A 56,168-nucleotide genomic window follows, 5' to 3' on the forward strand; every position below is an offset into this window, starting at 1 on the left:
CTCTTCTTTGACGTCAATGTGACCGGCACTGAAACCCTTCTGAAGGGGGCGCAGGACGCCGGCGTGAAGCATTTCATTCATGTCAGCACGGACGAAGTCTACGGTCCTGCAATGGAGGAGGTTCGCGAAACCGCTCCGATGCGGCCGACGACACCCTATGCGACCTCCAAGGCCATGGCTGAGGAAGCCGTCATGATGGCTGCGCAAAATGGCCTCAGGTCAACGATCCTGCGACCGACCAATGCTGTTGGCACCGGACAGAACCCGGAAAAGCTGTTTCCGCGTTTCGTCATGCAGGCACTGAAGGGCCAGAAGCTGACGATTGAAGGCACGGGGGCCCAGGAACGCAGTTTTCTGCCCGTCAGCGATCTCGCGGCCGCCATCGGTCTGGTGCTCAACACACAGGACGAACAGGCGCTCGAGATCTTCAACGTTTCCGGGGAAGAGGACTTGTCTGTGCTTGAGGTGGCGCGGCGGGTTTGCGAAATAACCGGCGTTTCCACCGGTCTTCATTTCATTCGGGATCGTGTAACCAACGATGCGGCTTACCGGATCGACGACAGCCGCCTGCGGTCTCTCGGGTACCGACAGAAGAGCTCAGTCGATCAGGAGCTGCGCGCGATCTACCGCGAAATGCGGGCCCGTGTCCGTCGCTTTGCCGACGAAGAAAGGTTCTGATGCTGAGCCTGCCGACAGAAGCTGCGCTTCCGCCGATCCGCTTTCATGCGCCGCATATTCCACCCGCAACTTACGATGCGGTGGCATCGGCGCTCAGCAGCAAACATCTGCGCTCCGGCGGGAGTTATAGCCGGAAGGCGAAGGCACTGGTGAGCCAGCATGTTGGCCATGACCGTGTGTTCCTGACCAATTCCTGCACGTCCGCACTTGAAATTTCGGCCCTTGCGCTGGATCTGGGGCCGGAAGACGAGGTCATCGTTCCTTCGTACACCTTCTGCGCAACAGCGACGGCCTTTGCCCGCAAGGGAGCGCGGATCGTGCTGGCCGACATTGATCCGGGAACGATGATGGTAACGCCGGAAACACTGGAGGCACGGCTGACAAGCCGGACCAGAGCTGTCGTCGTTGTGCATTATGGCGGCGCGGCAGCTCCAATGGCGGCGATCAAGGATCTGTGCGATCGGCACGGGGTCGTCATTCTGGAAGATGCGGCCCAGGCATTCGGCGCGAAGCAGGATGGCCGGGCCGTTGGGACGTGCGGTCTGTTTGCCGCCTATTCCTTCCATGAAACCAAGATCATCAGCGCAGGGCACGGCGGCGCGCTGGTGTTGAACAGCGACAATTCCCACCTGCGCGAGCGTGTTGAAGAGCTGTTGGCGCGAGGCACGAACTTTCCCGCCTTCGCAAGGGGCGAAGTCAACCACTATGAATGGACCTCGGTTTCTTCGAGCTTCGAAATGCCGGACCTGAATGCTGCCTTGCTTTACAGCCAGCTGGTGCATTCAAGAGAGATCCTCCTGAAAAGCCGCGCGATCTGGGCGTACTACGAAAAGTCCCTGCGGGATCTGCCGATCGAGATCCTGCGGCCAGGCAAGGGTACAAAGGCAAATGGCTATTCCTTTGCCTTTCTCGCAAAGGACCGGGAAACGACATACCGGATATTGCAGGGGGCTGCCCGAATGGGGCTTGGTTTGCAGTCCCACTACAAGCCGCTGCATCTTTCCAGCTTTGCCGGGCGTATCCTGGCTGGCAGCTGCGTTGGTGCGGAAAACACGTGGGGCCGGCTGGTGCGTCTACCAGTGCACATGGACCTGAGCACCGGTGATGCTGCCCGGATCTGCGAGTTCCTGAAAGCTGAACTTGGCTGAAGCGATCAGTTACTCCCGATTTTCAGCCGAAACCGCCCGGTGCAGCAGAGTGGCCAGGGTCTTCATTGCAAGTTGCATATGGGACATGAAACCGGCCTGTTCGAAATAGGCAGTATCGCGCGCGAGCCGTTCGGGCAGGATTTCGCGTGCATAGACATCTTCGGCGTCGTTCGCGCCTTCGATCCGGTTCAAATTGGTCAGGGCCCACAGGGTGCCCGGGCTGATCAGGCCAGGCAGGAACAACAGCGATCTTCGCATCTCATCGTCATAGTAACGGGCGACAATGCCAGGGTCTTCCGGCCTCGGCCCAAAGAACGCCATCTCCCCCCGCAGGATGTTGAACAACTGAGGCAGTTCGTCGAGCTTGGTGTTCCGCAGGAAGCTGCCGATGGGGGTGATACGGTTGTCCCGCACTTCGGTGATCGCGCTTGCGTCGCTTGTGCCGGGGCGCATGGTCCGGAATTTCACCATCGCAAAGGTGCCACCGCCCAGGCCGGTTCGCCGGGCGATGAAAAACGGTGCCTTCCGGTCACCAAGCCAGACGAGAACGGCGATGCCGGTCAGAAGCGGCGACAGCAGGATCAACAAAACGGCGGCGAATACCTTGCTCATCAAATCGTCATTGTACGGGGATGTCGCTGAAATACGCCCGGTGCGCCCGGACATTCTGCCGGAAACGCGGCAGGAAAACGGTCTTTGAAAAACGAGGCCCCGGACTTGGATAGCCGGGGCCTGATCTGCTCTTGTTATCTGTGGCCGGATGACAAATGCCGGACAGAGGGCTGCGTCAGTCGCGCAGCTTGACGATCTTGTCGTCGCCGCCGTTCGGAGTGTTGTCGTCCGGACCGTCGTCGTCGGATCCGTCGCCGTCAATGTCGATCGGCTCGAATTCGTTCGAAAGCGGCTCGGTAATGCCAAGCTCGGCAGCCGGATCGTAGCCTTCGGTCAGTCCGAGTTCTTCGGCCGGACCGCGGCCTTCCATTGCCATCTGATAGTTGACTATGACCGACTTCAGCTGGACGATCTGCTCGTTGGCAGTGTCGACCTGGATCTTGTAACGCTGCAGACGCTTGTTCTCTTCGATCAGGTCTTCCAGATTGTCGGCATATTTCTGGTTTTGGTTGCGCTGGTGGTTCAGGTCCGTCAGGGCCGAGTTGTAGCGCAGGTTCAGCTCACGCAGTTTGGCGGTGGTCGCCATCAGCTCGTTGCGGTCTTTTTCGTGGTTCTTCTGCGCACTGTCGAGCAGATGTTCGATTTCCTGCATGCGCTTGAGAAGATCGCGGCTGCGTTCCTTCAGCGTGGAGTTCTCGCGCGCCATCTCCTGCAGAGACTGGGCGCCGATGCGGCGCTGGGACGAGAGGTTTTCGATTTCCGCATTCAGCGCATAGACCTCGTTGTCGTGCTTGCGCTGTTCTTCCTCAAGCCGGCTCTTGGCGTAGGCCAGTTCCTGATTGGCAACATCCAGGTGAGACTTGAGGTCGATGTTGTCGTTGCGGAATTCGCCGACTTCGCGCTTGACCGCTTCCAGCTCGCTGGTGACCTGGTTGTTCTTGCGGATTTCGTCTTCCAGCAGCTTGGCGCTTTCGGACAGGTTCTGCTGCAGTTCCTTTTCGCGGTGACGAACCGCTTCCAGATCGGAACCGAGGCTCTCGGCATGTTTTTCCAGCGTCTCGAACTTGGCCTTGAGGTCGTTGAGCTTGCCGGAAAGATCAGACACCTGGGAATTGGCTTCCACGAGCTTGGCGCTCTGCAGCCGGTATTCCTCGTTGACCTTCTTGTTGTTGTCGCGAATGGAGACGATGTCGTTACGGGCGGTTTCCAGCGCCGTGCGGGTCTCGGTTGCACGCTTGCGCAGGGAATGGACTTCGGCCTGGGCATCTTCCAGCTGGGTGGTGAGCGTCCGGACCTTGTGTTCGGCGTCAAGCAGGTCGGTGGAGATCTTGGCGTTTTCGGATTTCAGCCGGACCTCGGTTTCCACGGTCGTCCGGGAGCCTTCAAGGTATTCGGCCATCAGGCGGATCGACGTCTGGCTTTCCGCAGCAAACGCAGCCATCTGTTCGAAGGTCTGGTTGAGACCGCCGATGCGGGACTTGAGCCCGTCCAGATGGTTCATCTTTTCCTGCATTTTCAGGGCGAACGGGGAAAGATGCTCGATATTGCTCTTTTCAGGAGCCTGTGCGGTTTCCTGAATTTCGCTTGCCTCTTTCACGGTCTCGACCCGCTGCTCCTGGTCACCGCCGGGGCGCGAGGATTTCGAGAAAATGCCCATTCCTGTCTCCTGACTTTCCCGCCGGCGCCGCCCGGCGAAAGATACGCAAAACTTTAACTCTTTATTAACCCATAAGCGCTGGCGGTTTCAACGACTCAGGGCAAGCTGACCGCAGAATACAGTGTGAAGTGTTACCCTCAAAAGACAGATATCCCCGGCATTTTAACGGATTTGCACCTATGGTTAACAAGTGTGGCGGGTTGCAACGGGCCGCACATGCCGCAAAGACTGTTTGCGGGCCGTTCCGAAGTGGGAAGGAGAGAGGGCATGACACCCGCTTATCTGATCTTCATGACCTTCATGACGCTGGCATTTCTCCTGATGATTGCCGGCTATGTGAGCGCTCTTTTGTTCATCAAGCGTCTCAACCTTCTGGAGGAGGCTGCGTTTTCGCCGCTGAAGGGCGTTGGTATGTGGAAACGGATGTTCACGCCTGGCGGGTTTGGTGACGAGGCTGAACCCGGACGCCGCCGCATCGCTCGGCTCTATTTTCTGGCGCTGGCGGCTTTCGCGATTGCCATCGTCCTGTTTTTCGTTCTGCCGGCGGTCCCTCGATAAATCCGGGCCGGATTGGCTTAATCTTCACTGATTGCAGTTGACGTCACTTGCCGTATCCGCCGAAATGCCGGGGATTTCTGAAAGTTTCCGCGGAGACAGATATGCGTATTTTCCAAAAGACATTCCTGTTGGGTCTTGCTCTCTTTTTCTTTTCGTATCTCCCTGCCAGTGCCTATCAGGTGTTTCACACCTACAGGATTGCGGGCAGCGATATTCTGGCCGTTGCTGAAGGAAACCATGTCGATGAAGACCCGCTTGTCCTGTCCCTGAAGCTCGACATCGGCAGTGGGGAAACAACCGATCTGGCGATCGAGACCGACGGCGACATTGAAGAATGCAAGCTCCAGCTTGAAACCATCATGGGATCGCACTCGGCCTATGCGGAAATCGTCGTCGACATGAATGCCCAGACCATGAACGGCGTCCTGATGATCCAGTGTGCAGTCTTTCATGGGCTGTTTCCGGAGAAGCAATAGGTCCGCCCTAAAGCATCAATCGACCGCCATTCCAGATCGGCTCTCGGCTTGCACCTCGCTTGTCCGAAATGATGGTGGTGTTTTGGGGCAAAGGTTCCTTTCAGCCCCTCCCGCGAAGGCTCTAGTCCCCCATCTCGTCGATCGTCCAGCTCAGGGGCCAGCCCTCGGGCGGGCCGGTGATGCCGTCGCAGTCGGTCTTTTCGAGATATTCCATCAGGGTGTAGTTGCCGCTTTCAGCTTCTACCTCGTGGCGCTCGAAGGTGCCGCAGTCGTAGTTGGGCGAGTGGTAGGTGGTGCCCGTCACCTGGCCGCTGCCCGGGTCGTAGAACAGGTTGTTGACCAGGGCATGGTTGGGCTGGTTGAAGCCGGGGGGTGTCTCGAACTCCTTCCACTCGTCCAGCGACGGATCGAACGGAACATGCATCGCCATGTAGTAAGGAACGTTGAGGTCGGCCATCTGACAGGGAACAACCCAGGTCTCCACGTCGCCTTCCGCGTAGTATTGCGCGCCGAAGGCGGGCACCGTTTCCGCAAGCTGACACCCCAGCGTGCGGTAGCCCATCATCTGGATCTCGTCCGGAAGCTCGCTGACCGTATAGACCTGACCAATCCCGCCGCGGTTGACGCCGCTGTTGCTGGTCTCCTGAGAGGGCATGATCGGTGGCGGCAGATCGTCGACGGGTGCCTCGGCAACCGTTTCGGCTGGTGCCGGAGACGGGGCGGGAGCAGGCTGTGCCGGTGACGGGGATGAAGCGGCGGCTGCGGCAATGCCGGTGGCTTTGGCAGAAGGCAAACCTCCCCAGGCCACGATGGCGTCCTGCCGGCCGATGCGACCCTGCACTTCATCCATTTTCAGGAGTGCATGGGTGATGCCGACGAGCGAGACTTCGTAGGTGATCGTGCCTGTGCTACCGCCAAATTCGATCTGGATCGCAGCGTCCTGGCCGAGGCGCAGGTTTTCGATCAGGTCCCGGTCGGCGTCACCACCGAAGGTCATCTCATTGCCGGTGTAGACCTTTGCTGCCTTGCCGAAGAAACCGACATTGTCCTCGTCGCCTTCGATTTCGATCCGGGCGCGCATGCCGGTTTCGAGCGGCGTTTTCGGCCTCAGGGTTACAAAAACCTGCGCGTCTGCCTTGGCGCTGCGTTCCACCTTCAGCCTGAACGCTTCGTCATTGGAACCGGTGCCTTCGGTTTCGGCAATGCAGTAGGTCTTCTCGTTGCAACGTAGCGACCAGTCGCCGAATTCGGTTCTCGCGAGTTCGGCTGCCGCTGGCCCGGCAAGGACCAGCGCGAGCGATGAAAATGCAAGTATTTGTTTTGTCATGTCAGCCCCCTCTGACAATGCCGGCTGGTCGCCGGCCCCCAACCCACCATGACCCTGTGCGACCGCAAGTCAATCGGGCGAAAGACGGATGTACGGAAAGTCGAGGTGACGCGAGGGCACAACCGCATCCGCCAAAATGACGTTGGAACAAAAGCTCCGGTCACTTGTTTTCCTTCGAGTGTTCCAGGCCGTGATCGGTTCGGGAAAGTTCGTTGGGGGGCGAGAGGATGAAAAGAATGACGTCGAGATTGCTTCGAAATTCAACGGCCATGGCGCTTGTCCTGGCGATCGGCTTGCCGCTGCAGCCGGGCCTGCCACGTGCTCAGGAGACGACTGTCGATTGTGCGGCCAATCCGGATCAGGAAGCCTGCAAGAACCAGGAAGCCGCACCTGCGGAAGAAGCGCCAGCCACTGACGCGCCTGCCGAAGAAGCCCCCGCCGCAGAAGCACCTGCTACGGAAGCTCCTGCCGTGGAAGCTCCGGCTGAAGAAGCCCCTGCCGAGCCGGCACCTGAAGAAGGTGCGGTGGAAGAAACTGCCCCCGAAGCTGCTCAGGAAACCCAGGCGGAAGAGCCGGCGCCTGCCGCTACTGAGCCCGTCGCGACGGAAGATGCGCAGCCTGAGGCGAAACCGACAGCCCCCGTGGAAGAGGCAGCTCCCGCCGAGAAACCCGCCGCGCCGGTTGAAGAAACCGCGCCGGTGGAAAAACCCCTGACCGCGGAAGAAACGACCGCGCCGGAGGCAAAGCCGGAAGCGCCTGTCGAAGAAGCTGCGCCCGCGGAAGAGACCGCGGCCGAACCGGCATCCGAACAGCCGGTGGAAGAGCAACCGACTGATGCCGCGGAAAGCGCTGAACCGCAGGTGGAAGAACAGCCGGCGGATGCCGTTTCGACTGAAGCGCCTGCGGCGGAGGAACCCACTGCGCAGGAGAGCACCGAGAAGAGTGCCGAGGAAACCGCCCCAGCAGAGCCGGCTGCGGAAGAAACCGCTACCGATGAAGCTGGTGCCGATCAGAAAACAGCGGAACAGCCGCAGACTTCTGAAGAGATCGCACCTGCTGTCGCCCCGGTCGAAGCCACCGCGGCAGATGAAACCGTGACCGAAGAGCCGGGTGAGCCGATCGCGGCCCAGGCGGCCGCACCGGCGGAAGAACCGGCGGCCGTCGTCTCGGACGACGCTACGGAAGCGCAGCGCGCCGAAATCAAGGCGAAGGAAGAACGCCGCCGTGATGAAGCCCGCGACCGCAGGCTGGAACTGCTTGGTGCCGCGGCTGTTGGTGTCGGCGTCGGCATGCTGATCCCGGCCCTTGGCGGCAAGGTGGTCGAGGATCAGGGTGACCGTATCATCGTCGAGCGGGATGGCGAATATTTCGTGCGCAAGGACGAAAGCAGCCTGCTGCGCTATGGCGATGATGAATTCCATGCCGAACGCCTGCGTGGCGGCCGCACGCGCGAAACCGTCACTCGCACCAACGGCGTGAAGATCATCACCATCCGTGACGAGGGCGGCTATGTGCTTTACCGCTCGCGCCTTCTGCCGGATGGCCGCGAATACGTGCTGATCGACAATCGCGAATTCAACCACCGCCGCCGTAACTACGACCGCGAACTGCCGCCGCTGGAAGTCGGCATCCCGCGCGATCGTTACATCGTGCCGGCGGGCCGAGCGAACTATGACGAGATCTACCAGACCTTCACCGCGCCGCCGGTGGAACAGGTGGAACAGGCCTATTCCCTGCGCGACATTCGTGAAAACGAACGCCTGCGCGACAAGGTGCGCCGGGTGGATCTCGACACGATCACCTTCGACACCGGCAGTGCCGTGGTGCGCCAGAGCCAGGTTCCGCAACTTGAGGACATCGCCCGCGCATCCCAAGCCCTGATCGATCAGGACCCGACAACGGTGCTGTTGATCGAAGGTCACACGGACGCTGTCGGCTCGGATGTTTCCAACCTCGCGCTTTCCGACCGCCGTGCTGAAACCGTCGCCCGTATTCTGGCGGACATTTATGGCGTGTCGCCGGAGAACATGGTCGTTCAGGGCTATGGCGAGGACTATCTGAAGGTCGATACGCAAGGCGCTGAAGAGCGCAATCGCCGCGTGACGATCCGCAACATCACGCCGCTTTTGAGCGCGCGCAGGTAACAGGATAGCGGCGCGGCGCCAAGTTTATTGGCGCCGCGTTTCCTGCCACGAACCGGGCTCGGGACAGGAAAGCCTCGTCAGATGTGGGAAGGCATCATCCCTGCCATAACTGACATTGACAATTCCTGATGGCCCGGCTCATGTGGCCGCACAGATCGGTCCGCGCCGGAATTCTCCGGGTGGTCCGGGATTGATACGATCCGCCCGGCCGACCCTCCGTAGGCGAGCGGCACATACGACAGAACCATTTTCGAAGGTCTTCATGCGACTGACACCCCCTTCCATTATCGTTTTCCTGATTTCTCTGGCCCTTTTCGTTGTCGCGGTGCTCCCCATGCTGGGCGTCGCCGTCCCGAGCATCGGCGTGTCCACCGTCCACCTGCTGATCGGTTCCTGGGCCGTGCTGGCCGCCGGCGTGCTGTTCAAGGGCATCTGAGCGGCTCAGATCTCGTAAGAAGATGAGCGAGCTACGCTCGCGCTGACGCGCTGGATTCCGGATCAGCGTGCAGCCTTGCTGCACTTGTCCGGAATGACGGTGGGTGTGGCCTGGGAATGGTAACCCTGACGATAAAGCCGTTGGTAAAGCCCGCCCGCCGACCGCCTCAGCCTTAGGGCTCCAGAGGCCTAAGGAAACAGGGGGTGCCTCTCATCCCCACTCGTCATTCCGGACAAGCGTAGCGCAGCTGCGCGCAGATCCGGAACCCAGACATATTTCATGCCGCAGGCATGTCCTTAATTCTTGAAAGGCTTGGCGATGCACGGAATAGTCGCACCATGCCCGCTGCCGTCTACATTCTCGCCTCGAACCGCAACGGCACGCTCTATATCGGTGTGACTTCCAACCTTTCGCGCCGCCTCTACGAGCACCAGAACGGCCTGATCGACGGCTTCTCCAAGACCTACGGGGTTACCAGGCTCGTTCATGCAGAACGGTTTGAACGGATGGATGAGGCAATCCTTCGGGAAAAACAGCTGAAGAAATGGCGGCGCAGCTGGAAGATTGACCTCATCGAACGCAGCAATCCGGAATGGCTGGACCTATCGTCGTCGGCGCTCTTGTAAAGCGCCACCCAGACCCCTCGGTTTTCCTGGATACCCGCAGCCTCAACCCACTCACCCGTCCTCCCGGACAAGTGCGGCAACGCCGAACGCTGATCCGGGATCCAGACATCGTCTGCGCCAGAGGCGCGCTCATTTCCCATGGAGAAGGTGACTAAGGAGCGAGCTGCGCTCGCGCTCATGCGCTGGGTTCCGGATCGTCGCGCAGCTTCGCTGCGCTTGTCCGGAATGACTGTGGGGAGGAGAGATCTGCTGGTTTCGCAAGGTCTGACGAGCTGGACCTATCGTCGTCGGCGCTTTTGTAAAGCGCAACGCAGACCCCTCGGTTTTCCTGGATACCCGGAGCCTCAGCCCCACCCACCCGTCCTCCCGGACAAGTGCGGCAACGCCGAACGCAGATCCGGGATCCAGACATTATCTGCGCCGGAGGCGCTCAACTTCTAGGTAGGGAGGACTAAGGAGCGAGCTACGCTCGCACTGACGTGCTGGGTTCCGGATCGGCGCGCAGCTTCGCTGCACTTGTCCGGAATGACGTTGGGGATGAGAGGTTTGCCAGTTCGCCAAGGCATCACGAACAGGAGGCGTTAGCGTCGTAGGGCTGGTCTCGCCGCCGAGCTTATTGTCAAAGACACCTGTCCCTAGCTCCACCCACCCGTCCTCCCGGACAAGTGAGGCAACGCCGAACGCAGATCCGGGATCCAGACATAATCTGCGCCACAGGCGCGCTCATTTCCCATGGAGAGGGGACTAAGGAGCGAGCTACGCTCGCACTGATGTTTAGGGTTCCGGAACGTCGCGCAGCTTTGCTGCGCTTGTCCGGAATGACTGTGAGGAGGAGAGGCTGCGGTCGCCTCGCAGCTTCAGGCTTCCACCGTCATTGCAGGGCTCGACCCTGCAATCCATGCCGTGTCTATTCGACAATCGAAGCTTCTGTGTTGGGCTCCGTCAGGGAATGGATCCCATGGTCAAGCCATGGGATGACGACAAAGCAGGGCGATGCGATCAATCCAAGCCTCGTCATCCCGGTCCGTGGAGCCTTTGAATACCCTCCAGCGGGGGGATTTCTTTACCGTCCCGGACGCCCGCTTTTCTTCGGTCGTCCGCGGTTGCGCTTCTCCTCTGCCGGGTCTTCGTAGGACCCCGCACCGATCTTTGCCCGCACCAGCGGTTTGACCGGGTCTGACGAGCCGAGGGGGACTTCCGTGCGGCCGACGGTCATTTCGTCGAGGGTGTTCTTGCGCACTTTGGCGCTGGGGGTGGGCAGGGCGTTCCGGTCCTTGGTGGCCTGCGCCTTGTCGCGGGCGGTCTGTTTCTTCTTGCCGCTCGCGCCTTCCTTGGTGCCGCCGGCGCCGAACTTGCGGTCGCCCTTGTAGCCGCCGGTCTTGCCGTCGACGTCGGACTGGCGGGCCATGGCGTCGTCGGCGACGGCGAGTTCGGTTGCCTGCAGGCGCTTGATCTCGTCGCGCAGGCGGGCGGCCGTCTCGAAGTCGAGATCGGCTGCGGCATCGCGCATCTGCTTTTCCAGATCCTCGATATGGGCCTTGAGGTTGTGGCCGACGAGGTTGCCTTCCTCGGCGAAGCCGGCGTCGATGGTGACGTGGTCCTGCTCGTAGACGCTTTCCAGAATGTCGCCGATGGAGCGGCGGACGCTTTCCGGGGTGATGCCGTTTTCCTCGTTGTAGGCGAGCTGCTTTTCGCGGCGCCGGTTGGTTTCGGCGATCGCCCGTTCCATGGAGCCGGTCATGTTGTCGGCGTAGAGGATGACCTTGCCGTCGACGTTACGCGCCGCGCGGCCGATGGTCTGGATCAGCGATGTTTCGGAGCGCAGGAAACCTTCCTTGTCCGCATCCAGGATCGCGACCAGCGCGCATTCGGGAATGTCGAGGCCTTCGCGCAGCAGGTTGATGCCGACCAGCACATCGAAAGCGCCGAGGCGCAGGTCGCGCAGGATCTCGATGCGTTCCAGCGTGTCGATGTCGGAGTGCATGTAGCGCACGCGCACGCCGTTCTCGTGCAGATATTCCGTCAGATCCTCGGCCATGCGCTTGGTGAGCGTGGTCACCAGCGTACGGTAGCCTTTCTGGGCCACCTCGCGCACTTCGCCCAGAAGGTCGTCGACCTGGCTGGTAGCCGGGCGGATTTCCACCGGCGGATCGATCAGCCCGGTCGGGCGAATGACCTGCTCGGCAAAGACACCGCCGGACTGGTCCATCTCCCAGGAGCCGGGAGTTGCCGACACCGCGATGGACTGCGGCCGCATGGCGTTCCATTCCTCGAAGCGCAGCGGACGGTTGTCCATGCAGGACGGCAGGCGGAAGCCGTATTCGGCCAGCGTCGCCTTGCGGCGGAAGTCGCCCCGGTACATGGCGCCGATCTGCGGAATGGTGACGTGGCTCTCGTCGGCGAAGACGATGGCGTTGTCCGGCAGATATTCGAACAGGGTGGGGGGCGGCTCGCCCGGCTTGCGGCCGGTGAGATAGCGCGAATAGTTCTCGATGCCGGCGCAGGAGCCGGTGGCTTCCAGCATTTCCAGATCGAACATGGTGCGCTGTTCCAGCCGCTGAGCCTCCAGCAGGCGACCGTGCTGGTTCAGCTCCTCAAGCCGGTGCTTGAGTTCGTCCTTGATCGACTTGATTGCCTGGTTGAGTGTCGGCTTGGGCGTGACGTAGTGCGAGTTGGCGTAGATCTTGACGCTTTTCAGCTCGCCCGACTTCTGTCCCGTGAGCGGATCGAACTCGGTGATCGACTCGATCTCGTCGCCGAACATGGAAATGCGCCAGGCGGTGTCCTCGTAGTGGGCCGGGAACAGCTCGATGGTGTCGCCGCGCACCCGGAAGGTGCCGCGCTGGAAAGCGGCATCGTTGCGCTTGTATTGAAGGGCCACAAGATCGGCGATCAGCTGGCGCTGGTCCATGCGCTCGCCAACCTCGATGGCAAAGGTCATGGCGGTGTAGGTTTCGACCGAGCCGATACCGTAGATACAGGACACCGAGGCGACGATGATGACGTCGTCGCGCTCCAGCAGCGAGCGGGTAGCGGAGTGGCGCATCCGGTCGATCTGCTCGTTGATCGAGCTTTCCTTCTCGATATAGGTGTCCGTGCGCGGCACATAGGCTTCCGGCTGGTAGTAGTCGTAGTAGGAAACGAAATACTCGACCGCGTTGTCCGGGAAGAACGACTTGAATTCGCCGTAGAGCTGGGCCGCCAGCGTCTTGTTGGGCGCCAGGATCAACGCCGGGCGCTGGGTGCGGGAAATCACCTGCGCCATGGTGTAGGTCTTGCCCGAGCCGGTGACACCGAGCAGAACCTGCGTCTGGTCGCCGTTTTCCATGCCTTCCACCAGGTCGGCAATGGCGGTCGGCTGGTCGCCCTTGGGCTCATAGGCGGACTTCAGGACTATCGGCACCCCGCCTTCGGACTTTTCCGGGCGCTCCGGCCGGTGCGGCACCCAGAGCTCGCCGTTCTTGTGCAGGGGGTTGCCGCTTTCGATCAGCGCGGACAGCGCTTCGACGGTCGCCGTGGCACCCTGGTTGCCGGTCAGTTCACCGTACTTGCTTTCCTTGTTCTTCTTCTTGTTGTCTTTCTGGTGCTGCTTGAGCTGCTTTTCGAGGTTTTCGGCCTCTTCCAGCGACATGTCGAGACCGGCCACCGGGTTAAGACCGCCTGCCGCGCGTTCGCGGGCGCTGTCTGCCTTGCCGATGGAGGTGCCGCGCGACGACTTGGTCGGCTTTTCCTTTTTCGCACTTACGGTGGCACCGGCCTTGCGGCCGGACTTCCGTGACGGTGCACCGTCGTTCCGATCCTCTTTTCCCTCACCAGCACTCCGGAGGGCTGCCTTCCTGGGCTCCGGCTTGTCTGCTTCCTGAGATATTTCCGCTGCCCAATCACTGATCGATCCGGACAGGGGCGTTCCCGAAAGTGACTTCTGGGGCGTTTCGCCGAAGCCGTCAGCAGAAGTCGTTTCGTCGGAGGAGGATTTGGTCGGGCGCTTGCTCATGACCGCAATATGGTCCGGTTGCACGCGTGAGGAAAGGGGGTGGTTGCGGGTTTGTTCCGCTTTTTGCCACTTCCTGTCAGTCTCCTGACATAAGGCTGTCAGGAAGTCCGCCGACAGACGGAGGTCAGTGGATGAAGATCAGAAAAAAATCGGCCCGCGAAGGGCAGGTGGTGCGGGCCGATGGAAAAGTTGGACATTGGCCGTTTGATGGGGCCTTGGCCAGTATTGGGCCGGCATCTCGCCCTGTCCGGAAGGTGAGAATGACAGGGCGAGATGCCGGGCAGTTCAGTTCACGACCTGGAGTGCGGTCACCAGGCGGTCGCCGGACACTGTTGTCGTGAAGGTGATCAGGACTTCCGATCCGATCATCAGATCTTGCGAAATGAGCGTATCGGTCAGAAGAAACCTGGACCCGTCTTCTAGGGAAAACAGGCCTTCGAAGGGATCGATGGACAGGATCGTACCTGCGATTTCATCTGCGAGCGCGGACCGAAGGCTGTGCGGGGGCAAAGTCAGCAACAACGGCGCCGTCGCAATCGCGATGAGCCATTTTGGCATTCACGTCTCCTTGTGCAAAAGGGGCGTCAGGAACCGGTCTCGGGGGCTTCGCGGATCCTGGAAAATGAAGGCGGCGCACCGTCAGCCTCCGTCAGTCCGAGGCAGTTTCGTGGCGCAGTGGCATGACGCTGGCTTAGGGCTGAACCTCTATGGAGAGGATCGAGTCGACGCCGTTTTCCGAGCCATTGTAGTGAATGGTGACGGTCTTTCCCGCAGCCAGGGTGTCCGGCACAGCGACGGAGCTGGAAATTGTCTGGAACTGTGTCTTGTCGCTCAGAACAAGCGTACGAGTTGCCGGGTTCCAGGTCTCTACGGAAGCGGTCACGCTGTCGGCAGCTGCGGGCGCCAGGCCGGCAGCAAGGAAGGCAGCACCAAGGACAAAGCCGCGAATGGCCATTGCAGATATCCTTTCAAGGACAGAGATGTTTGAAGGTGCAGTGGTTTCGCGGCCATGACGGCTTGTTGCCAATGTCATGACGGCTTGGGTTCTCTATCCATCTCATGCCTTGGGAAGTCCAAAAGCACTGCCTGGTGAGTGGCTTACGCGGGACGCGCTTGACCCTGCTGACGTGGATTCAGCGCTTGGATTGCGGCGGAAATTTGTTCGAAATCGGGGGTGCAAAAAATATTGTCTGACCAGGTTTCCGGCAGGGTTTAGAGCGCCTTTTCGGCGGGATTTTCGCCACGTTTGGGCGCGTTGGAGGCCCAGGTACACGCGCCGGAAAATACACCTGCAATGGGTGATGTGCCCACGTGAGGCTGTTGTTTCTCTTTGTAAATCTTTTGCGTGCTGCGTAGTTTGCTGAATATTCGGGGTTTCAGTCTCGTGCTATAATCGGCTCCATCAGATCACAAGCAGACAAGCTGCATCTTGCGCGGAGGAGGCGAAAGATGAGACTGAGAACTATTGTTGAAATCACGCTGATGACCGGCATGTTTTACGCGGTAACCCCGGCAGGGGCCGATCCGCTGGACCTGACCCATCAGCCGGATCTGACAGCAGCGAAAGTTGTCCTTGCAAGCCTGGAGGGCGGGCTTGAAGTGCCGCCGATGCCCAACATGTCGCCGCGCCTGTCCGGCGCAGTGGAGCTGCCGGGGTCATCGACGGACAAGGGTCCGTTGATGCAGGTTGCCGGCCGTTGCGGTTCATCGGAGTATTACTGCGACTCGCCCGGTTTCCTTTATTGCTGCGGCAATTCCTCGGAAGGGTTCTACTGCGCTGCCGATGTCAACGGCTGCACGAAGTAACACCCGGTCGCGTCCGCCCACCCCACGGGCGGGCTAGCGGCAGTCGCAAACGGACATGCGTCCCTGCACGGTGGTACGCCACTGGCCGCTCCAGCTGAGACCGTTGCCAAAGCAGATGCCGGGGCATTTGCCCTGCGCATCGGCGTTGTTCCAGATCGGCCCGGCCTGAATTTCACGTCCGGGGCTGGCCTTCTCGCAAGCACAGACCGAAATCTGCCCCTGTACCGTCGTATGCCACTGCCCATTCCAGCGCGCTCCCAGCCCGCCGCAGACACGCGGACACTTCGCCTGCGCGTCACCATTGTTCCAGATCGGCCCGGCCTCGACGTTGTAGGTCTGTGCGCTGGCGGGAAGTGAAATGAGCAGGAAGAAGAGCGCTGTGAGCAGCTTCGGCAATCGCATCGGGACCTCCGTAGACAATCGATCCGCCAGAGCTTCCATTACCTCTCGCCGTGTGTCGACCGGGAAGTTCTGTGTGAACGGGTTTCTCGCACGGTGTGGCCCTGCTTCGGCAGGGCCACGATCGGGGATCGCGGTGTCCGTGGGGCGGTCTCTGGAAAATTTTGAGGTCAGAGGCTTACTGGATCCCCGCCTTCGCGGGGATGACAAGCAGAGCGTGGTGGGCCATTGGGCTTAAAGGCGTACGGGGTTGTCTCGCTCAGCATTGTCATCCCGGTTTGGCGCAGCCAGGACCGGGATCCAGTAGTCCTTGGAGCCGGTAAATGGACATTCGCGAGGCCAGAGGATTACTGGATCCCCGCCTTCGCGGGGATGACAAGGAGGGGGGATGGGCCATGGGGCTAAAAGGCGGGTGGGGCTGTCTCGCTGAGCATTGTCATCCCGGTTTGGCGCAGCCAGGACCGGGATCCAGTACCCCTTGGAGCCGGTAAGTGTAAACACAAGAGGTCAGAGGCTTACCGGATCCCCGCCTTCGCGGGGATGACAAGGGTAAGCGAGCCGGTCCAGGAAGAAAGCGGGTTCACTCTCCCCGCGGATACCTCTGGCTTTCTTCCACGATGTTCAGGTCCATGTGGTTGCGCATGTAGCGTTCGGAGGCTTTTTGCAGGGGCTGGTAGTCCCAGGGGAAATAGGCGCCGTTGCGCAGAGCTTCGTAGACGATCCAGCGGCGGGCCTGGGACTGGCGCACTTCGGCGTCGAAAGCGGCCATGTCCCATTGTTTCCCTGCGATTTCGGCAAAACGCACGGCGGTCGCGGCATGGGCCGGGTCGGCGGCGAGGTTGGTCAGTTCGTGCGGGTCGTCCGTCACGTTGAAGAGCAGCGGCGGGTCGAGTTCACAATGGATGTATTTCCAGTCGCCCTCCCGGATGCCGACCAGCGGAGCGTAGGAGGCTTCGGCGGCATATTCCATCAGCACCGGTGCGGTACGGGCTTCGCCTTTTGCCAGCGGAACCAGGCTAGTGCCGTCCGTCCAGGGCATGATCTCGCTCATGTCGATGCCGGCGAGGTCGCAGACGGTCGGCAGAACGTCGAGCGTGCTGACCGGATCGGAAATGTGCTTCGGCGCGAGATCCGCGTCGGCAACCATCAGGGGCACGCGGGCCGAGCCTTCGAAGAAGTTCATCTTGAACCACAGGCCACGCTCGCCCAGCATGTCGCCATGGTCGGAGACGAACAGGACGGTGGTGTCCTCGGTCAGGTCCATCGCGTCGAGCGCGTGCAGGATTTCGCCGATCTTGTCGTCCAGATAGGTGATGTTGGCGAAATAGGCCTGTCGCGAGCGGCGGATGTCTTCTTCGGTGATGTTGAAGTTGCGCCAGTCGTTGGCATCGAAGATGCGCTTTGCATGGGGGTCGTGGTCGTCGTAGTCCATCGCCGGAACCTGCGGCAGCAGGTGCTCGCAGTCCTCGTAGAGGTCCCAGTACTTCTGGCGGGCGACATAAGGATCGTGCGGGTGGGTGAAGCTGACCGTCAGGCAGAACGGGCGGTCGTATTTGCCGCGGCCGTAGTCGTGGATCTTGCGCACGGCCTGGAAGGCGACATCGTCGTCATATTCCATCTGGTTGGAAATCTCGGCAATGCCGGCGCCCGTGACTGACCCCATGTTGTGGTACCACCAGTCGATACGCTCGCCCGGCTTGCGGTAGTCCGGCGTCCAGCCGAAATCGGCCGGATAGATGTCGGTGGTCAGCCGCTCCTCAAAGCCGTGCATCTGATCCGGACCGACGAAATGCATCTTGCCGGACAGGCAGGTGGTGTAACCGGCGCGGCGGAGATGATGGGCATAGGTCGGGATATCGGAGGCGAATTCGGCGGCGTTGTCGTAGACGCCCGTACGGCGTGGCAACTGGCCTGACATGAAGCTTGCGCGCGCGGGCGCACAGAGCGGCGAAGCGGTGTAGGTGTTCTCGTAGCGAATCGAACGGGCGGCAAGTTTCTTCAGGTTTGGTGCGTGCAGAAACTCCGCCGGGCCGTCCGGAAACAAGGTTCCGTTCAACTGGTCGACCATCAGGATCAGGATGTTCTTGCGCTTTCCCATGCTGCTTCTCCGCCGCGGGTGAGGACCTTGCCGCAAGTGTTAGCTTTTTTTTAATTGAGCGATCAATCAAAAACGGCATAGTATGAAAAACAGGCGTCTTGGTGGCTGGCAATTCTGTCCGGGTCAAGGACGTTCAGGGCAGATTTCTTTCGCGCGGAAACGTTCACGCGGCGTCATTTCCATAATGAGGACATCAAAAAGAGGGGACATGAAAATGGGAAATCTTAACAAGCACATCCTGCAGTCCGGGGTCTCCCGGCGCAGCATCCTACAAGGTGCGGCAGCGATCGGCGGAGCGGCTGTTGCCGGTCAGTTCGCGATCGGTCCGGCAGCCGCGCAACCCAAGAAGGGCGGCACGTTCAGGGTTGGCATCGCCGCCGGCAACACCAGTGAAAACTATGATCCCGGCACCTGGGACAATGTCTTCGTGCAGGTGTTCGCCACATCCCGTCATGGCTACCTCATCGAGATCACCGCAGATGGTACCCTGGTGGGCGAAGTGGCGGAAAGCTGGGAGCCGTCTCCCGATGCCACGGTCTGGACCTTCAAGATCCGCCCGGGAATCGAGTATCACAGCGGCGGCACGGTCAAGCCGGAAGACGTGGTGGCCTCGATCAACTATCACCGCGGCGAAAACAGCACCTCGGCGGCGAAGCCTTTCGTCGACCCCATCAAGGACATCAGCGTCGACGGCGACAGTGTCGTGTTCACGCTGGAAGCGGGCAATGCCGACTTCCCGTTCGTGGTCAGCGACTATCACTTGCCGATCATGAAATCCTCCGATGGCAAGATCGATCCGACCAGCAGCGACGGTTGCGGTCCCTACAAGGTCACCAACTACCAGCCGGGTGTCATTGCCGAGCTGACCAGGAACGAGAACTACTGGAAGACCGACCGGGCGCATTTCGACGATGTCAAGCTGCTGACCATCGTTGACCCTGCAGCGCGTCAGTCAGCACTCCTGACCGGCAATGTCGATGTCATCGATCAGGTGGACCTGAAGACCGTCGGTCTGTTCAAGCGTTCGCCGAACGTCACGATCCTGTCGACCACGGGCACGCAGCACTACACGTTTGCCATGGACACGCGCACGGCACCCTTTAGCGACAACAATGTACGTATGGCGCTGAAATATGCTGTCGATCGCCAGGAACTGGTCGACAAGATCCTGTTCGGCTACGGGGCGGTTGGGAACGATCATCCGATCAGCCCGTCAAACCGCTTCTTCGCGGACGACCTGGAGCAGACCACCTACGATCCCGACAAGTCGAAATACTACCTGAAACAGGCCGGTCTCGATTCCCTTGACGTCAGCCTTTCAGCGGCTGATGCGGCCTTCGGCGGTGCCGTCGATGCGGCCGTGCTGTATTCAAACAGCGCGAGCAAGGCCGGTATCAACATCAAGCCGACGCGCGAGCCGAATGACGGTTACTGGTCCGATGTGTGGATGAAAAAGCCGTTCTGCGCGGTCTACTGGGGCGGACGTCCGACGGAAGACTGGATGTTCTCCGTGGCCTATGCGTCAGGTGCTCCCTGGAACGATACCTACTGGGAGAACGAGCGTTTCAACCAGTTGCTGAAGACGGCACGTTCCGAGCTTGATGAAACCAAGCGCGCCGATATGTACCGCGAAATGCAGAACCTGGTGCGCACCGACGGTGGTGTGATTATTCCGATGTTCGCCAGCTACGTCATGGCGCACAACGAAAAGGTCCAGCATCCGGAAAAGGTTGCCGCCAACTGGACCCTGGACGGTTTCCGCGCCGTCGAACGCTGGTGGTTCGCTTAACAGAACCAAGACGGCTTCTGCAGCCGTTAAGGCGAAGGTGGTGGAAACCGCCTCGCCGGATCGACCTTCAAAGCGCTCCTGTTTGGGGCCTTTCCAACGGCCGGCCGGGCAAGTCCCGCCGGCCGCTTTTTTTCAATCGGACGTTTCCGAAATCAATTGTTGGCGAAAGGCCTCGACGTTGACGATCAGGCCCGGCAGCAACCATTGAAACAGCCGCACCACATCGCCGACCGGCTGCGCGTTGGTGTCGCGGGCAATTGCCGCTTGCAGGATTTCCGGTGTCAGTCCGCCAGGGTTGGGCAACGTCCGGGCAAGGTCGACCGCGCAGTCGTGAACGCGTTCGCAGGCCTGGTCATAGTCGGTGGTTTCGATCTGAGGACGCAGTGCATTCCACGCGAGGCGAAAGTAGCTCGGCCAGCGGGCAATGGCACGATAGTCGGTGTTCACGAACGGCAGGCCGAGCGTGCGCATGATGTCGTCGTAGACATCACGCGTCTGGCTGTCGACGTGGTGCATTTCCATGAGCACCGGTGCTCCAAGTCGCCGCGGCCCGTGTTCGCTGTCGTAGGGTGAAATGGTGCTGCTTTCGCGAAGGTCATGGTTCTCGATCAGAAGCCGGGCAGCTGTTGCTATCAGGAGATAGGGCATGTTGCCGTGGGAGAAGACCTCGATCTCGTCTCTTATCCGCTCGAGTTCCTGATCCGCATACCCGCGTTTGCGCAAATCCCTTGTAATTTCCGGAACCGAAAAGGCGGCAACTTCCTGCTCTGCACATGATCTCAGCTCCGCGCAGGCTGCAACGAATTCCCTGCTTCCGGCAAGGTCTCGCAGTCCACCCCACAAGGCGGCGTAGAAGTTCGGATATTGTGCAAAGGCCATCGTCACCACGCCCATCCATGGCACTTGCAGCACGGCCTTGGTGTCTTCGTAGACAGCGCGCAGCGCTTCGTCGGCACGGATCTCCGGAACCGTGGTCACCTGTGGCAAGGGGGAGGGCTTGCGGCGTTGTAGGGTCTTGCTAGCCTGTTCGGCAACCATCGCCGCCAGTGCCTGAAGTCCCGTTTCATAAATGCCGGCAACCACGGAACGTGCCTCCTCTTCTGAAGCGCCTTCAGCATCGAACCTTCCCGACCATTCCACTTCGCAGCCGTTGCCGGTCGCAAGGACCCGGAAAGTCGAAGTGTAGTCGCGCACGGGAAGGGGGCCAGAGAGGATGCGGTAGCTGTAGGTTCCGGGAACCGTTCCGTCGTCGGTCCGAGCTTCCTGGAGTATCGCGCCGTCCGGCAAGGTCAGGTGGCGCACCGTGCCGGAAGGTGTTTCGCTCGTCTTGCAGTCCGAAACGGCCGGATGCCATGCACCGATCTGGTCAAAACCACCTGCAAGCTGTCGCACGAGGTCCGGATGGACCGGCAGGGCTTTTTTTCGGTGAACGTCGATCATCGTCTTCCTCCCGTTCAAGTTTGGGCAATCGTGAAGTGGCGGCTGTTCATTGGTCGGGTTTGGTCGCGTCATCGGGCTGACGCGACCGGGCCGTTTGTTCAAGCGCCCATCTGCTGTGCGTTGTATTGGGTAACCTGCGGGAAATCATGCTCCGGGTCTGCCACGTGCCGCACATATTGGATCAGGGTGTAGATCCCGATGATCCCGATGGTTTCCAGAAGGGCCTTGTCGGAAAAACCGGCCTGCCGGACTGCATCAAGCGTCGGGGCGGTCACCTGACCGCGGTTGCGGACGACTTCATTTACGTAGTCGAGCAGGGCCTGCGTCCGCGCATCCTCTGCGCGGCCTTCCATTGCGGACAGCATCTCGGTTTCGCTGCCGCCGTGCATCTGGCCCACTTTCATGTGAACGTTGACACAATAATCGCAGCGATTGAGTGCGGAAACGAGCATGGCTACCTGTTCGACCTCCTTGCCCGTCAGTTCTATGCCGTCGTTGACGCCGGCATTGAGCGCAAGGAAGCCCTTCAGCACATTGGGGGCATTGCCCGTGACCTTGAAGAGGTTGATGACGCCGCCGAATTGCCGCTTGGCCTCATCAAACGCCTCCTTCGTGGCTCCTGTTGCCTGGTTGGGTTCGATTTGAAGCATGTTTGGCATTTGTCGTTTCCTTTCGTGTGTCAACTGACCGACCAGTCAAGTGATGTTTAAACGTGCTCGGACGTCCGGTGTTTGCCGCAACTGGCGGCGGTTAGGGTTTAAGGCTGTTCAGATGAGAGAGGGCGCCGGGGGCAAGAAGGGTGATGTGCGATGGGTCGTTCTGCGCCTTGGCCAGCAGAAGCCCACCCTGAATGAGGCCGATGACGACATCTGCTCCCTTGTCGCAATCGATCCTGGCGAGTGAACCGGTCTCGATGAGCTGGTGCAGGATATCGCGCACGGGGGCTTTCCAGGTCGTCAGTGCATGTTTGATGGCCTCGCGTACAGGGATATCCACGGCCCCGAGTTCCAGGCTCATGTTTCCGACAAGACACCCCTGGGCAAACCCGTGCCGGACTTTCCAGTCCCGGTTTGCCCTGGCCGGAACGTCGAAGAGCTGGCGGAGCTTGTCTTCCGGTGCTGCGTCACTGTCGGCAATGTCGCGGAAAGCTTGTCCGAAAGACGTGGCATATCGTTCGATCGCCGCAGCCAGAAGATCCGACTTCGAAGGGAAGTAGTGGTACAACGTTCCCTTGTTCACCCCGGCGCTCTTGCAGAGTTCCGTGGTGCCGACGGCGCCGAAGTTGCGTCCCAGAAAGAGCTCGGTGGCGGTGTCGATGAGAATGTCGCGTGTCGTGGTCATGCGGGATTGATATTTCCAACTGACCGATCAGTCAATTGATTGACGCTCACTCCAAGTTCACGACGTTGCGAGGTGGGTCTTGTCGTCTTCAGGTCTGGATGCCTCGAAAACGGCCGAACCGGAAGAAGATTGACCCCTGTCAGCAATGCAGCTCCGTGTCGCCAGATTTGATTTAGTTAAAAAAGACGCTTGACCTGGAGTGCACTCCAACCGGTACCTGAGAGAAATCGTTCCGTTCGGAGACTGACATGCGGATTGGCGACCTGGCCGAGAAATCGGGACTTTCCACCGACACCCTGCGCTACTACGAAAAGATCGGCCTTCTGCCGCGTCCCTTGCGGGACGGTGGTGGGCGGCGGGTCTACGATGCAACGATCCTCAGGTGGATCGACTTCCTGGACCGGCTGAAATCGACCGGTATGGGCATCAAGGACCGGCTGCGTTATGCGGACCTGCGTACAAAGGGCGAAGCTTCGTTGACGGAGCGCCGGAAGCTGCTGGAAACGCACAGGGGAAAGGTTGTCGGCGATATTGCCCGGCTCACAGAGATGCTGGACGTCCTGGACGATAAGATTGATCTCTACAGAAGGATGGAAGCGGGTGAGACCGTTGATCCGGCCTTCGAAAGCTGCGCCCGGACCGAACACGGCGCGCCGCCAAGCAAGGAAGCTCCGAAACATGAGCACCGCCCTGGAGCGCGGCCGCGCGCTGACGCAGAAACTTAACCCCGACCTGGAAGCCATTCTCAGCGATCGTTACGACGATCTTCTGCCCGGATTTTCCAAAAGCCTGATCGAATGGGCTTACGGACGGCACTATGCCCGGGAGGGCCTCGACCTTAAAACACGCCAGTTGTGCACCATCGCGGCCCTGACCGTACTTGGCGGGCAGACGGCTCCGCAACTCAAGATCAACATTGAACACACGCTTGCCGCCGGTGCGGACCGAAAGGAAGTCGTCGAGGCGATCTGGCAGATGGCCGTCTATGGCGGCCTGCCGGCAGCGATCAACGGCCTCAACGCGGCCCGGGAGGTGTTTGAGGCGCAGGATGCAGCGTAATGGGATGTAAGCACACAGCGTTGTCGCCAAGATAAAACCCGCCGTGGTCATCCCGGATCTTCGCTGCGCTGCGTCCGGGGTGACTAAAGACAGTCAGGTGCAAGGCGATTGGATACCGATGGCGCCGATATCCAATTTCTGCAGAAGCCCCAACTCAGGCTGCGGCGACATCCTGCAGGAACCGGTCGATCCGTGTGGTGACTTCGGCAAGTTGCCGGGTGGCTGCACCGGTAATCTCTTCCACTTCACGGGCCGACAGACTGGTTTCGCTGGAACCTCGGGAGAGATCGCCGATATTTTCCGATACGCTTGCGGTCTGGCCTGCAGCCTGGGAGACGCCGGTGGAGATTTCCGCGGTGGCCCCGGCCTGCTGTTCGACGGAGCTTGCCATGGCGGCTGCGGTCTCGTTGACGGACTCCATCATTTCCATGATCGCGCTGATCGCGTCCACGGCGCCGTTGGTGGCCTGCTGGATTTCGGACACCTGGCTGGAAATTTCCTCTGTTGCCTTGGCCGTCTGACCGGCGAGTGACTTGACTTCCGAGGCAACCACGGCAAACCCCCGCCCGGCTTCGCCGGCGCGTGCGGCTTCGATGGTCGCATTGAGCGCGAGCAAGTTGGTCTGCTCGGCAATTTCCTGGATGAGCTGGACTACGGCACCGATGCGTTCGGCAGCCGCCGACAGGCCCTTGATCTGGTCGTTGGAAGTGCGGGTTGCCCCTGCAACTTCCTCAACGCGCACGAGGGTGTCGTTGACCTGCCGGCCGACCTCCTGAACGGAAGCGCTGAGTTCCTCCGTGGCGGCTGCGATGGTCTGGACATTCTGGCTGGCCTGGCTGGAGGCGGTGCTGACATCTTCGGACTTGCCAGTCGTCGTGCGGGCAATCTCGGAAAGCTGCTCGGCCGTATTGTCGAGCTGATGCATGTTGCCGGTCACCGTGGCGAGTGCCTGCTCGATATCCTGACGGAACGAGGCGACAAGCGCATCGACGGTGGCCTGGCGCTGGCGGACACCTTCCTGGCTTGCAAGGGTTTCTTCTTCCAGCCGCATCCGTTCGATTTCCCGGTCACGGAAGGTTGCGACGGCCTGAGCCATGTGACCGATTTCATCCTTGCGGTTTGCAGCCGGAAGATCGAGAGCCGTATCGCCGTCCCTCAGTTTGAGCATCGCGCCGGTCAGGCCCCGGATCGGGCGGATGATGGCAGTGGAGAGCAATACGACGAAAGCGATGCCCAGAAGCAGTGCCAGGGCAAGCGTAATGGTGATCTGCGTTTGAGCACCGACGGCGCTTGCCAGTGCGGTTGCACCGGAATTGGCGCTGATGATTTCTGCCTGTTCCGTCAGGGAGGAGGCGGCGGCGGCAAAGGATTGTTCGCTCGCGCGCAGTGCCGCTGTCGAGGTGACGACTTCGGCAAAGGTGGCTTCCAGTTTCGGCAAGGCATCGCCACCGGCGGTAACAAGCGCCTTGAGTGGACCATTGAGAAGATCATTCAGAGCCTTGTCAGACGTGTTCTTGCCGGCTGAGGTTCGCACCGTGTCCAGATTGCCCAGTTCCGTGCGGGCATCGCCCAGATAGAGCTGGAATGTATCGGCGGCGTTTTGCGAGGATGTGTTCAGATAGTCTGAATAGGCGCTGCGGATGCCGAGTACGCTACGCGCCACACTCTGGGTGTAGTTCGACAGAAGCGCGATATCGGCGCTCGCCTTGTCGAAGTCCCGCAGTTCCTTCGTCAGGTCGTCAATCGGTGCTTCGGCGGCCTTGATGATCGTGTCGGCAAGGGTGATCAGTTCAAGGATGGCCGGTTCCAGTTTGTTTTTCCAGGCGCCCTCTTCCGGGGACTTCAGGTGCGCTTTCAGAAGCTTCTCAAAGGACTTGGAGCTTTTGGTGAGGTCCTTGACGCTGTCCTTGATCGTGTCTGTCTTCACCGTGCGGCGAACCGCCTTCGCGTCCTTGTCGAGGGCATCCACCCGGTCCGCCAGTTTCTTTGCCAGGGTCTTGTCTGGTGTTGCCGCAAAGGTTTCGGCTTCCTGCGCCAGCACCACAGTGGTGATGCGCATGTTGCTGAGCCGGGGGCTGACGTTGGACAGGTTGGTCATCTTGCCTTCGTTGGTGATGGCAAGGGCGGATCTGTAAGCGGCAAGGGCCTTGTATTCCTCGAAGGCCTTGTTGGTGGTTGCAACCAGTTCGGAGGTGAGGGTGTCGAGGTTCGCAGCCGCTGTGTCACGGCTTTGCCGTGTGTCGCGCAGCGTCGCAAAGCCGGTCTCCAGATCGCCGACGATGCTCGCGAACTGCGTTGCCGCCTGGGGTTGGCTTTCAGACAAGGCGAGACTTTCCTGCGAAATCAAGCCAATGTCTGCAGCAACCGCTTCCGCCGTCTGGCTGCTGCCATCGCGACTGAATGTCTGGGCGTGGGACAGCAACCGGGGGACGCTCCCCAGAAGTTCGTTGGCGGTCTTCGCCACCGTAACCGAGTTCTTGACCTCAGAGCTTGCGAACAAGCCCCCCGCACCGACCCCGATGGCGCACAACAGCATGGCGCCGAAGCCGATCTGCAGCTGGGTCTTGATTGGCCAGTCGAAAAAGGGGCGCTGCCGTGCCGGTTGTCCGGCCCGCTCATGCCTTGTTGCTGAGGGCTCGGTTGCAGTCTTCCTGAAAGGAAGGTTCACGAACTTCATTCTTGAGCTCCGGACGTTGTCTTGCCGAAAGCATTTTGAATTGAAAGTTTTAAGAAGACCCAAAAGAGACTTGCATTAATTATGGGCGGTCTTTTGTGTGCTTGTTGTGCAGGTAAGACTTTGGAAAGTAGTTTTCTGAAGTTATGCAACTTTTCGAGGTGGTTGCTCTGCAGCAGAGATAAATTGTCTATTGCGTCAATCGCTTGGGGTTGTTTTGTGGCGTTTTCTGAAGACGTGCGTTCAAAGCTGACTGCAGGCGATCGGTAACGGACTGGTCGATATGTGAGTTGCAGGCCAAAGCAAGTTCGACGGTCTGCAGGGTCAGCAGTTTCTCGATCTCCACCCCTTCCAGTTCTGCGACATAGGGAGCCGAAATCAGGCCACCCAGCCAGAGCTTGGTGTGACCTGACCGCAGCATGTTCGCATTGAGCCCATCTTCGTCCACCAGCACAAGATGGGGATGGCCGGCGTCCTGAAGTTCATTGGTGCTGGTCCAGCCGCCGACGGCTCCTGTCGAATAGCCGAAACTGTCTTCGACTGTCGAAAGTTCTATGGAACTGCCCTTCAAAGCAAAAAGGCCGTATCCGTCGATTTCCAAAGGTCCGACCCAGGTGAAATTCGGTTCGCGTTCCTGAGTGCGCCACAGGGCCATGAAACAATGGTTGGCGTTGCTCTCCACCGCATTCAACCCGCGTTTGAACGGCCGCATGTGCATCTCGACCGTTATGCCGGCGTCATCGGCGAGATCTTGTACAAGTTGGGTGACAGTTCCCGAGATTTTCCCGTCTTCACCAGGGAAATAGAGCGGTTTGTAGTCCTCGGTATAGATGACGATTTCAGGTTCGCTGGTCTCCACTGCAGAACTGGTGCTTGCTCCGGCAAGCGATAGTAGTGCCAAAAATAACAGTGATAACCTGATGTGCATGAAGGCTCCGGTTCATGCGTCCTGTCTCGAAGTTTCTTGCCGAAAGCTGCGCTTCGGATGCCACAGTATACATATTCGCGACTTCAAGAAGTCAATTCACTTGAGCGCGTCCGGCCTAGTCTTTCCTGTCCTGGCGGTTGCTGTGGCCGAGGTCCTTCTCCGGCCAAAGCAGGTCACGAAGCCGTTGTTTCAGCACCTTGGCCTCCGGAAAGCCTCCATCTGTCTTGCGGTCCCAGACAAGTTGACCGTCGCAGACGATTGTGAAAATGCCTCCGGTCCCCGGAACAAGGGTGACAGCACCGGCTTCTTCCGAGAAGGTGGACAGGATTTCCTGCGCCATCCATGCGGAGCGCAACAGCCAATTGCATTGGCGGCAGTAGGTGATGATGATATGGGGCGATGGGACGTTCGTCATGGCGTCCGGCCAGCTCCTTTGTTTCGCTCGATTGTTCCTGCTTGTGCCACAGCTTTCCTCTGACGCGCCAGACACCATTTTGCCGGACATCCAGGAGGCCTATGAACGGCATCAGGACCTGCAACTTGTTTGTGGCGCTCCCCTGTCAGCCCGGCCCCAGCCTGGGCTGACAAACCGTGTGTTCAGGCTGGAGGCTGAGAAGGGCACGTTCTTCCTGCGGCTTCCCCGTCTGGAAGCGGCAGGCAACATCGACAGGAAGGCAGAGGCAAGAAACCTGATGCTCGCCGCTGCGACTGGAATTGCCGTGCCACCGGTATTTTGTGATGCGGAGGCCGGCATTCTGGTGACCCGCGCCGTCGAGGTCACCGGCAGCCCTGCCGATCTTTCGGAGCAGCCGTCGTACAGCCTGGCCCGTGCACTCGGCGAGGCATTGGGGCAATTGCATGGGTCCGGTGTGACTTTCGAAGGGCTGCTCGATCCGGACAGCGTGCTTCAGGCGCAGTGGCAAGGTCTTCGGGACGCAGTTCGGTGCCGGGAGGAAATGACCGGGCTGGAAATAGTGTTGCAGCCGATCGGTGCCGGCACCGCTGGTGGTACTGACCGGGTGCTTGTTCCGAGCCATGGCGATCCATCCCCCGGGAACTGCCTCATGTCATCCGACCAGCTCTGGCTGATTGACTGGGAATTTTCAGGCATGTCGGATCCCGCCTGGGATCTTGCCTACGCCGTTCTGGAGCACGAGATGAGTGCGGATGAGGAACAGGTATTCCTGAAAGCCTATGCAGCAACGGGCGCTGCGGTGCCCGAGGCCGATCGTCTTGGTGTCATGAAAGCCAAATGCGACGCCGTGTCGGCCCTCTGGGCACTGGAGCAGCTGGCGGCGGGGCGAGACGAGGACGTGTTTCTTCCCTTTGCACGGCAGCGGCGGGGCCGGGCGCTCCGGCAACTGGCCCGTCTTTCCTGAGCGCCCGGAAACAGCACCGAAGGCTTGAAGGCCGGGATCAGTTGAGCGGATCCGGCCACTTTGGATCAGCCAGGCACTGGCTGTATCTGTTCGACATCCGGTTGCGCAGAGACTGGTTTTCGGGCTCCGCCAGAAGCTGGTCCCAGATGCCATCCGATTTCAGATATTCAAGCGTACAGCCGCAAGCGGCTTCGCAGATTTCTGTCGTGGCGGTCGTACCCTGGCAGGAAACCGTGCAATTGCGCACGAAGGCATTGGCGGAGCGGTCCATCTCCGGGCCGATCTGCGTTGCCGTCCACACAAGGCCGAACAGCAAGGGCTGATGCAGCAGATAGACTGGCAGGGAATGGCGGCCGAAGAACCGCGTCAGCCGGCCGGGACGGCTGGCGAATGTCAATCTGGACAGCGTCTGCCACAGATTGATCTTTCGGAAAATCTTCGAGATGGCGACGCCCGCCAACGTCACTCCGGCCCAGGGCGCCAGCGGCACATAATCCACACTGGCAAAGTCCGGTGTGCCGAGCCCTGTCCACAGCCAGAGCTGGCCGTCGAGGGCGGGCGAAGCTGCCCAGAAAGGCAAAGTGAAAACGAACGCCGCAGCAAGCCCGGCAAAGACGAACGGAAGGCGCGTGAAGGGAAGGGCGATCACGCTGGACAAGGCAATGGAATGGAGAATGCCGAAGCGGACAAAGGTATCGCCGAAAGTGAAATAGGTGACCAGCGACACGGCGGCAGCGGCTGCGACGATCACGGCAAGGCGCCGCCAGAAGGCATGCCAACGGATGCCCAGGTGGTGGGCGAAATCCAGACTGACGCCGGCCAGAAGGAGGAAGCTGCCCGCGATCGAGGCGGCGAACATGCGCCAACCTGTGCCCTGGGCAACGGGCCAGTCGACATAGGCAAACCAGGAAAGGTCCCAGGAGAAATGGTAGATCGCCATGGCGACAACAGCGAGGCCGCGGGCAAGATCAAGCACGGCCAGACGCGTTGAACGCATTAAGGAACTCTCTGAACGATGACCGGTACCGGTTTCGAGCGGTAGTGCCGGTATGGATTAGCTGCTGAACGCCACGACCAGTGTCGTGATCAGGGCCGACGCAGCGAGCATTGCGCCGACATATGGCCATGGAGACGGACGATGGACGGTAAACACGTCTTGGTTCGCCGGGTCTTGCAGCATGCCCTCAACTCCCTTGTCCCACCACGAAGTGGGGCAAGAGTGGGCCAAATGTCCGGCACCGAAAAGATAGTAAATCAATTGCTAACCGGTTTTCCCAAGGAAAACGACCTGATGTGGAAGACCCGGCAAAAATGACCTAGCCAGCTTGACCCGCCGAACGTCTTGAAGCCCGGGCGAAAACAGCGCTGTATCGGCTGTCAGAGGTCAAGCGCGTCGAGACCGGCTTCCAGGTGATCGGCCAGGAGCGGCATGCCGAGAAGATAGGTTGCTGTCGAACCGACGGCGCGCTCGCGTGCCTCGTCGACCGCTTGCTGGAAGTCTTCAGCCTCGAAGTCACCGCGGCCGATCCAGGAGATGGCCACCAGTTCGGCAGCTTCATCCACGTTGAGATCCTCGATCAGCTCCCGCAGTTCCTCGTCAGAGAGGTCGTCGTTTTCCTCCTCCGCAAGGCCATCGTGACCGTGACTTTGCTCCAGGGCATCGGCGTCGAATTCGACGTCGCCTTCATGGCCGTCCTCGAACGTATCCTGAAGAGACGATGCAACTGCCCGCGCCTTCTGGGCGAGCAGGCGGATCGTGTCTGCTGAAAGTGTGAGGTCGATGTCCATTGCTGCCTCCGACAAACCCTTCGTTTCTTTATCGATCCACTTTTCGCCGTTGGCAATGGTCATGATGTGAAATCCCTCACTGGCGCCGGTTGCATCGGCGTAATACTACCACTTGAGGGCAAATGCCCCGTAGCGGATTTTGTTCCACATGGCTTGCCGGAAGTTTCCGAACGCTCTCGCAAAGGCCTGGACTGCGGTTATCCCCGGTATTCAAGGTCGCGCCATGTGACTCTGGTTAATTTCCGATCGATGCCAGCCTTGAACCGCGTGCGGTCTTGCAGATGACATGTGATCTTGCTTTACTTGGCGAACGAACAAATTCCTGTCCTTGACCGTGATCAACAGCGGACGCAACGAGTGGGTCACCTAAGGGCGGTGAGGCTGCGGGCGCGTGCACGTATGCACTGCGGGGCTGTCTTGGATGAAGGTTCAAAGGGAACCGTCGTTGGGCAGGAAACGTTATCCGGGGGCGGACCGGGCACTGAGGCCCGGCACTCATGTGCCAAGCATGAGGCCGGGTCTCGGCTTTTGAAAGGTCGGGCTCCAGGCGCTGATCTTGACTTCCTGAAACGGACGGAGCCGCCGCGGCGGCTCGTTGTATGTCAAGCTGTCAGAACATGGCGCTTGCCGGCCGACCGGCGTTTGTCGGTGCCTGGCCGGTTGCTGAGTGCGCGACGGGCTCGGTCTTCGGGACACCGTTCGTGTTGGCCGGGTTTGCCATCGCCGCTGCTGCGACCAAAGCGGTTGCCAGCAGCATGCCCAGAAAGATTGCCTGCAACAGCGGCCGGGCTTCATGCAGGTCGCTTTTGGAGGGGACGGACTTTCTGGTTTTCTGGTTATCTACGCGTGCCATGGTGAAGATCAGTCAGGTTCGAGCGGTTGTACTTCGGTTTCTGTCAGTCTGCCTGCGCTTGAACGCCGGTCAGGTCCTGAAACAGTCGGCGGGCCAGCAGACGGGTAACGGCAGCCATGGTCAGGAAAGCAACCATCGGCAGCACCAGTGACGGCTCCAGTGCGGACATCAACATCAACAGGCCTGCTGCCACTATGAACAGCAAAACCGGTGGGAAGCTTACGTTCTGCGACTTCATGGTCGCCGGTACGGTCGTTGCGTGGGCCATTGGCTCCTCCATCCGCTGGGATGAGTTCAATCTCGTTTGAAATTGCGCCGGCACGCGGACGCGATTTAGACATGCGCCGTGTGTTTTCGTGACTATTTTGCGGCAAATTCGATCTATTTGCTGCCGCCTTGGCAAAGCGGCACAATAGGTAGTGTCCGTGCTCCGAATGGCGCTGCATTCAGGGGTGCGACGGTTCTGTTTTCCATTCCGGCAGTTTTGATGTGCGAAGGTGGAAAGGCTGTGGTTCCAGCGTCTGAAACCGGCCAACTAAGCTTTCGTAAAATTGACAATACAACTTCTCATAAAAACGTATTGCGTTGTTTAATTACTGTAAAAACTGACATAACCCAGATATTTTACGATGCGATTTTAGTGTTTGTTTGCATTTCGGAAGCATGCTTGCTCGCCGGGACATCCGATACAAACAGACCAGGCATGGAATGACGATAAACGCTGCGCAGAGCGCCACGGTGGGCAAGCCGACAGACCCAGTAACGTCGACAGAACCATCGGTCCAGAAGGCCGGTGAGCCGCCGGCCTTGTCGCTGGCGGGTATCCAGTTTTTCATTGCCGATATCAGCAAGAAAACCATTCTCTGGCACGAGGTCGGTTCCCAGAGTTTCAATAGCGAAGTGCGGGATCTGCAGGAGGCGCCCTCCAACGAGGCACTGCGCCACCTGTCGCCAGAGGATCGGAAGACCATTCTCCGGCTGGTCCAGGGTGCTATTCGGGAAGGCCAGGCCGGGCCGTTCGACGTCGGCGGCGGGCCGGACCACCGTATCCCGGGCATTCCGATCGTTGCCTATCGTTACGAGTTGCCGGACGGCAAGATCCTTGCGATCTGCTTCCCCTCCATCGGTGAGAATGACAATAATCCGGGCCGGGTTGTACTGGGACTGGCGCCGATCCTCCAGCATTTCGTCGCGTCCTCCACCCGTGTTGTGCTGCTGGTCGACAATTTCGGCTACGTGCGCTTTGCCAGCGATGGTTTTCTCAAGAGCTTCCAGATCGAGGATGCTCGCCTGATCCTGGGGCGCAACATTGCCCATATCCAGAACCGGGTCGGGCGAACGATCGTCTCCCTGACGCTCGCGGCATTGACGCGCCGGGCCAGTGCGACCGGGCGTGGCAAGTTTCTGCTGGCGTCCAACGACAGCGTCGAACTGAAATATGACGCCATGTATTTTCGTGTCGGCGGAACGGTGGGCGGGGTGCTGTTTTCAGCCGGCCATGCTGGCGGTGATGTCGACTTTGCCAGGGTCTTCGAAGCGTGCAGCGCGCCGATCCTGGTGGTCAACATCAAGTCAAAGATCATCATCGCGGCGAACAACGCAGCGATGAAGACCTACCATCTGACATCGGACGTCCTCGACAGCCGTCCGATCACTGAGATGCTGCTTCACCCGAGCAATTATGCGTCCCTGTTGACCTCTGCCAAAGACGCCTCGGAAGTTCCCCTGTCGGTGCCGGTGACGGTGCTCAATGGCCAGACCAAGAAAAAGCGCTTCAAGTGCACGATCATCGATGAGGACAAGGACGATCCGAAGCTGATCCTTGAAACGAGAAGCTGACCCTCGACAGGCACTGAGAGCGACTGAAACAGTACTTTTATGCCGCTGATGCTGCGTCACTGCCGTGGTGTTCCACGGCCCAAAGGTAGACCCGTCCAAGGATTTCGGTCAGGCTCCGGCCTTTCGGTGTGAGGGCATATCGGACGCGGCGGTGGGCGTCGTCCAGTTCGGTACGAGCGACCAGTCCAATCTCTTCCAGGTGGCGCAGTTCCTGGGTCAGCACCTTGCGGCTGATCGGTTTCAGTGTCCGCTGTAGTTCCAGAAAATGATGATCCTTAGCGGTCAGGCAATGCAGAACCCTTGGGGTGTGTTTGCCGCCGATGCTTTTCAGCGTGTCGGCAACGGGACAGTCCTGCGTGCCAGGCAGGCGCCAGAGGGATGCGATCGGTTCGCTCATGTCCGTCTCCACCGGTTCGCCGGGGCCTATGGCGCGTCCGGGTTACCAAAAGGTGCCTAATTGAACGTAGTTCCGCGTCCGCCTAGGTGAAGAGCCAACCTATCACCAGGAAGAGAACGGCGGCAAACATGTCCGAGATCCAGATCCACACTATCCCGATCCTGCCATTCGGCATGGTCAACGCGTTTCTGCTGACCTTTGCCGGTGGTGCCGTGCTTGTGGACACCGGGCTTCCAGGCAGCGAGACCAAGATTGAGAAGGTGCTGGCGAAGGTCGGGCTTTGCCTTGCCGATCTGAAGCTGATCGTGGTGACCCACGGCCATATCGACCATGCGGGCAGCGCCAAACGTCTTCAGAAACTGTCGGGCGCGCCAATCGTGCTGCATGAAGGTGATTTACCCTATTGCCGGGGCCAGGCTCCCATCCTGAAGCCTTCGGGGTTCTTCGGTCGGCTGTTCAAGCTTTCAGGCGCGATCGAACGGCCGTTTGCGAAGGTGGAGCCGGACATTCTTCTGTCAGGGGACCAGACACTGGATCTGACAGCCTATGGCGTGCAAGGTGTCATCATGCCGACGCCAGGCCACACGCCCGGATCGCTGTCGGTACTGCTTGACGATGGTGCTGTCCTCGCGGGGGATCTGGCGGCGTCCGGCATTCTTCTGGGGGGAATCGTGCTGAAGGGTCGGCCCAAGCCGCCTCCCTTCGAAGAAGACCCGCTTCAGGTCGCCCGTTCGCTGAAATTTCTGCTGACCAAGGGGGCAAAACGCTTCTATCTCGGCCATGGCGGACCGCTCGATGCCGGGGTGATTGAAAGATACGCCGGCAAACTGGCGCAAGCGGCCTGAAAACTCCCGTTCTTCTCCGGATTTGGTCTTGTTTTCCGCAGCGCACGGATCTAGGGTCCGCGCGCTGTTAATCCCGTTTCCCCCTGGAGGACATTATGGGCTTTCTTGCTGACGCATTGGCGCGTGTTAAACCTTCTGCGACCATCGCCGTCACCAACAAGGCACGCGAGCTTAAAGCCGCAGGCCGCGATGTAATCGGTCTCGGAGCTGGCGAGCCGGATTTCGATACCCCGGAAAACATCAAGACAGCCGCCATCAAGGCCATCACCGACGGCAAGACCAAGTACACTGCTGTCGATGGTATTCCGGAGCTGAAGGCGGCCATCGTCGAAAAGTTCAAGCGGGAAAACGGGCTTACTTACGAAACCAGCCAGATCACCGTGGGTACCGGCGGCAAGCAGGTGCTTTACAACGCGCTGATTGCAACGCTGAACCCGGGCGATGAAGTCATCATTCCGACCCCTTACTGGGTAAGCTATCCGGACATGGTGTTGCTCGCAGGCGGTGAACCGGTGATCGTGGAAGCGGACAAGTCGACCTTCAAGATTACACCGGAAGCACTCGATGCGGCGATCACATCGCGCACCAAGTGGCTGATCTTCAACTCTCCGTCCAACCCGTCCGGTGCGGCCTATACGGAAGCTGAACTGAAGGCGCTCTGCGATGTGCTGATGAAGCACCCCCATGTCTGGGTCATGACCGACGACATGTATGAGCACCTCGTCTATGACGACTTCAAGTTCACCACGCCTGCTCAGGTGGAGCCTGCTCTTTACGAGCGCACGCTGACCGTCAACGGTGTGTCGAAGGCCTATGCAATGACCGGCTGGCGTATCGGTTATGCCGGCGGCCCGGCAGACCTGATCAAGGCCATGGCCAAGGTTCAGTCGCAGTCGACCTCCAACCCTTGTTCCATCGCCCAGTGGGCGGCAGTCGAGGCGCTGAACGGCACCCAGGACTTCATCCCGAAGAACAACGAAGTCTTCAAGGGACGCCGGGACCTGGTTGTCTCCATGCTGAACCAGGCCAACGGCATTTCGTGCCCGGTGCCGGAAGGCGCGTTCTACGTGTTCCCGTCCTGCGCCGGTACAATCGGCAAGACGGCCCCGTCCGGCAAGGTGATCGAGAGCGACGAGGACTTCGTCTCCGAGCTTCTGGAAGCTGAAGGTGTCGCGGTCGTTCACGGTTCGGCTTTCGGGCTTGGTCCGAACTTCCGCATTTCCTATGCGACCTCGACCGAAGCTCTGGAAGAAGCCTGCACGCGCATCCAGCGTTTCTGCGGGAACCTGAAATAAGCTTTTCGGACATCGAAAGATTTGCGAAAGGGCGGCCGACGGCCGCCCTTTCCTGTTGTAGGTTGCGTTTTCTGGTTGAGGAATGCGCGGTTTACAGCACAGTTCGAACGCTCTAGCCTTTCCCCGTCAGGTGGAGGTCGAGCGATGGCAAATTCACATCAGAAACAACTGCTTCTTGATCTGTTCGAAAGCCTGCCGTCGATTGTCTTCATTGTGCTCTGGCGACAGACGGGTGATCTGGAGCTTGCAGGCTGGAGTGGTTGCGGTCTTGCGGTTTTCGTTCTTGCCGGCTTTGTGCTGGTCAAGGCGCCCATGCACCCCGTATTTCTCGGTATAAATCTGCATATCCTGCTGGTGACACCGCTTCTGGTCGGCCTGTATCGGTTTGGCGACGGCACTCTGGCATCATTCCTGACAGGCTATTCGTACAGTGCCGTTTTGTTGACCGTGACGCTTACCGGCGGGGTCTTGACCCTGTTCTCACGCGGTGGATTTGCCGGTGTCCCCGACTTGCCCAGATCGACGCAGTACCGACTATCGTTTCTGATGCTTGCCGTATCACTGGCTGGAACGGTCTGGGCGTTCCAGGCGCCGGAAAACAGCCTTCTTCCGGTGATCGTCACCTTGACCCTTCTGATTGCCGGTCGCCGGTTTCTGCTTGCCCGTGTGTCGGACAGGTCGTCGAACGGTGGTGTGCTTGCCCCTGCTCTGGCGGGCAGTGCCGACACTACCGACGGTTACACCTGAACCTTTTGCCATTGCCGCGATTTTGACGTCTTGGCGCGTCATATCAGGGGCGTGATCCGCGCCTTTGCTAAAAGCGGATATTCGCAGCCGAACGGGAGTTCTCTACATGCGTATTTTGAAACCGGTTCTTGCCGCCATGGCCATTGTGTTTGCCATGCCGGCCCTTGCCTCCGAAGACAGCCCAAAGGTTGAAATCGGCAAACTGAGCTGCCTGGTGGAAGGCGAGCACAGTTTCATTGTTGGCTCTTCAGCAACACTCGGATGCAGCTTTTCACCGGTCGACGGCGGAGCGGTGGAAAACTACAAGGGGACCGTCCGCGACTACGGGCTGGATATCGGCAAGACCAAACAGGCCACGCTGGTCTGGGGCGTGCTGGCACCTTCCGCAAACCGGAAGCCGGGCCTTTTGGCAGGCACCTACGGCGGGCTGACCGCCGGGGCAAGTGTTGGTGCGGGCATCAAGGCGAACGCGCTGTTGGGTGGTTTCGACCGATCCATCGCGCTCAACCCTTTCAGCCTGGAAAGCCAGACAGGCACGAACCTGACACTGGGTGTCAGCAAGATGACGCTGGAACTGATCAACTAAGCCTCAGCGGCTGTCACTGTCCTGTTTCTCCGCTTTAGTCGCGGCAGCTTTCGTTCGCGCCGGCACAAGGAGTTTCTTCCTTGTCCGGCCGGGTGTTCTGCCGGTTGATCTGCTCGGTGCGGTTCAAACGCTCCGCACCGTCAATCTGCTGCCGGGTGGAGAAACCGGACTGTTGGCGGTTGAGGTTCTGGTTCAGCTGCTGACCGGCAGAAGGCAGCCGCGGCGAGGTCATCATGGGAGGACTGCGCAGCTGGGTCGATTGCGCATGCGCGGGTATTGCCGACGTGGCAGCAAACAGGGCTGAACAGAGTATCAGGGTTTTGGTCACGCGTGCTCCTTTTGCCCGAGGCCGGTTCAAGTTGGTTACATAGGCCTCCGCGCGTCAATTTCACTATCTGCCAATTCCGGCAGGGCAATGGCACATGGTTGGGAAGGTCTGAAGGCGGGACTTTTTTCAGTCTTCAGCTCAAATTTTCTCCACCGCTTGCCGGTCTGGAGATCTCGGTCGGGAGAGCCTTTATAAGCCTCTGGGATCGGCGGTGTTTTGGATTTTTGTGCACTTTTGGCGAGCTGTCATCGGCCTGGAGACTGAGCCGAGACCAGGGCAAATTGCTGCGCTGCCGCGTAAGATTCCCTTGCGTTGCCGCCGATATCGGCGCGACGATGGCTGACCGCCCCTGGTCGATCGGCCGCAGTTTGGGGCTTGGTGCTGTTGAGTACCGGGCCAAAGGCCTTCGATCCCATCCGGGCGAGACGCGGCAGGCCGCGTCCCCCAGCCGGCCCTGCCGCGTTGTTACGAGGTATCCTCGAACTAACGGGAGGCTCAGCATGGCAATCACTTCAAACGGAAAAGGATCTGCTGCGGGCAGCGCTCCGCGCTGTATCGCCCTAGTGGGTCCGTTCGGCAGCGGCAAGACCAGTCTTCTGGAAGCCTTGCTGGCGCGAACGGACAAGGTGGCCCGGCAAGGATCCGTCGCGAACGGAAATACGGTGGGCGACGCTTCGCCGGAAGCGCGTGCCCACGGCATGAGTGTGGAACTGAACATTGCGGACGCGGAATTCCTGGGAGATCGCTTCGTGTTCGTCGACTGCCCTGGATCCGTGGAGTTCCTGAGCGAAATGGACGGGGCGCTTTCCGGAGTGGATCTGGCTGTTGTGGTGGCGGAGGACGACGAGCGCAAGGTTCCAGCCCTGCAGCTGATCCTGAAAGCCCTTGAAGCCCGCGCCATTCCGCGGGTTTTGTTTTTAAACAAGATCGACAAGAGCACGCGGCGGGTGCGCGATGTCCTGAGCCTGCTGCAACCGGCATCTGCGGTGCCGCTGGTGCTGCGACAGATCCCGATCTGGGAAGACGGCCTGGCGACGGGGTTCATCGATCTCGCGCTGGAGCGGGCGCATGTCTATCACGAGAAGGAGGAAAGCACGCAGATCGACATGTCCGATGCGGACCTCGCACGTGAGCACGAAGCCCGTTTCACCATGCTGGAACACCTGGCCGATCACGACGACGACCTGATGGAGGCGTTGCTCGAGGATATCGCCCCCAATCGCGATCAGGTGTTCGCCGATCTGGTGAACGAAATGCAGGACGGTCTCATCTGCCCGGTTTTCTTCGGCTCCGCAGAACACGGCAACGGTGTCAGCCGGCTGCTCAAGGCCTTGCGCCACGAGGTTCCTGGTGTAGACCTGCTGTCGCGCCGGGTGCTTGGCACGACGTCGCGCGCGATGCTGCAGGTCGTCAAGACGCTGCACACCCAGCACGGCGGCAAGCAGTCGATCGCCCGCGTTCTGGAAGGCGTGGTCTCCGACGGCGATACCCTGTTCCTCAATGGCGACACCGAAATCAAGGTGTCCGGACTGTTTTCTGTCTTCGGCCAGCAGGCGAACAAGATCGCAACGGCCGGCAAGGGCGATCTGGTTGGGCTCGGGAGGCTCGATGATGTCCAGACGGGCGACCTCCTGAGTTTCGAAAACGGAAAGATCGAAAGCCTTCAGGTGCTTGAACGGCGCAATCCTGTTCTGGCGACGGCGATTTCCGCCAAACAGCGCAAGGACGAGGTCCGTCTTTCCGCGGCACTGGCGAAACTGGTTGAAGAGGACCGCTCGCTGATCGTCTCGCAAAACCAGACAACGGCCGAAACGTTGCTTGCAGGGCAGGGCGAAATGCATTTGCGTGTTGCCCAGGAACGGCTTGCCGGAAAATACGGTCTGGATATCGCCGCCAATACACCGCACGTGCCTTATGCCGAGACGATCCGGTCAGGCACCAAGGTTCGTGGCCGTCACAAGAAACAGTCCGGCGGGCATGGTCAGTTCGGCGATGTGGTGATCGAGATATCTCCGCTGCCGCGCGGCGAGGGCGTCCAGTTTTCAGACACGATTACCGGGGGTGTCGTGCCGAAACAATATATCCCGTCCGTGCGTGACGGCGTGTTGGATGCGTTGGGGCAAGGCCCGCTCGGTTTCCCGGTGGTGGATGTGTCCGTCTGTCTGACGGACGGCTCCTATCACTCTGTGGACAGTTCCGACCAGGCCTTCAAGATGGCCGGCATACTTGCAATCCGGGAAGGTCTGCCTGAGTGCAAGCCGGTGCTTCTGGAGCCGATCCACAAGGTGGTGATTGCCTGCCCGAGTGATGCGACCGCGCGGGTGAATGCGATCGTCTCGGCACGACGCGGACAATTGCTTGGCTTCGACGCCCGTCCCGAGTGGAATGGCTGGGATGAGGTGCAGGCGTTGATGCCGGAGGCGGAAATCGGTGACCTGATCATCGAACTGCGTTCGGCGACCGCCGGGGTTGCAAGCTACACCGCCGAGTTCGACCATATGGCGGAACTTTCCGGCAAGGCGGCGGAAATTGCCTTGCAGAGGTTCGGCAGACAGGCCGCGTGAACGGTTGAGCACTGAAAGCGATGACAGAGGGGCCGGTTGGCCCCTCTGTTGTGTTCGCCTTATTAAAGCGCTGTACTGTTGATCACCTTGTTGTTGCGCTCAGTCACCAGGGCGTTATTTGCCATTGAAAGCCGATTCCGGTTTCCTTCGGAACAAACGGGAGACTGACAATGAATATACTGAAGAAACGCAGCTGGGAGCTTCCGGAACGGGAAGCAACACCGGAGGCCGTTTTCATGAACCGCCGGCAGATCCTTGCCGGCCTTGCCGGGGCTGGTGCGCTGTTGGGTACGGGCCTTGGAATTCGCCCGGCCTTTGCGGAAGAAGACCCGAGCGCGGGCCTTTATCCGGTCAAGCGCAATGAGACCCTTACGCTCGACAGGGACGTGACCCCGGAAGAGTTCACGGCGAAATACAACAATTTTTACGAGTTCGGCACGCACAAGCAGATCTGGCCGGCGGCACAGGAACTCAAGATCCGCCCCTGGACCGTCGTGCTGGATGGCATGATCGACAATCCGCAAGAGATCGGCATCGATGACCTTCTGGCCAAGATGCCTTTGGAAGAGCGGCTCTACCGGCATCGATGCGTCGAAGCGTGGTCGATGGCCGTGCCCTGGTCGGGATTCGCGCTTGCCGAGCTGGTGAAGCTGGCCGGGCCGCAGTCCGGCGCAAAATACCTGCGATTTGAAACCTTCCTCGATCCGTCGGTTGCCAGCGGGCAGAAGCAGAGCTGGTATCCTTGGCCCTATGTCGAGGGCCTGACGCTGGAAGAAGCGACCAATGAACTCGCCTTCATCGCTACCGGCGTTTACGACAAGCCGCTTGCCAAGCAATATGGTGCACCGATCCGGCTGGTTGTCCCGTGGAAATACGGCTTCAAGTCGATCAAGTCGATCGTGAAGATCTCCTTCACCGACGAGCGTCCGGTCAGCTTCTGGGAGGAGATCCAGTCTTCTGAATATGGCTTCTGGGCGAACGTGAACCCGTCCGTGCCGCATCGCCGCTGGCCGCAGTCTTCCGAGCGGCTGCTTGGAACGGACGAGCGCCGCAACACGCTTCTCTACAACGGCTATGAGGAGCAGGTGGCCGGCCTCTACAAGGACCTGGGCAACGAACGCCTGTTCATGTGAGGTGAAGTGACATTACGTCATGCTGCGTCGCAGCATGGTCTGGGCAAAAAAAGAGCCGGGTCTTAAAAGACCCGGCAGTTTATTTTGATTCACTGAAAACAGTGGAATCACCTTCCAGAGGGGAACAGCTGGTCGGAACATCACTGGGAGGAGGACGTGATGTCCGTGTGACCAACAGTGATGCTTATATGCAGTGCACAAGCTGCGTAAACAAGAGGCAGGGGCGCAGATCTGCTATGCATTTTACGCAGGGCTTGACTGAATGGTCAAAAATTTGACCAAAACCCCTTTAATTACAACAGATTGAATTAGTCGGTTTTTGCCGGTGGCTTCAAAAAAATTTTTAATTTCGAGTGAAAAAATCGATTGTTTCACCGAAATAAATGCAAATGCTCTCCCCGTGTGCAGTAATTTTGATGCCTAAATGTTGAGCTGATTTGGCGAATGAAACCTGAGTCTGTCCAGTCCTATGCTTTCCCAGGGGGAATGGGGACAATCGGGCCGCTCGGTTGCCGCGGCGCAGGCCGAGTTCCGAGACGTTTTTAGGGGGAGAGTATTTGCAAAAGCCTCTGTATGGCCGCCCGTGCAGGCAAGCAGGGTTGCGTCCCGGTCAAGCCGGGGCTGGTTGAGCCAATCGCATTCGGGCAGATAGACGACAGGAGGGCGGGGTTAGAAAACCCAGCCTTCTGCATTTGCCAGCAGGAACTCGCGGAACGCGGTAACACGCGCGGTGTTCTTCAGTTCCGAAGGGTAGACAAAATAGGTGTCGAAGGAGGGCACCTTGTCGTCCTGATCGGTCATGACAGGCGCCAGGTTCGACGACTTGTCGATGATGTAGTCCGGCAGAATGGCAATGCCCACGCCGGATTGAACGGCACGCTTGATGGCCACGATGTTGTTGGCCTTCAGGACGGACCTGCGCGGGCTTGTCGCGACGCGCCCGGCTGTTTCCAGCCAGTTCATCGAGCGGAGGTAGGCCGGAGCCTGTTCGCCAAAGGTGATCAGCCGGTGCTTGTCGAGGTCGTCGATCGACACAGGTGTTCCGAACCGTTGGAGGTATTCCGGTGCCGCATAGACATGGAAATGCACTGTAAACAGTTTGCGCTGGATCAGGTCCGGCTGGGTTGGCTGGCGCAAGCGGATGGCCACATCCGCTTCGCGCATGCCAAGGTCCAGTTCGTCGTCGTCGAAGATCAGGTGCAGGTCGACATCAGGATAGAGATCGATGAAGCTTCTGATCCGTGAGGTGAGCCAGGTGGAACCAAGGCCCACCGTGGTTGTCACACGCAGGGCTCCGGATGGCTTTTCCTTGCTGTCCGTCAGGCTCGACTGAACCGCTTCCAACTTCATCAGCACGTCGTTGGCAGTCCGGTAGAGCAGTTCGCCCTGTTCGGTCAGCAAGAGGCCGCGGGCGTGCCGGTGAAACAGCGGAACACCCAGATCGTGCTCTAGCGCACTGACCTGCCGGCTGACAGCCGACTGGCTCATATGCAGGGTGTCACCTGCATGCGTGAAACTGCCAGCCTGTGCGGCCGCATGAAAAATGCGCAATTTGTCCCAATCCATGCGTGCCCCTCCGCAGGACAGTCAGGCAGCCTATTCGGCGGCCTGCTTTGTCGACGTCACTTCATGTTCGGCCAGAAACTTCTCGGCTTCAAGGGCTGCCATGCAGCCCATGCCGGCAGCGGTTACTGCCTGCCGATAAATGTCGTCGGTGACATCACCGGCCGCAAAGACGCCCGGGATGGATGTCCTGGTCGAATCCGGGGCAGTTTCCAGGTAGCCGTTGGACTTCAGCGTGAGCTGATCCTTGAAGAGTTCGACCGACGGTGCGTGGCCGATGGCGATGAAGACACCGTCCGTGGAAATTTCCTGGAATTCGCCGGTCGCGGTGTTTTTCAACCGTACGCCGGTAACTGCTTTCGGCATGCCGCCGCCGAGGATCTCATCGACCTGGTGGTCCCAGATGACGTCGATCTTCGGGTGCTGGAACAGGCGGTCCTGCAGGATCTTTTCCGCCCGCAGGCTGTCACGGCGATGAACCAGCGTCACCTTGGAGGCGAGATTGGCGAGATACAGCGCTTCTTCCACGGCGGTGTTGCCGCCGCCGACAACCACAACTTCCTTGTTGCGGTAGAAGAAGCCGTCACAGGTCGCACAGGCGGAAACGCCGGCGCCCATGTAATCCTGTTCCGAGGACAGGCCAAGCCAGCGTGCCTGCGCGCCGGTGGCGATCACCAGGGCGTCCGCCGTGAATACCGTGCCGCTGTCGGCTTCCAGGCGGAACGGGCGCTGGGACAGGTCAGCCTTCACGATGGTGTCGTAAAGGATCTTGGTGCCGACGTTTTCGGCCTGCTTCTGCATCTGTTCCATCAGCCACGGCCCCATGATGGGATCCGCGAAGCCGGGGTAGTTCTCGACATCAGTGGTAATGGTCAGCTGGCCGCCCGGCTGAATACCGGCCACCAGCGTCGGCTCGATCATGGCGCGGGCAGCATATATGGCAGCCGTGTAGCCAGCCGGGCCGGAGCCGATGATCAGAAGTTTGCTGTGTTCCGTGCTCATGGGCGCACCTTTATCCTGTTTTCATGTCCCGGCGTTTGCGTTGCCAGGTTGGCCCATCGGGGCGTTGTTCCGGGTTTGCCGTGCGGCCGAAAAATCGCTCAAGATGCGTTGAGCGATCACCGGCGTGGCATCTATCGGCTCGTAGGTAGTGGTTTTCAGCGGACCTGGAAAGGGGTGAATGACACCCATGCGTCGCAAAGTCCCCAAAAACCGGGTGATCTTGTCGTGACCGCCGCTGGGCTCGAATACATGGACCGGCTTGCCGGTGGCTGTGGCCTCACCGATCATGTTCGTGGAATCGGCAGTGGCGATGATCGCATCTGCCTTGGCGAGATAGAGGCCGTAAGGATTGGGGGCGTCGCCTGTCCAGTAGAGGTGATTTCCCGATTTGGCCAATCCTGCAAGACCATAGGCCAATCCGGCCGGCGTGCGGCGGGAGGCTGTGATCATGAAATGCACATGTGCCGCATGTGCAAGCTCTCGCAGGCCGCTCAAAAGGCGGTTCTGGTCGTCTTCGGAAAACCTGTGGTGCCGGCTGTCCCCGCCGACAAGAACCGCAACACGGGGCCGTGGAAGACCATCTATCTCGGCAACCTGCCGGCTGCGGAGTTCGGCCAGTGTTGCGGCGGAGAACTTGTGTGGGGACGTCGGTGTTACAAGGACGTTCCGTCCGCGCAGCTTGTCATGCTCGGGTACCCAGATGAGATCCGCTGCATCTGGTCCCATGCGCGGGTCTTTCAGGAACACGGTAAAGGTCTTGCCTCCCGAAAGGCGCTTGACCCGGCGCAGATACGGGACCGCCCGGCGGCCGGACGCGATGGCGATATCAGGGTAGGGCGGGGCAATCGGGCTGCCGGGGCGGGTCTCCCGCTCGCGCAGATCGATCGGACCGAAGGGCATCAACCAGGTAAAGGGTGCACGTGGCGCTATGTGGCGTTCTTCAACAGGTGCGCCGAGGGCTTCGGCAACACCGCGGCACTGGGCAACATCGCCCGCCTTTCCATCGGTGAGGATCCAGAGGGAAGAAGGGGCTTTCTCCGGCGAAAAAGGCATGTTTTGGAGAAGTTCCCCTATCGTAATCTTTCGAAATCGTGCGCAATTTTGTTATAGTCTTGCACAAACGCGCAAAAAATCATAACTCGGCACACAAATAGAGGTTAGCTTGGGATTCCGGTATCGGGCAAGGCGACAGTCTTGTGAAAGACCCGAATGCCCACAGCATGGCGCGTCATGCGAAGCGCGAAGGAGACAGGTTTGAAAGCGCGGCTCGATGCCATTGATTGGCAGATCCTGAAGGAATTGCAGGATGACGGACGGATGACCAATGTGGAATTGGCCCGTCGGGTCGGCATATCCGCTCCTCCCTGCCTGCGCCGGGTGCGCGCGCTGGAGGAAGCCGGGCTCATTCTGGGCTACCGGACCCTGCTTGATGAAAAGCAGCTCGGTTACGACGTGACAGCGTTTGCAATGGTCGGGCTGCACAGCCAGACCGAGGCGGATCTGATCGCCTTCGAACAGACGGTTCAGAACTGGCCGCTGGTGCGCGAAAGCTACATGCTTTCAGGTGAGGTCGACTTCCTGCTGAAATGCGTTTCGCCGGATCTGCAGACCTTCCAGAATTTCATCATTCGCGAATTGACCGCTGCGCCCAACGTCGACAGCGTTCGTACGGCGTTGACAATCCGCCGAACAAAGGATGAGCCTGTCGTTCCAATCGATTGAAGTCCGAACCGGCTGCAAGAAGGAACAAGACGCCATGGCTGTGAAACGTGTCGTTGCCAACATCGCATCGCCGGATACCGGCAAGGCGCAAAGCTTCTACGGCGACGTGCTGGGCATGGACCTGGCGATGGATCATGGCTGGATCGTCACCTTTGCAGGCGAACGGGGGGCGGTGGCCCAGGTCAGCATTGCGGCGGAAGGCGGCGCGGGAACCCCCGTGCCCGATTTTTCGGTCGAAGTCGACAACCTTGAAGAAGTGCTGGAAAAAGTGCAGGCAAAAGGCCTCGGCATCGAATACGGCCCGGCAGATGAGCCCTGGGGAGTCAGGCGCTTTTACGTGCGCGACCCTTTTGGCCGCCTGGTGAATATCTTACAGCACGCGTGAGGCGCTGCCTGCCGATCCGGCAGGCAAGGGCGCCAACAAACTCACGAAGCCAGTTTTTTCACTTTTTTCTGGAGACGCCGGATCAGGGAGATGTCCCTGAGAGCGGCGGTGACCAGTGTAAAGGCGACGGTCACCAGCAGGATGGTCGTCAGTGCCGCAACGGGCAGCATCTGGTCATAGTGGTAGCTGTCGAGCGCCTGGTCGACAGGCTCAATGCCGGAATAGAACCTGCTGCGTATCGTGTCGCTGTAGGTCGTTATGCCAAAGTTGCCATACTTCAGATATTGCAGACCGAAGACGACGAAGAAGACGGCAACAGCCAGAGCGATCAGGTAACCAGCCATCCGCACGGCGAACACGAAGGAGCTTTCGTGGCGTTGCGCGACGAGGCGCTTGAACATCAGGCGTTCGCGTGCCGTGAGCCTGGAAAACAGAAACCAGCGGTATATCCATAACGGCACCGACGCGATCAACAACCATACAGCAATCGCGTTAAAGACCATTGCAAATCCTCCGACACTTTCCGGTTGTCAGCTTAACGGCTGTGTCGTGGACGTCAAAGGGAAAGCTCTGCTTTTGCTGCGACTTAAGGACAGTCGCAGAACGCGCGTACGTTGCCGGGGAGCTGTGCCAGGCAGGTCCGGGTTCAAAGGGAACCCGGACATTGAAACGGCCAGGGGCAATTTTCAGGCCTGCTAAGACCGGGGACGGTCCCTGCAAAGAGAGGCCAGACCGGGAAGGCTCAACACTGAAAGGCTGGGGTCAGACGAAGCGTACGTCCACGATCTCGTAAGACCGGGCACCGCCAGGGGCAGCAACTTCGACACTGTCGCCGATGGACTTGCCAATCAGGGCGCGGGCGATCGGAGAAGAAATAGAGACCTTGTTCTGCTTCACGTCGGATTCGACGTCGCCAACGATCATGTATTTCTTTTCTTCTTCGGTGTCCTCGTCGATGAGGGTGACGGTCGCGCCGAATTTGACGATGTCGCCGGACAGCTTGGTCACATCAATGATTTCAGCGCGGGACAGCTTGTCTTCCAGTTCCGAAATACGGCCTTCGTTCAGGCTCTGGGCTTCTTTAGCCGCATGGTATTCCGCATTTTCCGACAGGTCGCCATGCGCGCGTGCTTCAGCAATCGCCTCGACGATGCGCGGGCGCTCTACCGCGGTACGTTCCTTCAGCTCGTCCTGGAGCATCTTGTACCCGGCGGAGGTCATCGGAACTTTTTCCATTGGTCTCAGACCTTCAGCTTATTGGGTCCCCCTAATCTCGAGGACCGCGCTTTGACAAAAACAAACCAAGCCGGGAAAGGCGCGCTTTCCCGGCCGGTCACGAGTATAATAGCCTTAGCCGAAGTAGGATTGTAAAGGTCTTACTTCAAGGCTCCCAGCTTTATGGGCGGCAATGCCTTTCGCGGCAGCCACTGATCCTGCAAGGGTCGTGTAATACGGTACCTTGTTCAGAAGAGCCGCCCGGCGCATCGACCGGCTGTCGGAGATGGCCTGTGCGCCTTCGGTCGTATTGAAGACGAGCTGGACCTCACCGTTCTTGATAGCATCAACGATATGAGGGCGGCCTTCAAGAACCTTGTTGATCTTCTTCACCGCAATCCCCTTGTCCTCGAGGAACTTCTGGGTGCCGCCGGTGGCGATGATCGTGAAACCGCCGGCTTCCAGGCTGCGGACGGCGTCAAGCACGCCGGCCTTGTCTTCGTCGCGCATGGAAACGAAGACGGTGCCCTTGTCCGGAACCCCTGTGCCGCAGCCGATCTGGGACTTGGCAAAGGCCTTGCCGAAGGCAGTGTCGAGGCCCATGACTTCGCCAGTCGAGCGCATTTCCGGTCCGAGGATCGTGTCGACGCCGGGGAAGCGGGCGAACGGGAAGACAGCTTCCTTGACCGCGATATGGTCGAGTTTCTTCTCGCTGAGGCCGAAGGAAGCCAGGCTTTCTCCTGCCATGATGCGGCTGGCGATCTTGGCGACCGGCGCACCGATCGTCTTGGCGACGAAGGGCACGGTGCGCGATGCGCGCGGGTTGACTTCCAGAACGAAGATCTCGCCGTTCTTGATGGCGTATTGCACGTTCATCAGGCCGCCGACTTCCAGTGCCAGAGCCAACGCCGTGGTCTGGCGCTTGAGTTCTTCAAGCATCTCTTCGCCGAGCGAGAACGGCGGCAGGGAGCAGGCGCTGTCGCCGGAATGGATGCCGGCTTCCTCGATGTGCTCCATGATGCCGCAGACGAACACGTCCTTGCCGTCGCAAAGGGCATCGACATCCACCTCGATCGCGCCGTCGAGATAGCGGTCGAACAGCAGCGGGTTGGTGCCCAGCACGGTGTTGATCTGGCCGGTCTTGTCGTTCGGGTACTTGGCCCGCACTTCCGCCGGGACCAGCTCCGGCAGGGTGCCGAGCAGATAGGAGTTGAGAGCTTCCTCGTCGCGAATGATCTGCATGGCACGGCCACCCAGGACATAGGACGGGCGGACCACCAGAGGCAGGCCGAGCTGACCGGCGATGAGGCGACCCTGTTCGACGGAATAGGCGATGCCGTTTTCCGGCTGCTTCATGTCGAGCTTGATCAGAAGCTTCTGGAACCGGTCACGGTCTTCGGCAAGATCGATCATGTCCGGTGAAGTGCCGAGGATCGGCACGTCCGCCTTGACCAGGGCCTGCGCCAGCTTGAGCGGGGTCTGGCCGCCGAACTGGACGATGACGCCGTGCAGCGTGCCGTTCTCCTGCTCCTTGCGCATGATCTCCAGCACGTCTTCAGCGGTCAGCGGCTCGAAGTAGAGGCGGTCGGACGTGTCGTAATCGGTGGAGACGGTTTCCGGGTTGCAGTTGACCATGATGGTCTCGTAGCCCGCGTCTTCCAGCGCGAAGGCGGCATGACAGCAGCAATAGTCGAACTCGATACCCTGGCCGATGCGGTTCGGACCGCCACCCAGAATGACCACCTTCTTCCGGTCGGACGGGTTCGCCTCGCACGCGGGCTGCCCCATGAAGGGAGCCTCGTAGGTGGAATACATATAGGCAGTCGGGGAGGCGAACTCGGCAGCGCAGGTGTCGATGCGCTTGTAGACCGGGTGCACGTCCAGCTGCTTGCGGAGCTTGGCAACGTCCGATGCATCGAGATCGGCAAGGCTTGCCAGGCGCGCGTCGGAAAAGCCCATGGCCTTCAGTTTGCGCAAGTTCGCGGCATCTTTCGGCAGGCCGAGCTTGCGGACCTTCGCTTCCATTTCTAGGATGGCTTCGATCTGCTCCAGGAACCAGGGATTGATGCCGCTGGCCTCGTAGATTTCCTCGACCGTCATGCCAAGGCGCATGGCCTGGGCGACGTTGAGAAGCCGGGTCGGTGTCGGTGTCGAGACGGCAGCGCGCAGGGCGTTGCGGTCGTCGCCCTGATCAAGGCCCGGGATTTCGGTTTCATCAAAGCCGTTCAGGCCCGTTTCCAGACCACGCAATGCCTTCTGCAGGCTTTCGTTGAAGGTCCGGCCAATGGCCATCACTTCGCCGACCGACTTCATGGCAGTGGTCAGGGTTGCTTCGGAGCCCGGAAATTTTTCGAAGGCGAAACGCGGGATCTTGGTGACCACGTAATCGATGGTCGGTTCGAACGATGCCGGGGTCGCGCCGCCGGTGATGTCGTTCTCCAGCTCGTCCAGCGTGTAGCCGACAGCAAGCTTGGCCGCGATCTTGGCAATCGGGAAGCCGGTTGCCTTGGAGGCCAGGGCGGAAGACCGCGACACGCGCGGGTTCATTTCGATGACGACCAGGCGGCCATTGTCCGGATTGACCGCGAACTGCACGTTCGATCCGCCGGTTTCCACGCCGATCTCGCGCAGCACCGCAATCGAGGCGTCGCGCATGATCTGGTATTCCTTGTCGGTCAGCGTCAGGGCCGGCGCGACAGTGATGGAATCACCGGTATGCACGCCCATCGGATCGACGTTCTCGATGGAGCAGATGATGATGCAGTTGTCCGCCGTGTCGCGGACCACTTCCATTTCATATTCCTTCCAGCCGAGCAGGCTCTCGTCGATCAGGACCTGACCGACCGGAGATGCGTCGATGCCGGAGCGGACGATGGTTTCGAATTCTTCCCGGTTATAGGCAACGCCACCGCCGGTGCCACCCAAAGTGAAGGCGGGACGGATGATGGCCGGCAGGCCGATCTCGTCGATGGCGCGCATGGCTTCAAGATAGCCTGCATTGCGGTCGTAACCGACGATCCGGCCGTTCTCGTCGTGAATTGCCGGGGAGGAGGCAATGGCCGCGCGCGGGTTTTCCAGGCCGATGACGTCCATCGCAGCCCGGAATTTTTCGCGGTCTTCAGCCTTTTCGATGACATCGGCGCGGGCGCCGATCATCTCCACGCCGTATTTTTCCAGAACACCCATCTGTTCCAGATCGAGTGCGCAGTTCAGCGCGGTCTGGCCGCCCATCGTCGGCAGAAGCGCGTCCGGGCGTTCCTTCTCGATGATCTTGGCCACCAGCTCGGGAGTGATCGGCTCGATGTAGGTCGCGTCAGCCAGGTCCGGGTCGGTCATGATCGTCGCCGGGTTCGAGTTGACCAGGATGATGCGATACCCTTCCTCGCGCAGCGCCTTGCAGGCCTGGGTGCCCGAATAATCGAATTCACATGCCTGGCCGATGACAATCGGACCGGCACCAATAATCAGGATGGAAGAGATATCTGTGCGTTTTGGCATCTCGGCTCGCAGCTCGCAGCGGCCTTTCCGGACAGCGGGCTCGCTATTCGGTCTGGCTCGGACATGAGGGTATGACTATGTTGGCTGAGCGCGTCTTATAGGGAAAAGCTGCGCAGGAGGGAACCCCGCCAGGGCGTGAAAGTCGACCTTTTGCGAGCTAAAATCACGACTTTATTCCGGCTTGGCAATTTCGGCGGGTAACGGGATCGTTGTCTGGCCGTCAAAGTCGCCGATCCCTTCCGACAATGCATAGCAGGCAAGGCGGATGGATTTGGGAATTTCAACGGGTCGCCCGTCGCGATTTCCCTTTTCGTAATACTGGATCATGCGCTTCTTCAGGCCCAGACGGTCTGCCGCATCCTTCTGCTTGAGCCCGAGTGCTCGCCGCCAATGGCGGAACTGCTGCGGGGTCATGCCGGGCATGGTGTCTTTGGATTTTGAATCGGCCATTTCGTCTTATTCCAGAATACCTTGGTTGCGGGCATCCCCTTGCGGGTTCGCTCGTCCGGTACTTCTGACAAAAATAACCTTGCTCATCGCTTGTCAATCGAGAAGTGCACAATGTGCTCTTTTGCGTCGATGGAGGTGGTTGAATTTGATGGTAAAATTGACCGTGTGGACAAAAAATTGATATACTTGTTCGGTGCCGTAACGGTTGGTCAAATAAGTGATAAGCTTAGATTTTTCCTTATCTTTTCATGAGGAGTAAGGCGGAATTGATATTCGCGCATAGCGGGTATTGTTGCGTATGTAGCGTTCATTTTCGTCTCGCGGATCACGATTCGTGAACTTTTTTGCCTACATAGTATCTAAGGCAAATTCACTAATTGTAATAATCCTCAGGGTTAGGAGTAAGCGAACTAAGTAATTTTCCCTTGGTCGTTGCCGTGAGGTAAAGAAAATTTATTGTGGATTTATATATTCAAGAAAAGTCTAGTTCTTATATTCAGATTATCGATAATTAATATTTGTTCGCGTTTTGGCTAAAGTGCCCCTGAATAAACATTCGTAGTTGCGTGTCCTTTCTCGTAGGTTTTTAGTTTTAGTTTTCGCATAACTGAAACTTCCGTAAAAACTGGGCAATATTCCTAAATTTGGCGTAGATTTTAACTGTCGATCCGGTGTATTAGACTACTGCTTAGTCTCCTATGAGTTTGGCGTTGGGAGCTTCTGAAGCGAAGAGCATTGCGCTTCAAGCTGCGGGGGCTGTAATTGCGGTGCTAGTGGGACCTGATGAACCGGAGGTGGGACCGGCGAGTCGGGAGCGCAGCAAGACCCAGCCAGACTTGGAACAAAAAAGACAAGATCGGGCTTAAAAGTATGAACAATGTAGCAACCAAGATGGTCGTGGTGCCGGATATTGCCGGGCCAGGACAAGAAGTGATGCTTGACGATCGCGCTCTCGCGATCTCGGAAATGTCCGAGCGGTTCGACGTAACCCTCAGGACGCTTCGTTTCTACGAAGAAAAGGGTCTTCTCAATCCGGTTCGCAAGGGCGCACGCCGTTTCTACGGTCCTCGTGACGTTTCGCGGATGCGGGTAATCCTGCAGGCCAAGAAGATCGGCCTCACGCTTGCCGAAATCCGCCGGGTGATCAAGCTGGTGGAAGGCAACGGCAAACGGGAAGACCAGTTCAAGGAACTTCAGGAAATCTGCCTTGCGCAACAGGAAATCCTGGTGGAGCAGAAGCAGATGCTTGACGAGCAGATCGCAGAAGTCGGTCAGATCCTGACGGCATTTGACGAACTGATCGGATAAAGCTTCCGGCATCAGTTATCAAAAAACCCCGGCGTGCACTGCACGCCGGGGTTTTTTATTTGAGACAATGCTGCATTCCGGTGGCGAAGTGGCGTTGGCCGGCTGGTTCGTCGGCCAAACGCTTGTCTGCATTTCCCGGGGCCTGAGTAGGTCAGGCTGCCGATTTCGCGCTTTCCATCAGGTCGGTGAACCGCTTGAACAGGTAGTGGCTGTCACGCGGGCCGGGGGATGCTTCCGGGTGATACTGGACGGAAAACACGGGTTTGTCCTTCATCGCCAGACCACAGTTGGATCCGTCGAACAGGGACACATGGGTCTGCTGAACGTTGTCCGGCAGACTGTCCGCATCCACCGCGAAACCATGGTTCATCGACGTGATTTCAACCTTGCCGGTGGTATGGTCGAATACCGGATGATTGGCGCCATGGTGTCCCTGGTGCATCTTGAGGGTCTTGCCGCCAAGCGCCAGTGCGAGCATCTGGTGGCCAAGGCAGATCCCGAACGTGGGAACGCCCGCATCGACAATCTTTCTGATCATCGGTACTGCGTAGTCGCCCGTTGCGGCCGGATCACCGGGGCCGTTTGACAGGAACACGCCATCGGGCGCTTGCGCCAGAACGTCATCCGCCGTCGCGGTCGCGGGGAGAACCGTGACCTCGCAGCCGGCGTCAGCCAGAAGGCGCAGGATGTTGCGCTTGATGCCGTAGTCGATGGCAACGACCTTGAACTTGCCGGCCTTTGCCTCGCCGTAGCCCTCGTCCCATTTCCAGGTCGTCTGGTGCCACTGGTGCGACTGGGTGGTGGAAGCGTCCTTGGCAAGGTCCATACCCACCAGGCCGGGCCAGTTTCTGGCGGCCGTTTTCAGGGCATCGACATCGAATTTGCCGTCCGGCGAATGGGCGATCACGCCGTTGGGCACGCCTTTTTCCCGGATCAGTGCGGTCAGCGCGCGGGTGTCGATGCCGCTGATGCCGATCAGGTTGCGGCTCTTCAGCCACGCATCGAGATGTTTTGCCGCCCTGTAGTTGGCCGGATCGGTGATGGCGGCTGCCAGCACAACGCCGCGGATGCCGCTGTCTGCGGCCATGTTGACCGTCTCGATGTCTTCATCGTTGGTGCCGACATTGCCAATATGCGGAAATGTGAAGGTGATGATCTGACCGGAATAGGATGGGTCAGTCAGGATCTCCTGGTAACCGGTCATTGCCGTATTAAAGCAAATCTCACCAACGGCTTGGCCGGTTGCGCCGAGGCCCTGTCCCTCGATTACACTGCCGTCGGAGAGCACAAGCAAGGCGGTCGCCGGGGTCTCGGACCATGCGTCTGCAGTCGTCATGTCTTGTTTCCAGATCTTGTTGGTGACATCATGCGCTGCAGGAAGGGCGTCTGCGGCGGGCTGGAAAGCCCGCAAAAGGCCGCCTGCATTAAGCGCGGGACTCTATGGGAAGCGGCTTGGATCGTCAATATTGATCCTCTGAAAAAAGATCTTTAAAATTCAATGGCTTGGCTGAGAAAATGGAATGGCGCCCCTGAGCGCCGGGCCTCAGCGCGGCAGGGGTGGGGTGAACCATGCGCGATGTGATGCGCGAAAGAATCAACGCTGCCCTGAAAGCGGCACAGGACGAAGGCGACAAGCGCAGGTGCGCCACGTTGCGTCTGGTGCAGACCGCTGTGAAGGACCGTGAGGCTGCTGCCCGTGAAAACGGCAAGGACGGCGTCAACGAAACCGAAGTGATTGAGATCCTTCAAAAAATGATCCGTCAGCGGGAAACTTCCGCGGAAGAGTTCGAAAGCAGCGGACAGCTCGACCTGGCCGAGCAGGAGCGCGAAGAGCAGGAAATCATCCGTGAATTTCTGCCCGTTCAGCTCAGCGACGAGGAAATGCAGAAGATCTGCGAAGAGACGGTCAAGGATATCGACGCGCATGGTCTGCGTGACATCGGCCGCTGCATGAACGAACTGAAGAGCCGTTATCCCGGGAAAATGGACTTCGTGCAGGCGTCCTGCCTGGTGAAGGACATGTTGCGCGCTGACGGTGGTGAACAGGGCAGCACCGGGACTGGTAAACAGGACTGAGCCGCTGTTGCAGCCGGTGAGGCTGATGCAAAAATCTTCCAGAAGCCGGGCATGAGGCCCGGCACCACTGGAAACGACCTTCAAGACATTCTATTTTGGCGGACTGACCGGCGGCGCCCGAATGTGCCGATGGCAGGATGCCGTTTTCTGTAATCCGGACCCGTACACTGTTCCATGCGTTTCGAACCGCGCCTACTCGATGAAATTCGTGCCCGTCTGACCTTGTCGGATGTCGTCGGGCGGCGTGTGACCTGGGACAGGCGCAAGACGCAGCCGGGCAAGGGCGACTATTGGGCGTGCTGCCCGTTTCACCAGGAAAAGAGCCCAAGTTTTCACGTCGACGATCGCCGTAACCGCTACAAATGTTTTGGCTGCGGTGCGTCCGGTGATCATTTTACGTTCCTGTGTGAAACCGAAGGGCTGAGCTTTCCGGAGGCCGTCGAACGTCTTGCCGAACAGTCCGGCGTCGGTCTGCCTGCGCCCGATCCCCAGGCGGCGCGGCGCGAGAAGAAGCGGGCCGGGCTTGCCGATATCTGCGAAATGGCGGCGCAGTTCTTTCAGGCCGAGTTCGCGGGCCCTCGTGGCGACACCGCCCGTGCCTATACGCAAAAACGCGGCCTGACGCCCGATACGCTGCGCGAGTTCCGGTTCGGGTTTGCGCCTGAAAGCCGCGATGCGCTGAAGGGATATCTTGCAGCGCGCGAGATCCCGGAAGCCGCAATGATCGAGGCAGGGCTCATCATCAAGCCGGAAGACGGGCGCCCGTCCTACGACCGGTTCCGCGGACGTTTGATGATCCCGATCCAGGACGACCGCGGCCGGGTGGTCGCCTTTGGCGGGCGAACCCTGTCTCCGGACGGACAGCCGAAATATCTGAACTCGCCGGAAACACCTCTTTTTCACAAGGGTGTCATGCTATTCAACGCCCATCGCGCACGCGAACCCGCCTTCAAAAGCGGCGAGGCAGTGGTGGTGGAGGGCTATCTCGATGCGATCGCCCTCTGGCAGGCGGGCATCCACCATGTGGTCGCGTCCTTGGGCACGGCCTTTACCGAAGACCAGGTGGTGCGGCTCTGGAAATTCGCTCCCGAACCGGTGATCTGCTTTGACGGCGACGCGGCAGGTGTTTCGGCAGCACATCGCGCCATCGACCGGATCTTTCCGGTGCTCAAGAGCGGCTATTCGTTCCAGTTCTGCTTCCTGCCTGACGGCATGGATCCCGATGACCTCATCAAGCAGCGCGGGGTGGCAGGCTTTCATGACGAAGTCGAGCGGGCACAGTCCCTGTTCGATGTGGTCTGGGAGCGGGAGATTTCCGTTTCACGGCTCGATACGCCTGAACGCAAGGCGGCACTGGAGAAACGGTTCGATGATCTGATCGCCACCATTCGCGACGAGCGGGTGCGTCGACGGTATCAGCTCGATCTCAAGTTCAAGCTGTCGAACCTGTTCTTCGAGCAGGCACGCCAGTCCCGGCAGGGGGGCAAGGGCGGCAAGGGCGGTGGCTCCGCCGACGCGGCGTCTCCGCTCGGCACGGCACGCGAACGGGTTGCTGCCAGCCACGATTTCGGCACCGAACGGCTGGTGCTCGGTTTGAGCATGCGATTCCCGCATCTGCTCGACAGGAACTTCGAGCGGTTTTCCAGGTTGCCTTTTGCTAATGACCTCCACAGGCAATTGCGGGACATTCTGTGCCGGATCGTCGATGATCTGGAAGCGACACCCATTTCCGACCTGACCAGCGCATTCGAGGAGCCGCTTCGGGACATCATGGGTGAAATGATGCTCGAAACCATCGGCATGCAGCAGCAACGTGGTGCGGAGTTTTCCGCGCTGATCCATCGCTTCCCGCTTCTGAAATCCAATCCGCCGGAGGATTTCATCGAAGCGGCCTATCTGCACTTTCTCGATGTCCTGGAGCTCAATGCGCTGGAAGACGAACTCTCCTCCGAGCTTGCTACCGCGGACGAGCAACTCGATGAGCATTCCTGGATGCGCATCCAGG

52 protein-coding genes (2 of these 52 running past the window's edge) are annotated in these 56,168 nt (G+C 59.5%); 24 read left to right on the plus strand and 28 right to left on the minus strand.

Annotation, left to right across the window (positions count from 1 at the left end; translation table 11 throughout):
* Together B0E33_RS19780 and B0E33_RS19785 are read left to right on the plus strand one after the other, a co-directional pair.
* Positions 1-678, plus strand: partial view of an NAD-dependent epimerase/dehydratase family protein gene (locus B0E33_RS19780; protein WP_167579568.1) — the 3' portion only. The gene continues 327 nt to the left of window position 1, outside the view; the window shows 678 of its 1,005 coding nt (coding positions 328-1,005); its start codon lies beyond the left edge, outside the window; its stop codon occupies positions 676-678.
* Complete coding sequence (locus B0E33_RS19785; RefSeq protein ID WP_077292168.1) at positions 678-1,826, plus strand: aminotransferase class V-fold PLP-dependent enzyme; 1,149 nt, start codon at positions 678-680, stop codon at positions 1,824-1,826. The genes B0E33_RS19780 and B0E33_RS19785 overlap by 1 nt, the downstream gene beginning before the upstream one ends.
* Before the next feature lie 9 nt (positions 1,827-1,835).
* Here B0E33_RS19785 and B0E33_RS19790 read toward each other — a convergent pair whose 3' ends face one another.
* Complete coding sequence (locus tag B0E33_RS19790; RefSeq protein WP_167579569.1) at positions 1,836-2,438, minus strand: sugar transferase; 603 nt, start codon at positions 2,436-2,438, stop codon at positions 1,836-1,838.
* A gap of 175 nt (positions 2,439-2,613) precedes the next feature.
* Positions 2,614-4,095: a coiled-coil domain-containing protein gene (locus B0E33_RS19795; protein ID WP_022998005.1), complete on the minus strand. Its 1,482-nt coding sequence runs from the start codon at positions 4,093-4,095 to the stop codon at positions 2,614-2,616.
* A gap of 267 nt (positions 4,096-4,362) precedes the next feature.
* Between B0E33_RS19795 and B0E33_RS19800 the strand changes: the two genes are divergently transcribed.
* Positions 4,363-4,653, plus strand: coding sequence for a hypothetical protein (locus tag B0E33_RS19800; RefSeq protein WP_022998004.1), 291 nt, complete (start codon positions 4,363-4,365; stop codon positions 4,651-4,653).
* 101 nt (positions 4,654-4,754) lie between these two features.
* Positions 4,755-5,129 (plus strand): hypothetical protein, encoded by a 375-nt coding sequence (locus tag B0E33_RS19805; RefSeq protein WP_077292170.1) that lies wholly within the window; start codon positions 4,755-4,757, stop codon positions 5,127-5,129.
* Positions 5,130-5,250: 121 nt separating this feature from the next.
* On the opposite strand, the gene B0E33_RS19810 is transcribed toward B0E33_RS19805, so the two are convergent.
* Positions 5,251-6,456 (minus strand): DUF1176 domain-containing protein, encoded by a 1,206-nt coding sequence (locus B0E33_RS19810; RefSeq protein WP_077292171.1) that lies wholly within the window; start codon positions 6,454-6,456, stop codon positions 5,251-5,253.
* A gap of 236 nt (positions 6,457-6,692) precedes the next feature.
* Here B0E33_RS19810 and B0E33_RS19815 point away from each other — a divergent pair, with 236 nt between their 5' ends.
* The 3 genes from B0E33_RS19815 (at position 6,693) to B0E33_RS19820 (ending at position 9,662) form a co-directional block, all read left to right on the plus strand.
* On the plus strand, positions 6,693-8,600 hold the full coding sequence (locus B0E33_RS19815) for an OmpA family protein (RefSeq protein ID WP_156912448.1): 1,908 nt from the start codon (positions 6,693-6,695) through the stop codon (positions 8,598-8,600).
* A gap of 262 nt (positions 8,601-8,862) precedes the next feature.
* The gene (locus B0E33_RS30960; protein WP_022997999.1) at positions 8,863-9,036 is read left to right on the plus strand and encodes a hypothetical protein; all 174 of its coding nucleotides are present in this window, start codon (positions 8,863-8,865) and stop codon (positions 9,034-9,036) included.
* 290 nt (positions 9,037-9,326) lie between these two features.
* Positions 9,327-9,662, plus strand: coding sequence for a GIY-YIG nuclease family protein (locus B0E33_RS19820; RefSeq protein ID WP_439126663.1), 336 nt, complete (start codon positions 9,327-9,329; stop codon positions 9,660-9,662).
* A gap of 1,063 nt (positions 9,663-10,725) precedes the next feature.
* Here B0E33_RS19820 and uvrB read toward each other — a convergent pair.
* From uvrB to B0E33_RS19835, 3 genes are all read right to left on the minus strand, one after another.
* A complete protein-coding gene (gene uvrB, locus B0E33_RS19825; protein WP_077293480.1) occupies positions 10,726-13,656 on the minus strand; it encodes an excinuclease ABC subunit UvrB in 2,931 nt (976 codons plus the stop codon).
* A 285-nt stretch (positions 13,657-13,941) separates the two neighbouring features.
* Positions 13,942-14,214, minus strand: coding sequence for a DUF1344 domain-containing protein (locus B0E33_RS19830; protein ID WP_077292174.1), 273 nt, complete (start codon positions 14,212-14,214; stop codon positions 13,942-13,944).
* Positions 14,215-14,347: 133 nt separating this feature from the next.
* On the minus strand, positions 14,348-14,611 hold the full coding sequence (locus tag B0E33_RS19835; protein WP_062487746.1) for a hypothetical protein: 264 nt from the start codon (positions 14,609-14,611) through the stop codon (positions 14,348-14,350).
* A gap of 494 nt (positions 14,612-15,105) precedes the next feature.
* Here B0E33_RS19835 and B0E33_RS19840 point away from each other — a divergent pair, with 494 nt between their 5' ends.
* Complete coding sequence (locus tag B0E33_RS19840; protein WP_077292175.1) at positions 15,106-15,462, plus strand: hypothetical protein; 357 nt, start codon at positions 15,106-15,108, stop codon at positions 15,460-15,462.
* Between the two features lie 33 nt (positions 15,463-15,495).
* Here the strand turns inward: B0E33_RS19840 and B0E33_RS19845 are convergent, their stop codons facing one another.
* The gene (locus tag B0E33_RS19845; protein WP_206051384.1) at positions 15,496-15,864 is read right to left on the minus strand and encodes a mannan-binding lectin; all 369 of its coding nucleotides are present in this window, start codon (positions 15,862-15,864) and stop codon (positions 15,496-15,498) included.
* Positions 15,865-16,441: 577 nt separating this feature from the next.
* The gene (gene betC / locus B0E33_RS19850) at positions 16,442-17,959 is read right to left on the minus strand and encodes a choline-sulfatase (RefSeq protein WP_077292176.1); all 1,518 of its coding nucleotides are present in this window, start codon (positions 17,957-17,959) and stop codon (positions 16,442-16,444) included.
* Positions 17,960-18,173: 214 nt separating this feature from the next.
* On the opposite strand from betC, the gene B0E33_RS19855 reads away from it, so the two are divergent.
* A complete protein-coding gene (locus B0E33_RS19855) occupies positions 18,174-19,748 on the plus strand; it encodes an ABC transporter substrate-binding protein (RefSeq protein ID WP_035909848.1) in 1,575 nt (524 codons plus the stop codon).
* 132 nt (positions 19,749-19,880) lie between these two features.
* On the opposite strand, the gene B0E33_RS19860 is transcribed toward B0E33_RS19855, so the two are convergent.
* From B0E33_RS19860 to B0E33_RS19870, 3 genes are all read right to left on the minus strand, one after another.
* On the minus strand, positions 19,881-21,188 hold the full coding sequence (locus B0E33_RS19860; protein WP_167579570.1) for an SRPBCC family protein: 1,308 nt from the start codon (positions 21,186-21,188) through the stop codon (positions 19,881-19,883).
* A gap of 98 nt (positions 21,189-21,286) precedes the next feature.
* A complete protein-coding gene (locus B0E33_RS19865) occupies positions 21,287-21,847 on the minus strand; it encodes a carboxymuconolactone decarboxylase family protein (protein ID WP_077292178.1) in 561 nt (186 codons plus the stop codon).
* Positions 21,848-21,938: 91 nt separating this feature from the next.
* Positions 21,939-22,529 carry a TetR/AcrR family transcriptional regulator gene (locus tag B0E33_RS19870; protein WP_077292179.1) on the minus strand — a complete coding sequence of 197 codons (591 nt, stop codon included), beginning with the start codon at positions 22,527-22,529 and terminating at the stop codon, positions 21,939-21,941.
* Between the two features lie 248 nt (positions 22,530-22,777).
* Between B0E33_RS19870 and B0E33_RS19875 the strand changes: the two genes are divergently transcribed.
* Positions 22,778-23,254, plus strand: a complete 477-nt coding sequence (locus B0E33_RS19875) for a MerR family transcriptional regulator (protein ID WP_077292180.1) — start codon at positions 22,778-22,780, stop codon at positions 23,252-23,254.
* On the plus strand, positions 23,208-23,588 hold the full coding sequence (locus tag B0E33_RS19880; RefSeq protein ID WP_077292181.1) for a carboxymuconolactone decarboxylase family protein: 381 nt from the start codon (positions 23,208-23,210) through the stop codon (positions 23,586-23,588). Before B0E33_RS19875 ends, B0E33_RS19880 begins: the two co-directional genes overlap by 47 nt.
* A 154-nt stretch (positions 23,589-23,742) precedes the next feature.
* Here B0E33_RS19880 and B0E33_RS19885 read toward each other — a convergent pair whose 3' ends face one another.
* From B0E33_RS19885 to B0E33_RS19895, 3 genes are all read right to left on the minus strand, one after another.
* Positions 23,743-26,265, minus strand: a complete 2,523-nt coding sequence (locus tag B0E33_RS19885; RefSeq protein ID WP_077292182.1) for a methyl-accepting chemotaxis protein — start codon at positions 26,263-26,265, stop codon at positions 23,743-23,745.
* Positions 26,266-26,452: 187 nt separating this feature from the next.
* Positions 26,453-27,190 (minus strand): substrate-binding periplasmic protein, encoded by a 738-nt coding sequence (locus B0E33_RS19890; protein ID WP_077292183.1) that lies wholly within the window; start codon positions 27,188-27,190, stop codon positions 26,453-26,455.
* A gap of 115 nt (positions 27,191-27,305) precedes the next feature.
* On the minus strand, positions 27,306-27,605 hold the full coding sequence (locus B0E33_RS19895; RefSeq protein ID WP_077292184.1) for an Rdx family protein: 300 nt from the start codon (positions 27,603-27,605) through the stop codon (positions 27,306-27,308).
* Between B0E33_RS19895 and B0E33_RS19900 the strand changes: the two genes are divergently transcribed.
* A complete protein-coding gene (locus tag B0E33_RS19900; RefSeq protein WP_167579571.1) occupies positions 27,604-28,569 on the plus strand; it encodes a choline/ethanolamine kinase family protein in 966 nt (321 codons plus the stop codon). The two genes, B0E33_RS19895 and B0E33_RS19900, sit on opposite strands and share 2 nt — an antisense overlap.
* Positions 28,570-28,606: 37 nt before the next feature.
* Here the strand turns inward: B0E33_RS19900 and B0E33_RS19905 are convergent, their stop codons facing one another.
* The 4 genes from B0E33_RS19905 to B0E33_RS19920 all read right to left on the minus strand — a co-directional run bounded on the left by B0E33_RS19905 (position 28,607) and on the right by B0E33_RS19920 (position 31,478).
* Complete coding sequence (locus tag B0E33_RS19905) at positions 28,607-29,566, minus strand: acetyltransferase domain-containing protein (RefSeq protein WP_077292186.1); 960 nt, start codon at positions 29,564-29,566, stop codon at positions 28,607-28,609.
* Between the two features lie 380 nt (positions 29,567-29,946).
* Positions 29,947-30,420: a DUF3775 domain-containing protein gene (locus tag B0E33_RS19910; RefSeq protein WP_022997978.1), complete on the minus strand. Its 474-nt coding sequence runs from the start codon at positions 30,418-30,420 to the stop codon at positions 29,947-29,949.
* A gap of 547 nt (positions 30,421-30,967) precedes the next feature.
* Positions 30,968-31,210: a hypothetical protein gene (locus B0E33_RS19915; RefSeq protein WP_077292187.1), complete on the minus strand. Its 243-nt coding sequence runs from the start codon at positions 31,208-31,210 to the stop codon at positions 30,968-30,970.
* A 43-nt stretch (positions 31,211-31,253) separates the two neighbouring features.
* On the minus strand, positions 31,254-31,478 hold the full coding sequence (locus tag B0E33_RS19920; RefSeq protein WP_077292188.1) for a hypothetical protein: 225 nt from the start codon (positions 31,476-31,478) through the stop codon (positions 31,254-31,256).
* 440 nt (positions 31,479-31,918) lie between these two features.
* Between B0E33_RS19920 and B0E33_RS19925 the strand changes: the two genes are divergently transcribed.
* Positions 31,919-33,049 carry a hypothetical protein gene (locus B0E33_RS19925; RefSeq protein ID WP_208993780.1) on the plus strand — a complete coding sequence of 377 codons (1,131 nt, stop codon included), beginning with the start codon at positions 31,919-31,921 and terminating at the stop codon, positions 33,047-33,049.
* Between the two features lie 37 nt (positions 33,050-33,086).
* On the opposite strand, the gene B0E33_RS19930 is transcribed toward B0E33_RS19925, so the two are convergent.
* Positions 33,087-33,446, minus strand: coding sequence for a winged helix-turn-helix transcriptional regulator (locus B0E33_RS19930; protein ID WP_077292189.1), 360 nt, complete (start codon positions 33,444-33,446; stop codon positions 33,087-33,089).
* 128 nt (positions 33,447-33,574) lie between these two features.
* Between B0E33_RS19930 and B0E33_RS19935 the strand changes: the two genes are divergently transcribed.
* The 4 genes from B0E33_RS19935 to B0E33_RS19950 all read left to right on the plus strand — a co-directional run bounded on the left by B0E33_RS19935 (position 33,575) and on the right by B0E33_RS19950 (position 36,919).
* On the plus strand, positions 33,575-34,291 hold the full coding sequence (locus B0E33_RS19935; protein ID WP_077292190.1) for an MBL fold metallo-hydrolase: 717 nt from the start codon (positions 33,575-33,577) through the stop codon (positions 34,289-34,291).
* 95 nt (positions 34,292-34,386) lie between these two features.
* Positions 34,387-35,586 (plus strand): pyridoxal phosphate-dependent aminotransferase, encoded by a 1,200-nt coding sequence (locus tag B0E33_RS19940; protein WP_022997972.1) that lies wholly within the window; start codon positions 34,387-34,389, stop codon positions 35,584-35,586.
* 144 nt (positions 35,587-35,730) lie between these two features.
* Positions 35,731-36,333: a hypothetical protein gene (locus B0E33_RS19945; RefSeq protein ID WP_077292191.1), complete on the plus strand. Its 603-nt coding sequence runs from the start codon at positions 35,731-35,733 to the stop codon at positions 36,331-36,333.
* 106 nt (positions 36,334-36,439) lie between these two features.
* The gene (locus B0E33_RS19950; RefSeq protein ID WP_062487785.1) at positions 36,440-36,919 is read left to right on the plus strand and encodes a DUF992 domain-containing protein; all 480 of its coding nucleotides are present in this window, start codon (positions 36,440-36,442) and stop codon (positions 36,917-36,919) included.
* A gap of 34 nt (positions 36,920-36,953) precedes the next feature.
* Here the strand turns inward: B0E33_RS19950 and B0E33_RS19955 are convergent, their stop codons facing one another.
* Positions 36,954-37,247, minus strand: coding sequence for a hypothetical protein (locus B0E33_RS19955; protein ID WP_077292192.1), 294 nt, complete (start codon positions 37,245-37,247; stop codon positions 36,954-36,956).
* A 500-nt stretch (positions 37,248-37,747) separates the two neighbouring features.
* On the opposite strand from B0E33_RS19955, the gene B0E33_RS19960 reads away from it, so the two are divergent.
* Together B0E33_RS19960 and msrP are read left to right on the plus strand one after the other, a co-directional pair.
* The gene (locus tag B0E33_RS19960) at positions 37,748-39,811 is read left to right on the plus strand and encodes an elongation factor G (protein ID WP_077292193.1); all 2,064 of its coding nucleotides are present in this window, start codon (positions 37,748-37,750) and stop codon (positions 39,809-39,811) included.
* Between the two features lie 170 nt (positions 39,812-39,981).
* On the plus strand, positions 39,982-40,944 hold the full coding sequence (msrP, locus tag B0E33_RS19965) for a protein-methionine-sulfoxide reductase catalytic subunit MsrP (RefSeq protein ID WP_077292194.1): 963 nt from the start codon (positions 39,982-39,984) through the stop codon (positions 40,942-40,944).
* A gap of 669 nt (positions 40,945-41,613) precedes the next feature.
* On the opposite strand, the gene B0E33_RS19970 is transcribed toward msrP, so the two are convergent.
* From B0E33_RS19970 to B0E33_RS19980, 3 genes are read right to left on the minus strand one after another with little or no spacing between them, the layout of a single operon-like run.
* On the minus strand, positions 41,614-42,510 hold the full coding sequence (locus B0E33_RS19970) for a LysR family transcriptional regulator (protein ID WP_022997966.1): 897 nt from the start codon (positions 42,508-42,510) through the stop codon (positions 41,614-41,616).
* A 30-nt stretch (positions 42,511-42,540) separates the two neighbouring features.
* Positions 42,541-43,509: a thioredoxin-disulfide reductase gene (trxB, locus tag B0E33_RS19975; RefSeq protein WP_022997965.1), complete on the minus strand. Its 969-nt coding sequence runs from the start codon at positions 43,507-43,509 to the stop codon at positions 42,541-42,543.
* A 21-nt stretch (positions 43,510-43,530) separates the two neighbouring features.
* Positions 43,531-44,562 carry a mitochondrial fission ELM1 family protein gene (locus B0E33_RS19980; RefSeq protein WP_077292195.1) on the minus strand — a complete coding sequence of 344 codons (1,032 nt, stop codon included), beginning with the start codon at positions 44,560-44,562 and terminating at the stop codon, positions 43,531-43,533.
* A gap of 201 nt (positions 44,563-44,763) precedes the next feature.
* Here B0E33_RS19980 and B0E33_RS19985 point away from each other — a divergent pair, with 201 nt between their 5' ends.
* The gene (locus B0E33_RS19985) at positions 44,764-45,231 is read left to right on the plus strand and encodes an Lrp/AsnC family transcriptional regulator (protein ID WP_031268195.1); all 468 of its coding nucleotides are present in this window, start codon (positions 44,764-44,766) and stop codon (positions 45,229-45,231) included.
* A 34-nt stretch (positions 45,232-45,265) separates the two neighbouring features.
* Entirely contained in the window at positions 45,266-45,616 is a 351-nt protein-coding gene (locus B0E33_RS19990) for a VOC family protein (protein ID WP_077293484.1), read from the plus strand.
* A gap of 41 nt (positions 45,617-45,657) precedes the next feature.
* On the opposite strand, the gene B0E33_RS19995 is transcribed toward B0E33_RS19990, so the two are convergent.
* The 4 genes from B0E33_RS19995 to B0E33_RS20010 all read right to left on the minus strand — a co-directional run bounded on the left by B0E33_RS19995 (position 45,658) and on the right by B0E33_RS20010 (position 50,779).
* The gene (locus B0E33_RS19995) at positions 45,658-46,119 is read right to left on the minus strand and encodes a hypothetical protein (RefSeq protein ID WP_022997961.1); all 462 of its coding nucleotides are present in this window, start codon (positions 46,117-46,119) and stop codon (positions 45,658-45,660) included.
* Positions 46,120-46,378: 259 nt separating this feature from the next.
* Positions 46,379-46,852, minus strand: a complete 474-nt coding sequence (gene greA / locus B0E33_RS20000; protein ID WP_022997960.1) for a transcription elongation factor GreA — start codon at positions 46,850-46,852, stop codon at positions 46,379-46,381.
* A gap of 114 nt (positions 46,853-46,966) precedes the next feature.
* A complete protein-coding gene (gene carB, locus B0E33_RS20005) occupies positions 46,967-50,329 on the minus strand; it encodes a carbamoyl-phosphate synthase large subunit (protein ID WP_062487795.1) in 3,363 nt (1,120 codons plus the stop codon).
* A 171-nt stretch (positions 50,330-50,500) separates the two neighbouring features.
* Positions 50,501-50,779, minus strand: coding sequence for a helix-turn-helix domain-containing protein (locus tag B0E33_RS20010; protein WP_022997958.1), 279 nt, complete (start codon positions 50,777-50,779; stop codon positions 50,501-50,503).
* Positions 50,780-51,649: 870 nt separating this feature from the next.
* Between B0E33_RS20010 and B0E33_RS20015 the strand changes: the two genes are divergently transcribed.
* Positions 51,650-52,087: a MerR family transcriptional regulator gene (locus tag B0E33_RS20015; RefSeq protein WP_022997956.1), complete on the plus strand. Its 438-nt coding sequence runs from the start codon at positions 51,650-51,652 to the stop codon at positions 52,085-52,087.
* Between the two features lie 151 nt (positions 52,088-52,238).
* Here B0E33_RS20015 and carA read toward each other — a convergent pair whose 3' ends face one another.
* Positions 52,239-53,423, minus strand: coding sequence for a glutamine-hydrolyzing carbamoyl-phosphate synthase small subunit (carA, locus tag B0E33_RS20020; RefSeq protein WP_031268189.1), 1,185 nt, complete (start codon positions 53,421-53,423; stop codon positions 52,239-52,241).
* A gap of 245 nt (positions 53,424-53,668) precedes the next feature.
* Here carA and B0E33_RS20025 point away from each other — a divergent pair, with 245 nt between their 5' ends.
* Both B0E33_RS20025 and dnaG read left to right on the plus strand, forming a co-directional pair.
* Positions 53,669-54,163, plus strand: coding sequence for a GatB/YqeY domain-containing protein (locus tag B0E33_RS20025; protein WP_051990208.1), 495 nt, complete (start codon positions 53,669-53,671; stop codon positions 54,161-54,163).
* Positions 54,164-54,337: 174 nt separating this feature from the next.
* Positions 54,338-56,168: the 5' portion of a DNA primase gene (dnaG, locus tag B0E33_RS20030; protein ID WP_077292196.1), read on the plus strand. Its footprint extends 116 nt past the window's final position; only the first 1,831 of its 1,947 coding nucleotides appear in the window; its start codon is at positions 54,338-54,340; its stop codon lies beyond the right edge, outside the window.

The organism is Roseibium algicola (assembly GCF_001999245.1).
Taxonomy (GTDB): Bacteria; Pseudomonadota; Alphaproteobacteria; order Rhizobiales; family Stappiaceae; genus Roseibium; species Roseibium algicola.

Coding starts and splice junctions, on each gene's coding strand:
- B0E33_RS19830 (WP_077292174.1), bottom strand. CDS start 14,214: ATGCCAAAATGGCTCATCGCGATTGCGACGGCGCCGTTGTTGCTGACT.
- B0E33_RS19935 (WP_077292190.1), top strand. CDS start 33,575: ATGTCCGAGATCCAGATCCACACTATCCCGATCCTGCCATTCGGCATG.
- B0E33_RS20025 (WP_051990208.1), top strand. CDS start 53,669: ATGCGCGAAAGAATCAACGCTGCCCTGAAAGCGGCACAGGACGAAGGC.
- B0E33_RS19880 (WP_077292181.1), top strand. CDS start 23,208: ATGAGCACCGCCCTGGAGCGCGGCCGCGCGCTGACGCAGAAACTTAAC.
- B0E33_RS19855 (WP_035909848.1), top strand. CDS start 18,174: ATGGGAAATCTTAACAAGCACATCCTGCAGTCCGGGGTCTCCCGGCGC.
- B0E33_RS19990 (WP_077293484.1), top strand. CDS start 45,266: ATGGCTGTGAAACGTGTCGTTGCCAACATCGCATCGCCGGATACCGGC.
- carA (WP_031268189.1), bottom strand. CDS start 53,423: ATGACGACTGCAGACGCATGGTCCGAGACCCCGGCGACCGCCTTGCTT.
- B0E33_RS19865 (WP_077292178.1), bottom strand. CDS start 21,847: ATGCCAAACATGCTTCAAATCGAACCCAACCAGGCAACAGGAGCCACG.
- B0E33_RS19960 (WP_077292193.1), top strand. CDS start 37,748: ATGGCAATCACTTCAAACGGAAAAGGATCTGCTGCGGGCAGCGCTCCG.
- greA (WP_022997960.1), bottom strand. CDS start 46,852: ATGGAAAAAGTTCCGATGACCTCCGCCGGGTACAAGATGCTCCAGGAC.
- B0E33_RS19895 (WP_077292184.1), bottom strand. CDS start 27,605: ATGACGAACGTCCCATCGCCCCATATCATCATCACCTACTGCCGCCAA.
- B0E33_RS19885 (WP_077292182.1), bottom strand. CDS start 26,265: ATGAAGTTCGTGAACCTTCCTTTCAGGAAGACTGCAACCGAGCCCTCA.
- B0E33_RS19950 (WP_062487785.1), top strand. CDS start 36,440: ATGCGTATTTTGAAACCGGTTCTTGCCGCCATGGCCATTGTGTTTGCC.
- B0E33_RS19820 (WP_439126663.1), top strand. CDS start 9,327: ATGTCCTTAATTCTTGAAAGGCTTGGCGATGCACGGAATAGTCGCACC.
- uvrB (WP_077293480.1), bottom strand. CDS start 13,656: ATGAGCAAGCGCCCGACCAAATCCTCCTCCGACGAAACGACTTCTGCT.
- B0E33_RS19785 (WP_077292168.1), top strand. CDS start 678: ATGCTGAGCCTGCCGACAGAAGCTGCGCTTCCGCCGATCCGCTTTCAT.
- B0E33_RS19930 (WP_077292189.1), bottom strand. CDS start 33,446: ATGAGCGAACCGATCGCATCCCTCTGGCGCCTGCCTGGCACGCAGGAC.
- B0E33_RS19920 (WP_077292188.1), bottom strand. CDS start 31,478: ATGGCCCACGCAACGACCGTACCGGCGACCATGAAGTCGCAGAACGTA.
- B0E33_RS19910 (WP_022997978.1), bottom strand. CDS start 30,420: ATGACCATTGCCAACGGCGAAAAGTGGATCGATAAAGAAACGAAGGGT.
- B0E33_RS19795 (WP_022998005.1), bottom strand. CDS start 4,095: ATGGGCATTTTCTCGAAATCCTCGCGCCCCGGCGGTGACCAGGAGCAG.
- B0E33_RS19835 (WP_062487746.1), bottom strand. CDS start 14,611: ATGGCCATTCGCGGCTTTGTCCTTGGTGCTGCCTTCCTTGCTGCCGGC.
- B0E33_RS20010 (WP_022997958.1), bottom strand. CDS start 50,779: ATGGCCGATTCAAAATCCAAAGACACCATGCCCGGCATGACCCCGCAG.
- trxB (WP_022997965.1), bottom strand. CDS start 43,509: ATGAGCACGGAACACAGCAAACTTCTGATCATCGGCTCCGGCCCGGCT.
- B0E33_RS19945 (WP_077292191.1), top strand. CDS start 35,731: ATGGCAAATTCACATCAGAAACAACTGCTTCTTGATCTGTTCGAAAGC.
- B0E33_RS19840 (WP_077292175.1), top strand. CDS start 15,106: ATGAGACTGAGAACTATTGTTGAAATCACGCTGATGACCGGCATGTTT.
- B0E33_RS19980 (WP_077292195.1), bottom strand. CDS start 44,562: ATGCCTTTTTCGCCGGAGAAAGCCCCTTCTTCCCTCTGGATCCTCACC.
- B0E33_RS19925 (WP_208993780.1), top strand. CDS start 31,919: ATGACGATAAACGCTGCGCAGAGCGCCACGGTGGGCAAGCCGACAGAC.
- B0E33_RS19870 (WP_077292179.1), bottom strand. CDS start 22,529: ATGACCACGACACGCGACATTCTCATCGACACCGCCACCGAGCTCTTT.
- B0E33_RS19970 (WP_022997966.1), bottom strand. CDS start 42,510: ATGGATTGGGACAAATTGCGCATTTTTCATGCGGCCGCACAGGCTGGC.
- B0E33_RS19815 (WP_156912448.1), top strand. CDS start 6,693: ATGACGTCGAGATTGCTTCGAAATTCAACGGCCATGGCGCTTGTCCTG.
- B0E33_RS19860 (WP_167579570.1), bottom strand. CDS start 21,188: ATGATCGACGTTCACCGAAAAAAAGCCCTGCCGGTCCATCCGGACCTC.
- B0E33_RS20015 (WP_022997956.1), top strand. CDS start 51,650: ATGAACAATGTAGCAACCAAGATGGTCGTGGTGCCGGATATTGCCGGG.
- B0E33_RS19875 (WP_077292180.1), top strand. CDS start 22,778: ATGCGGATTGGCGACCTGGCCGAGAAATCGGGACTTTCCACCGACACC.
- carB (WP_062487795.1), bottom strand. CDS start 50,329: ATGCCAAAACGCACAGATATCTCTTCCATCCTGATTATTGGTGCCGGT.
- B0E33_RS30960 (WP_022997999.1), top strand. CDS start 8,863: ATGCGACTGACACCCCCTTCCATTATCGTTTTCCTGATTTCTCTGGCC.
- B0E33_RS19995 (WP_022997961.1), bottom strand. CDS start 46,119: ATGGTCTTTAACGCGATTGCTGTATGGTTGTTGATCGCGTCGGTGCCG.
- betC (WP_077292176.1), bottom strand. CDS start 17,959: ATGGGAAAGCGCAAGAACATCCTGATCCTGATGGTCGACCAGTTGAAC.
- B0E33_RS19905 (WP_077292186.1), bottom strand. CDS start 29,566: ATGCGTTCAACGCGTCTGGCCGTGCTTGATCTTGCCCGCGGCCTCGCT.
- B0E33_RS19810 (WP_077292171.1), bottom strand. CDS start 6,456: ATGACAAAACAAATACTTGCATTTTCATCGCTCGCGCTGGTCCTTGCC.
- B0E33_RS19805 (WP_077292170.1), top strand. CDS start 4,755: ATGCGTATTTTCCAAAAGACATTCCTGTTGGGTCTTGCTCTCTTTTTC.
- B0E33_RS19900 (WP_167579571.1), top strand. CDS start 27,604: ATGGCGTCCGGCCAGCTCCTTTGTTTCGCTCGATTGTTCCTGCTTGTG.
- B0E33_RS19790 (WP_167579569.1), bottom strand. CDS start 2,438: ATGAGCAAGGTATTCGCCGCCGTTTTGTTGATCCTGCTGTCGCCGCTT.
- B0E33_RS19800 (WP_022998004.1), top strand. CDS start 4,363: ATGACACCCGCTTATCTGATCTTCATGACCTTCATGACGCTGGCATTT.
- msrP (WP_077292194.1), top strand. CDS start 39,982: ATGAATATACTGAAGAAACGCAGCTGGGAGCTTCCGGAACGGGAAGCA.
- B0E33_RS19940 (WP_022997972.1), top strand. CDS start 34,387: ATGGGCTTTCTTGCTGACGCATTGGCGCGTGTTAAACCTTCTGCGACC.
- B0E33_RS19890 (WP_077292183.1), bottom strand. CDS start 27,190: ATGCACATCAGGTTATCACTGTTATTTTTGGCACTACTATCGCTTGCC.
- B0E33_RS19915 (WP_077292187.1), bottom strand. CDS start 31,210: ATGGCACGCGTAGATAACCAGAAAACCAGAAAGTCCGTCCCCTCCAAA.
- B0E33_RS19845 (WP_206051384.1), bottom strand. CDS start 15,864: ATGCGATTGCCGAAGCTGCTCACAGCGCTCTTCTTCCTGCTCATTTCA.